Origin of the sequence: Ramlibacter tataouinensis, from assembly GCF_027941915.1 — a bacterium.
GTDB classification, from domain to species: domain Bacteria; phylum Pseudomonadota; class Gammaproteobacteria; order Burkholderiales; family Burkholderiaceae_C; genus Ramlibacter; species Ramlibacter tataouinensis_C.
On sequence record NZ_CP116009.1, the window covers coordinates 2,907,206 to 2,963,188 of the forward strand.

A 55,983-nucleotide genomic window follows, 5' to 3' on the forward strand; every position below is an offset into this window, starting at 1 on the left:
TCCCGATCGGATTCGCGCTGAACGGTGATCATATTGACGTGGAGGTCGCGCCGCACGAGCTGCTGATCGACGTGTTGCGCGACAGGCTCGGACTGACAGGCACCAAGAAGTCGTGCGACGTGGAAATCTGCGGCGCCTGCACGGTCCTGGTTGAAGGCTTGCCCGCGAGCAGTTGCACCACGCTGGCGGCCGACGTGGACGGCAAGGCTGTCACGACGATCGAAGGCGTCTCGTGCGGCGGCAAACCCGGCCCGGTACAGCAGGCCTTTATCGACTGCGGCGCGATCCAGTGCGGCTTCTGCACGCCGGGCATGGTGATGGTGACGACTGCACTGATCCGGCTCCATCCCAAGCCGAAGGATGAACAGATCAAGCACTTCCTGCGCGGAAACATCTGCCGTTGCACGGGCTACGTCAAGATCATCGAAGGAGTAAAGAGCCTTGCCTGAACTCTCGATTAGCACCGACGCGCGTGAGCCGGTCGTCGACATCCTGGCCAAGGTGCACGCCGCGTACGAAGCCGGCGTGCGCACGCTTTGGGTGGCCAACCACCTATTCCAACGCGACCCGGTGACTTTGGCGCATGCGGCGCTTGCGCGCTGCCCACAATTGCGTGTCGTGCTGATGGCGGTCAACCCATTCACGCAACATCCGGTGCAAGCCGCGATGAGCACGGCGACACTGGACGAGCTGTATCCGGGCCGCGTGTCGCTTTGCTTGGGCGCTGGCGCACCCGCAGACTTACAGTCTGTCGGTATTGACGGTTCGAAGCCGCTGGGCCTCATGCGCGAGGCGATGCAGCTCACCCGCGCACTGTTTTCCGGGGAAACCGTGCGCTTCGAAGGGCAGAGCTTTCAGGTCCGCGGGCGGGTGCTCGCCAACGGTCATCATCGCATTCCGCTGATCCTCGCAGCGTCCGGGCCCCAGATGCTGGAGTTGGCTGGCGCTTCGGCGGATGGCGTGCTGATCACCGCCGGCAGCTCTGTCGAATTCGTCCAATGGTCGGTTGAGCAGGTGCGACGCGGGGCCGGTGAGCGGAAGGTGCGGGTCCACGGCCTCGCCTATGGCGCGATCGACGACGACGCCGGCATGGCCTGCGCTCGCGTGCGCCGGACGCTGGGCATCGTGCTTCGCGGGCCGCACCACGCTCGCAACCTTGCGCTCACTGGCTCGGAGCTTGACCAGGCCCGGCTGAGCAAGGCGGTGGCCGAGAACGACACGTCCACTATGGACTCGCTCATCACTGACGAAATCGTGCGGCGGCACACGTTAGCCGGCACAGCCGCAGACATCCGCGTGCGCCTCCAAGCCTATCAGGAGGCAGGCCTGGATGAGGCAGTGCTCGCCGGCGCCGTCGATGCGCAGCAAGTCTCGCGCATCCTCCAGGGCGTAGCGACGGAGCGTTTATGGAAAGCCTCGATGTAAGAGTCTTGCGCCAGGTCCGCCAGTGGCGGGCCACCGGCGTCCCGGTGCTGCTCGCCACTGTCGTCACCACGTGGGGATCGTCGCCGCGGCCGGTGGGGTCGATCATGGCAATTAGTGCGCGAGGTAGTGTGGTCGGCTCCGTCTCGGGCGGCTGCATCGAGGACGACCTGATCCACAAGTTCGTGGGCCGAACCGCCGGGGGCCCGCCTCAGCTGGTGCGCTATGGCGTCACCGCGGACGAGGCGCACCGCTTCGGGCTGCCATGCGGCGGCACCATGGAACTACTGCTGGAGTACGACCCTGACGCGGGCCCGCTCGGCGCTTTGATCGAATCGCTGGACAAAGGGCGACTAGTGCGCCGAGAAGTGGACGTGCGCACGGGGGCCGCCACCTTGCGCGAGACGGTGCAGCCCGAGGAACTCGCGCGCGGCGACACGTGGATCGCAAACACCTTTGGCCCGGCCTATCGCATGCTGCTGATCGGAGCGGGGCAGGTTACCGAGTACCTGGCGACCATCGCAACTTTCAGCGGTTTCGAGGTGACTGTGTGCGATCCGCGGTCCGAGTACCACCGTTCATGGGGCGTCGCAGGAACGAAACTTGCGACGGAGATGCCAGACGATGTGGTGGCGTCCTTCCGGGCGGACCGCCGCACGTGCATCGTGGCATTGACGCATGATCCGAAACTAGACGACCTGGCGCTCCTGGAAGCCGTGCGGGGCCCCTCGTTCTACGTGGGCGCGATCGGCAGCCGCAGGAATCATGCGGCGCGGATCGCCCGGCTGAAGGAGCATTTCGAATTGACCCGCGCGGAAGCGGCGCGCCTGCGCGGACCTGTGGGACTCTACGTCGGCAGCAAGACGCCGGCGGAAATCGCGGTAAGCATCATGGCCGAGATCCTGGCGGTAAAGAACGGGGTGGACGTTCCGCCGGACATGCGGGTCGGTGACGCGAAGGAACGGCTCGCGATCTAGGAGGACGAATGGACAAGCCTCTGTCGACCGTGGACCTGAGAATCCTGGAAGTGCTGCAGCACGAAGGGGACATCAGTAACCTGCGGTTGGCCGAAGCGATCTGTCTGTCGCCCAGTCCTTGCTTGCAGCGCGTGCGCAAGCTGCGATCGCAGGGCTACATCCAGGGCGTGAGCGCGGTGGTCGACCTGCGCCGTCTCACGCAATACGTGATCGTCCACTGCAGCATCGGACTGGTGGAACAGACCACGCGCCATCTAGCCGCGTTCGAGGCCGCCGTGCTCAAGATCCCCGAGGTGCTGGAGTGCAGCGCTATCAGCGGAGACTACAACTACCTGCTGAAGATCGTCACGCGCGACATGGAGCACTATGCCGAGCTGCTGAGGTCCATGATGGAGATGAACATCGGCATCAAGACCCACGCCTCCGTGGTGGAAGTGAAGAACGTCAAGCGGTCGCTGGCGTTTCCGCTGCGCTCGCTGCTAAACGGTCGGTTCGGCGGGGCTTGAGCCCGGCACCCGAGGGTTCTCCCCTAAACGGAATTCCTGACCGCGAAATTTCGTGCTGCTTCGGCGGCCTCGATCGATACCGGATATGCGCGGCACGCGTGAGATCGCAATCGCGTGAGCGTACCAACCCCTAGAGTGTCTCCTGTTCCGCGTGCCCTCGACACCTGCGCGGCGACCACAGGAGAACTTCCCTTGAAGATTATTCACGAGCCGGCGGAATCGGCTCTCACTCAGTCCAACGCAGCGGTCGGAAGCGCCGTCAGGCGGCCCGAGCACGAGACGCTCGCCAAGCTGCGCGCGGTCATGCAGGCCGGCAGCTACGACGCGCTCGTCGCCCTCTCCCAGGACAACGTCACGTACACCGCCGGCTTCCTCGTGCCGAGCCATGCCACCAACCGCTTCCGCCGCACGATCGCGGTTCTCGCGGGCGACCGCTTTGCCACGCAGATCGTGGTGAACGTGGAGGAACTACAGGCGAAGGCCCGGTCGCGCTTCGACGACGTGCGGGCGTACAACCAGTTCACGCAGCAGCCGGCCGAAGTGCTGGCTGACGCGCTGATCGAGGCGGGCGTGGCAGAAGGCCGAATCGCCATCGAGCTGGACTTCATTCCGGCGGCTGACTTCCTGATCCTGCAGAAGCGCCTGCCGAACGCGAAGTTCGAGCCCTGCGCCGACCTGTTCTTCAACGCCCGAATGATCAAGACCGGGGAGGAAATTGGCATCCTGCGCCGAGGCGGCGTGGTGACCGAGCGTGTGATCTACGACGTGCTCAAGCAGATCAAGGTGGGCATGACCGAGGTGGACGTGGCCCGCAAGATCGTCGACCAGATGATTGCGGCCGGCTCGGCGCAGTTCAAGTACCGCGTGGGCTCGGGCGTGAACAGCTCGGTGACGAACTGCGGAACCACGAACAAGCGCATCGAGGCGGGTGACGTCATCCGCATCGAGGTCCTCGGCGATTTCGAGAACTATCGCTCCAACGTCACGCGCACCGCTGTGGCCGGCAAGCCGACGGCGCGCCAGAAGGACATCTGGGGGAAGCTGATCCGCGCGCGGGAGCTGTGCAAGACGATGCTGCGCCCCGGCGTGCCAGTGGCCGACGTCTACAGGGCCTACGTCGCTACATGCCGCGAGAGCGGAATCGAGCCCACCCTCAAGTTCCTGGGCCACGGCATTGGCCAGACCATCCACGAGGAGCCGTACATTACGGATACGCGCACGATCGTGTTCGAGCCGAACATCACGTTCACGATGGAGCCGCTCTACATGATCCCCGGCGAGATGGGCTTCCACGCTGAGGACATGTACGTGATTACAGAGGGCGGCTTCGAATCGATCACGGGAACCATCTGCAGCAACGACGAGCTGATCGAGGTGGGTTGATGGGCCAGCCGCTTTCCATCGAACGTCTCGAGACCTTCGTGGTGGCCCTGCCGCCGCGCCGCCCGCACCTTTGGGTGGGCCTCGATTCCCCTGCAGGCAACGGCTACGTCGTGACGAAGGTGCTGCTCTCGGACGGCAGCGTCGGCTGGGGCGAGGCGCAGGCCATCCGCACCTGGGGCGGCGACAACGCCCGCCGCTACGGCGAGACCCCGGCCACGACCGTTACCTTGATCCACAACTGCCTCAAGCCGGCGCTGACGGGCGTCGACGTGCGCCAAGTGGAAGTAGTGCACCAGAAGATGAACCGCGCGCTACGTGGCTACCCCTACGCCAAGGCGGCGCTCGAGGTGGCGATGCTTGATGCGCTGGGCCACAGCTTCAAGGTGCCGGTGTACCAGCTGCTCGGCGGAAAGGTGCGCGATCGCATCCCGCTCGCGCACAGCATCGGCCTGATGGACGCCGAAGCGGCGGCGCGCGAAGCGGCCGATGTCGTGGCCGAAGGCATCAGGACGCTCAAGGTAAAGATCGGCGTGGACATTGAACGCGACGTGAAGGTGGTGCGTGCTGTGCGGCAGGCCATCGGCCCCGACGCGCGGATCCGCGTGGATGCGAACCAAGGCTACCGCAACTGGCGCGACGGCGCCGAAGCCCTCAGGCGCATGGAGGAGTTCGACATTCTCTACGCCGAGCAGCTCGTGGACGGCTTGGCCGGCATGGCGGAGATCGCCGCGCGCAGCAACGTCCCGATCATGGCCGACGAGAGCGCCTGGACGGACCGGGACGTGGTCGAAATCGCCCAGCGCCGCGCGGCCGAGTACCTGTCGGTCTACTACACCAAGCCTGGCGGCCTGGTCCCCGCCAAGCGCCTGCTAGCGGTAGCCGGGGCATTCCAGATGCAGTGCGACATCAATGGGTCGGGCGAGATGGGCGTGGGCAACGCAGCCAACGTGCACCTGGCGGCGTCGTCGCCGGAGATCACGCTTGCCGGCACGATCCCAGTGACTTCCACCGCCGAAGTGCAGCGCACCAAAGTCGCCGGCCGGAAGTACCTAGACGACATCGTGCGCCAGCCCTTCGCCTACGACGACGGCCACCTCGTCGTGCCGGATGGTCCGGGCCTGGGTATTGAAGTAGATGAAGCCAAGCTCCAGAAATACAGCGTGGCCGTTTGAGGAGTCTCCCGTGAAGGAAATCAACAAGGTGGCGCTGCTCGGCGCCGGCAACGGCGGCTGCGCGGCCGCCGTTGACCTGACGCTGCGTGGTTTGGATGTGCGGCTTTATGGCCGCAGCCCAGAAACCGTGGAGCCGCTGCAAAAGCGCGGCGGCATCGAGTACGAGGGCATCTTCGGCGAAGGGTTCGTGAAGGTCTCTACCATCACGCGCTCGATGGAGGAGGCGATGCGCGGCGCCGATGTCGTCGTGGTGATGGCACCGGCGCACGCGCATGAGAACATCGCCACGCAGCTTGCGCCGCACCTAACTGACAACCAAGTCGTGCTCGCCGCGCCGGGTCACACGCTCACGCTCATCCCGAACACGCTGCGCCGCCTCGGACACCGCAGCCCCGTCACCTGCGGCACGTCGACCCTGCCCTACATTTGCCGCAAGATCGCGCCGGACCGCGTGAAGGTTTCGCGTGCCTCGGCCAAGCTGATCTTCTCGTCGTTCCCGGCTCTTCACACCGAGGAGTTGGCGGCCCGCCTGCGCAAGGTTTTTCCGCCGCTCTTCCCGGTGCCGACAGTGCTGGACGCGCTTTTCCGCTACACGAACGCTATCCACCACCCGCCAGCGCTGCTGTGCAACGTGGGCCGCGTCGAGGCGTCCGGCGGCGACTACTGTCATTATTTCGAGGGCATCACGCAGTCGGTCGGTGGGCTTATCGACACGCTGGACCGCGAGCGGCTTTCCGCCGCGGCCGCGTTCGGCTGCCAGGTGCCGAAGCTCGCCGACTACTTCTTCGAGATGGGCTACACCGGCCCCGGCGGCAAGGAAGGCGGCACGGCGTATGCCACGTTCCAGAACAGCGAGCCGAACCGCTGGATCAAGGCGCCCGCCAGCATCGACCACCGCTTCTTTAACGAGGACATCCCGTTCGGGCTGGTGCCGTTCTCGGAGCTGGGAGGCCTAGCCGGCGCGCGAACCGACGCAATCGACGCCGTGATCACGCTGGCGTCGGCGTTGCGCGGGCAGCCCTACCGCGAGAAGGGCCTGAACCTCGCGCGCATGGGCTTCGCCGGCATGGATGCCGCACAGGTGCGCCGCACGGTGCGCGAGGGGTTCGTCACGTGATCCCATTCGGCGTGAGCTTCGACGGCTTCGTGCCGATCCGCGAGGCAGTGTCCATCGCGCAGCGCGCCGAGGAACTCGGCGCCCGTTCCTACTGGATCGCCGAGCACCTGGGCTACCGCGAGGCGTTCAGCACGGCGACCGCCATCGCGATGCATACCCGCACGGGGCGCATCGTCCCGACGGCGATCAGCCCTTACCTGCGGCATCCCATGCCCATGGCGATGGCGCTCGCGAGCCTCGACGAGCTCGCGCCAGGCCGCGCGGGCGTCGCCGTTGGGGTGGGCAATCCCCTGTTCCTCAAGGAGAACGGGCTGGCGGCCGAGAAGCCGTTGGCCGCCGTGCGCGACTACCTCGAGGCGCTGGGCGGGCTGCTCGCGGGCCAGCCGCAGCACAAGCAGGGGCAGACCTTCTCGCTGGACGGCGCCAAGCTGGCGTTCACCGGTCCGCAATCGGTGCCGCTGTACGTGGCCGCGATGGGGCCGGCGATGCTGAAGCTCTCGGGCGCGGTTGCCAATGGCGTGCTGCTCTCCGCAGGGCTGTCGACGCAGTACTCCAAGCACCAGCTCGACGCGGTCGCCGGTGCGGCGAAGGAAGCGGGGCGCGACCCGGCAAAGGTGCGCAAGGCGAGCTACGTCTATTTCATGGCTGATTCCGGCGGGACCGCCGCGCGCCAGACCGTGCGCGAGAAGCTTGCCTTCTTGTTCCGCAACGACAAGATCAAGGAGAACCTCGCGTACTCCGGCATCCAGGTCGACCAGGAAGCCGTGATGGCCGCCATCGCGCGAAGGGACACCGCCGCCGCCGCGAAGCTGGTGCCCGACGAGGCCATCCACCAGCTCACGATCTTCGGCGACGTGGCCACGTGCAGGCGGCGCATCCGCGAGTACCTCGACGCCGGCCTGGAGGAGATTGTCCTCTCGCTCATCGGCAATAAGGAACAGCGCCTCCAGAGCCTTGAGACGCTTCCGCAGATCCATTGACTTCCCCGACAGGAGTGCTTCCATGATCCAGCGCATCAGAACCCTCGCCCTCGGCGCCTTGCTCGCCGGCGTCGCGTTGTCCGCCAGCGCCGCCGAAACCGTGATTTTCGGCACCGTCACCCGCATCACACTCGGCTACGCGCCGCTGGTGGCGGCGATGGAGCTCGGCTACTTCAAGCAGGAAGACATCGACCTGCAGATCCGAGAATTCGTCGGCACCGCCGTGCTCATGCCGCAGATCGCGACCAAGCAGGTCACCATCGGCTATCCGGCCGCCGACACGCTGATGCTAACGCGCCAGCCAGGCAAGGATCCGCTGCCGGCTAGGTTCTTCTACAACGCAATCCGCAGCTCGATCTGGGAGTTCTACGTCCCGGAGAACAGCCCGATCAAGTCGGTGAAGGATCTCAAGGGTAAGAAGATCGGGATAGCCGCGCTGGCCAACGGCAACGTCCCGATCACTCGCGCGCTGTTCAAGGAGATCGGCCTGGTCGAGGGCAAGGACTTCGAGTTTCACACCATCGGCGTGGGTGCGCCCGCCTACAACGCCCTGATCAACGGGCAGGTAGACGTCTACAACACTTTCGACGTGAACGCCGCCCAGATGCTGGCCAGCGGCATCAAGGTGCGCAAGCTGGAGATCCCGGCCAAGTACCAGCAGCTGATGTCCAACGGCTACGTCACGCATGAGGACAACCTGCGCAACAACCCCAAGATGCTCGCCGGCTTCGGCCGTGCGGCCACCAAAGGCGTGATCGCCTGCGACGAGAACCCGCGCTGGTGCGTCTCCACCTTCTGGAAGCACTATCCGCAGACCAAGCCGCAGCAGGGCACCGAGGAGGAGAAGATGGCGGCCGCATTGCAGATGCTGGCGGCCCGCCAGCGCGGCAACCTCGACTTCTCCGACGTGGGCAACCAGCGCAAGTTCGGCCTCTACTCGCCCGAGGTGTGGAAGCGGTACGTACAGGTGCTGCACGACGGCGGCCAGCTCAGCACGACCAACATCGACACGTCTACCCTGTACACCAACTCGTTCGTCGAAGAGTTCAACAAGTTCGACGAGGCGAAGGTTCGCGCCGATTCCCGCCAGCAGCGGGCCATGCCGTGAGCACCGTGAGCGTTGTCTACAAGGAGTTTCGGCGCGAAGACGCCGCCGCGGCACCGGGCCCCGTGCCGCAGTCCGCGCCGGGGATGCTCGAAGTGCGCGGCCTGGGCGTCACCTACGCGTCCACGCGGGGGCCGTTCAAGGCCGTGGAGGACTTCTCGCTGCAGGTCCGCAGGGGCGAGTTCGTTTCCGTCCTAGGTCCCTCCGGCTGCGGGAAGTCAACCGTGCTGTCCATTGTGGCGGGGCTGCTCAAAGCCACATCGGGCGAGGTGAGGATCGCCGGCACGCCGGTGATCGGGCCGCGCCGCGATGTGGGCGTGGTGTTCCAGCAGGCCAACCTGCTGCCCTGGAGATCGGTGATCGACAACATCCTGCTGCCTATCGTCGCGATGCGGCTGCCCGTCGCCGACTATCGGCAGAGGGCGGAGCAACTTCTGGAATTCGTCAACCTGGCCAAGTTCCGCGACCACTACCCGCATGAACTGTCGGGCGGCATGCAGCAGCGGGTGGGCATCGCCCGCGCGCTGATCCATGACCCGGAGCTGCTGTTGATGGATGAGCCTTTCGCCGCACTCGACGCCATGACGCGCGAGCGCATGGGGATGGAACTGCAGCACGTCTGGAGCGGCACTGACAAGACGGTGCTGTTCATCACCCACAGCATCCCCGAGGCGGTGATGCTCTCTGACCGCGTGGTCGTGATGTCGCCCGTGCCGGGTCGAATCGTGGAAGAAGTCCGCGTCGACCTCGGCCGTCCGCGCACGGTGGACACGATGGCGCAGCCCCGGTTCTCCGAGGCCTGCAATTACCTGAGGAAGCTTTTCGACCATCTCGAGGTGCCGGAATGACCGCGCGCAACACGGAGGTTCGCCCATGAACGGACGTACCCAAGCGGTGGTTTTCCCGCTGATCACGCTCACGGTCCTGATCGGACTGTGGTTCTTCCTCACCGTTGCGCTGCAAGTTCCGAACTACATCCTGCCGCGCCCCAGCGCGGTGCTGGAGGTGCTTATCAAGGGCTACGTTCAAGGCGCCTTCTGGAAGGACGTGGGCGCTACGCTCTCAGCGACGCTGATGGGTTACGCAATGGGGTGCGGCGCCGGGATCGTGCTCGGCGCGCTGCTCGCCGAGTCGAAAACGTTCGAGCGCTTCGTTTACCCGTTCGTGGTGGCACTGCAATCGATGCCTAAGGTGGCGCTCGCGCCCGTGCTGATCGTGTGGTTCGGCTTCGGCATGTCTTCCAAGGTCGTCATGGTGGCACTGGTGTGCTTCTTCCCCGTCTTCATCAACACCATCGTGGGCATCCGTCAGACCCCGGCGGCCCTGGTGAACATGATGAAGTCGTTCTCGGGTTCGCGGTTCCACGTGTTCCTGCACGTCAAGGTGAAGTCGGCGCTCGGACACATCTTCGCTGGGCTGCAGATCGCGGTGGTCCTGAGCCTCATTGGCGCTGTCGTGGGCGAGTTCGTGGCGTCCTCGCGCGGGCTCGGCTACCTAATCCAGGTGGCGCAGAGCAACGTCGACCTCGCGACGATGTTCGCATCCCTCTTCGGACTCGCCGCCATCGGGATCGTCGGCACGCAGCTCATTCGTCTGGTCCACGCACGCGTCGTGTTCTGGGATCGCGCGGACCGGCACAGCACCGTCTCTGAATGATGAACTACGTCTCAGCAGAAACACTGGCCGATGCCGTTCGGCTGCAGAAGGAAACGGGTTACGCCTTCCTAGCGGGGGGCACCGACGTCTATCCGGCGTTGGAGCACGGCTGGCGGCCGAAGGGGCTGCTCGACATCTCACGCCTGCCCGAACTGTCGGGCGGCATCCGCGCGCAAGGCGGCTGGTGGGTCATTCCCGCCATGACCACTTGGGCCCAGGTCGCGCAGGCTCAGCTGCCGCCGCAATTCGACGGGCTCCGCGCCGCGGCCGCGGAGGTCGGCGGCCGGCAGATTCAAAATCAGGGTACGGTGGCCGGCAACATCTGCAATGCCTCGCCCGCGGCAGACGGCGTGACGGCGCTTATCGGACTCGACGCCCGCGTGGTCGTGGCCGGGGCGGCCGGCGAGCACGAGGTGCCGCTGCAGGAGTTCGTGCTCGGGAACCGCAGGACCGCCGCACGGTCGGGCGAACTGGTCACGAGCGTCAAGGTGCCCGCCGCCAGCGGTCCGCACGGATCGAGCTTCAGCAAGCACGGCAGCCGCAGGTACTTGGTTATCTCGCTGGTGATGACCGCGGCGTTCATCGAGGCAGACGCCCTTGGGCGGGTCGCGCGCTGCTGCATCGCCGTCGGCGCATGCGCTCCGCGATCGCTGCGACTGGTGGCCGCCGAGGCGCGACTCACAGGCATGAGCCTCGGGCAGGCGGCCGCGTTCTCGCTTGCCGGGGCCGAGCTGGACGTGCTGACGCCCATCGATGACGTGCGCGCGACGGCCGCGTTCCGGCGCCGTATGGCGCGCGAGCTGGTCGAGCGCGACATCCGCTCAATCGCCCTGCAACTGCAATCTGACCGCCACTGACTTATGAAGAATGACTGGATGCCGGCGTTGCTTGTCAACGGCGAAATACGCGAATCGGGCGCGTGCGGCGGCGGTGGCCGTCGGCTCGTGGACGTTCTGCGCAACGACCTCGACCTGACCGGGACCAAGGTGGGCTGCAATGCGGGAGACTGCGGTGCCTGCACCGTGCTGCTGGAGGACAAGCAGGTGTGCAGTTGCCTCGTGCCCGTCGCACAGGCGGCCGGCAAGCCGGTGCTCACAGTGGAGGGCATCGCCCGCGACAAGCGCCTGGCCGGCCTCCAGGATGCGTTCGTGGAAGCGGGCGCCGCGCAATGCGGCATCTGCACGCCCGGCATGCTGATGGCCGCGGCCGACATCGTGCTCGACCCCACAGTGCGCACGCGCGACGCGATCCTGGACCGGCTGGGTGGCGTGCTGTGCCGCTGCACGGGCTACATCAAGATCGTCGAGGCGATCGAAGGCTACCTCGGGCTGCGGCCCCGCGTTGCGGCGGAACACGCCGGGGCAGGCCGGGCGGTTGGCGCGCGCATCCGCAAGGTTGATGGCACGCCCCGTGCGGACGGTTCGGCGAAGTTCGGCGCCGATGTTCGGATGGAAGGCGCGCTGCACTTCAGGGCGATCCGCTCGCCGCATCCGCACGCCAGGTTCCGCCTCGGCGACCTTGGCGCCTTCGTCGACCGCCATCCGGGCATCGTGCGCGTCTTCACGGCGGCCGACGTGCCAGGCAACAACGTGTACGGCATCTTCGCGCGGCTGCGCGATCAGCCCGTGTTCTCCGATGGCTACGTGCGCTACATGGGCGAGGCCATCGCGGGCGTGGTCGGCGCGCGCGAAGCCATCGAAGCGCTGGACGAGAAGGATTTCCCCGTGGCCTGGGAAGTGCTGCCGCCGCTGTCGGGCGTGGCCGCGGCGCTGGCACCCGACGCGCCGGACCTGCACGAGAACCGCCCGGGCAACCAGCTGATGGAGGTCAACCAGATCCGCGGCGACGTCGAGAAGTCCCGCGGGCCGAACACGGCGACAATCAGCTTCGTCACCTCGTTCGTGGAGCACGCCTACATCGAACCCGAGGCCGGCGTGGCGCGGCGCGTGGGCGACCGCCTGGAGATCGCGGTGTCCACGCAGGCGCCGTACATGAACCGCGACGAGATCGCCTGGGTGCTCGGCATCGGGCCAGACCGCGTGCGCGTGCTCCCGACCGCGGTGGGCGGCGGCTTCGGCGGGAAGATCGACATGTCGCTGCAGCCGATGATCGCGGTGGCGGCTTGGCACCTGGACCGGCCGGTGGCCTGCGTCTACTCGCGCAGCGAGAGCATGCGCTGCACCACAAAGCGTCATCCGTCCGCAATCACGGCCACCCTTTCGTGTGACGCGCAAGGTCGGCTCGCGACGTATGAGATGCGCGGCGACTTCAACACGGGACCGTATTCCTCCTGCGGCCCCATCATCGCCAGCCGCGTGCCGATCCATGCAATGGGTCCATACAAGTTCGAGGCCGTGCGCTGCATCACCCGTGCGATCCATACGACCGACGCCATCGGCGGAGCCTTTCGAGGCTTCGGCGTGCCTCAGGCAGCAGTCGTGCATGAGGCGCTGATGGACCGGCTGGCCGACAACATGGGCATTGATCGGTTCGAGTTCCGCCTTCGCAACGCGCTGCGCCCTGGGGACGCCACCGCCACCGGCCAGAAGCTGGAGCACAGCGTGGGCCTGCGCGAGTGCCTTCAGAAGCTCAAGCCGGTGTGGGATGCGCACAAGGTCGAGGTGCATGCGTTCAACGCGGCGAACGAGCACGTGCGGCGCGGCATCGGCGTGGGCTGCATGTGGTACGGCATCGGCAACACTTCGCAGCCGAACCCCTCGACCATGCGCATCGGCATCGACCGCGAAGGGCGCATCACGCTCTTCAGCGGCGCCGTGGACATCGGGCAGGGTGTCAACACCATCATGACCCAGATTTGCGCGGACAGCCTTGGCGTGGAGCCTGCGGCGATCCGGCTTGTGGTGGGCGACACCGACAGGACGTTCGACGCGGGAAAGAGCTCGGCATCTCGCCAGGCCTTCATCTCTGGTAATGCGGTCAAGCTCGCCGCCGGGCAACTCCTCAAAGCCATACGCCAGCACGCGAACGTGGAAGACACCGCAGAGGTCTCGTTCGGCCTGGGAGGCGTCCGTCTGAAGACGTCGACGGGCCAAAAGGCGCTGGACTTGGGCGGACTCGTGCCGGATTCCGAGGGCATGTTGTTGTGGGGCGTCGGCCACTACAACCCCCCGACGACCGACCTCGATGCCGATTACCAGGGCGTGCCCTATGCCACTTACGCCTTTGGCGCACAGATGGCGCTGGTCGAGGTCGACAAGCGGTTGTGCAAGGTGACCGTCAAGAAGATCTGGGCCGCGCACGACGTTGGCCGTGCGATCAATCCGACGCAGGTGGAAGGCCAGATCCACGGCGGCATTGCGCAGGGCGTGGGCCTCGCCCTCATGGAGGAATACCTCCCCGGCAAGACCGACAACCTGCACGACTACCTGATCCCGACGGTCGGCGACATGCCCGAGGTGGAGGTCTTCATCGTGGAGTCGGCCGAGCCGCTCGGCCCGTTCGGCGCCAAGGGCGTCGGCGAGCCCGCGCTCATTCCTACCGCGCCGTCCATCCTGAACGCGGTGGACTTCGCGTGTGGCGTCCGGCCGACGCATGTGCCGCTGACACCGTCGCGGCTGGCAGAGCTGCTCGACAAGGCGCGTGCGTGAGCAAGTCACTGGCTCTGCTGTTCCTCGCCGTCACGGCCGCGTGCAGCGTGGTACTGCAGCGGCTCGCGCCGGAGTGGCAGCTTTTGGAGTCGCTCGCCGTCGGCGGAGCGATCGGCGTGGTGGCGGTGCTGCTCGCCAGCGTGCAAGCCAGGCTGCAGGGCAGAAAGCGATGAATCTGGTGGCCGGGGGGTTCCTCCTCGCCTTGGCGGCGCTGGTGCTTGCCGCCACTTGGGACTTGGCGAATCTGGGCAACGGCGAGATCGGGCCCGGCTTCTTCCCAGCGCTATGCGGCGCTCTGCTGGGCGTCGTCGGCATGGCCCTGCTCGCACTCGGCCTGCGCGAAGTTTCGGCGCAGCGCGTAATACCCAGCCGTGCGCACATGGGCACCGATGCATGGCGAGCCGCGGTGATCACTGCTTCCGTGCTGCTGTTCGCGCTCGTGCTCAATAGCGGAGGCATGGCGCTCGCTGTTTTCGCGACAGTGTGGCTGTCCACGCGGGCGGGCGAGGTATCGACCCGCACGGCACTGATGCTGAGCGCCGCCCTCGCGCTGGTGCTCACCGCGATCTTCATCGCCGGCATGGGCCTGCACATGCCGGCGCTGCCGGCTTTCCTGCGCTAGGCTGCCCGTGGACCTGATCGACAACCTTGCATTGGGCTTTAGCGTCGCGGCCACGGCGCAGAACCTCGCCCTCTGCTTCGTGGGGTGCCTGCTCGGCTCTGCAATTGGCGTGCTGCCCGGCATTGGTCCGCTCGCCACGATGTCGATGCTGCTGCCGATGACCTTCCACCTTACGCCCGCCGGGGCGCTGATCATGCTCGCGGGCGTGTACTACGGCGCGCAGTACGGTGGCTCGACCACGGCGATCTTGCTCAATTTGCCCGGCGAGTCGGCGTCCGTGCCCACCTGTCTCGACGGACACGCGATGGCGCGCCAAGGCAAGGGCGGGGTGGCACTCGCAACCGCGGCGCTCAGTTCGCTGCTGGCCGGCTGCATCGCGACGGTGCTCCTCGCGGCGAGCGCGCCCGCGCTGGCGGCCGTCGCGCTCCGCTTCCAGTCCGCGGACTACGTGTCTATCTTGGTTCTGGGGCTGGTGGCGGCCATCGCGCTGTCGCACGGCTCGGTCCTCAAGTCCATCGCTGCGGTGCTGATCGGGCTGACGCTCGGCCTCGTCGGAACCGACGTGAGCACGGGCGAGTACCGCCTCACGTTCGGGGTTCCGGCGCTCGTCGACGGCATCGGATTCGTGCCAGTCGCCATGGGCCTCTTCGGGGTGGCCGAGATCATCGGCAATCTGAATCGCACCGATGGGTCGGGTGTTAAGGCGACGCCGGTGACTCGCATCTGGCCGGTGGCGGCGGAGCTCCGGGCGATGCTGGCGCCGGCCTTGCGTGGTACTGCGCTGGGGGCCTTCTTCGGAATCCTTCCGGGCGGTGGGCCCACCATCGGCGCGTTCTCGGCATACGGGTTGGAGAAGAAGATCGCCCGCGAGCCGCAGCGCTTCGGCCGCGGCGCCATCGAGGGGGTGGCCGCGCCCGAAGCCGCTAACAACGCCGCTGCCCAGGCTTCGTTCATCCCGATGCTCAGCCTGGGGGTCCCGCCCAGCGCCCTGATGGCCCTGATGATTGGCGCGATGATGATTCACGGCACCGCCCCGGGGCCGAGTTTCATCGCCAAGCAACCCGCGCTGTTCTGGGGGCTGGTGGTGAGCATGTGGATCGGTAATGCAATGCTGGTCGTGCTCAACTTGCCTCTCATCAAGCTATGGGTGCGGCTGCTGGGCGTGCCCTATCTTCTGCTCTATCCCGCGATAGTCGCGCTGTGCTGCATCGGCACGTACACCGTGTCCAACAGCGTGGCCGACGTGGTGATCATGGCCGTCTTCGGTCTGGCCGGCTGGGGCTTCAACAAGATCGGCATCGAAGCGGCGCCGCTGCTCATGGGCCTGGTGCTCGGGCCGATGCTCGAGGAGAACCTGCGCCGCGCCATCAGCGTCTCGGGGGGCTTCAGCATTTTCTTCACGCGTCCGATCAGCGCAACCCTGCTCGCCTGCGCTGCGGGCGTGCTGCTCGCTTCGGCGCTTCCGGCCCTGCGAAGGAACCGGCAGCGTTATTTCAGCTAGGACTCGACCGCTTAGGAGGCATCATGTTGGTCCGATTCTCTCGTCGTGCGTTCGCAGCCGCGTGCTGCGGTGCCGTGCTGGCGCTGCCGGCGGCTGCCGCTGGCTTCCCCGACAAGCCCATAACGTTCGTCATGCCCTGGCCGGCGGGCGGCGGCAGCGACATCGCCATGCGGCTCGTGGCAGACGCCGCCGGCAAGAAGATCGGACAGCCCATTGTTGTGGTGAATCGTCCCGGCGCCGGCGGCGCCATCGGCATCAAGGAGATCGCTGATGCCGCGCCCGACGGCTACACCGTCGGCATGATCGGCTCGGGCGCGGTGGCTGCGCAGTACATGAACCCCAATGCGAATGCGCTGGCCGACCTGCAGCCCATCGCCTTCTTCGGCGAGGATCCGGCAGCCATCACCGCCAGCGCCGCCTTGCCTTACAAGACGGTTTCCGAATTCGTTGCGGCCGCGAAGGCGTCGCCGGAGAGCATCCGCAACGGAAACGATCAGCCGGGCGGGGCGGCGTTCACGTTCATCTCGCTGTACGAGAAGCAACTCGGCATCAAGGTGAAGAAAGTGAACTTTTCGGGCTATGCGCCTGCGATCACCGCCTTGCTGTCCGGGGAGGTGCAAACGATATCGATCGCCGTGCCCGATTTGGCCGAGCACCACAAGGCGGGCAAGGTACGTGTGCTGGGCGTTTCAGGTCCTACGCGCCACTTCATGCTGCCGGATGTGCCGACGTTCAAGGAGCAGGGGTTCAATGTCATGGTCGGCTCCTGGCGAACAATTGCGGGGCCGAAGGGCATCCCGCCCGAACGGCTTGCCAAGCTTGAGGAGGCGTTCCGCAGCGCGATGGCCGAACCAGATTTCATCGCGCGCGCAAAGGACCGCGGCTTTTTTGTCTCGCCCGGTGGTGTCAAGGAGGCGGCGCAAGTCTGGAACGACGCAGACAAGACACTGTACCCACTGCTGCTCGACGCGGGCTTGATCAAGGTGCGCCGCAAGTGAGCCGAATCGAGCGACTTCCTGCCCGGGCGCCGGGACGCAGCGGCGGCAGCGCCTACAAGGACCTGGTCTTCGCCGTGGCGACTGCCGACGATCGTTCAGTCGGTCTCAAGGGACAGGCAGCGCAGGCCCTCGCCAAAATCGGCGAACTGCTCATGGCGCAGGGCTCTGACCGGGCGCGCATCCTGACGGCTTCCGTGTACCTTGCTGATATCTCCCAAAAAGCGGATTTCGAAGCGGCTTGGAGTGAATGGGTCACGGCAGATCCCGCCGAGTGGCCCATGCGCTCTTGCGTGCAGGCCGGACTCCCGCCGGGCATTCTCGTGGAAGTAGTGGCGGCAGGCGTGCGCTCGGCGCCAGTAGAGTAGGCCAGGGTCAGCAGAGCCGGCCCAGCCCCCTGCCCGGCAGCCAGCGGCAACTGGATGGCGAACTCCGCACGTTGATTGTCCGGGTCACAGACGGCCCGCACCTCGCTCGCGATGGTTTGGTGGCCACGAGCATCGGCCGGCGCAAGGGCGACGAGCGCCATCTCGTGAAGCAGATGGCGGTGCGTCCCGGCCCGCGCGAGCTGATCTTTGCAGGATTTGCGCGAGCGTGGCACGCGCGAACTGGTTGCGAGTGCCCGCAGGACAACCTAGCCATGGCCCGGCCTGGCGCGCGCCGTCGGCCTCTGTCGGTGCGACCGCATTGGAGTCGCTCGCCGTCAGCGGAGGGTTCGGCGTGGTGGCGGTGCTGCTCGCCAGCCTGCAGGGCAGGAAGCAATGAATCTGGTGGCCGGCGGGGTCCTCCTCGTCTTGGCGACGCTGGTGCTTGCGCCACTTGGGACTTGGCGAAGCAGCGGCGAGATCGGGACGGGCTTCTTCCCAGCGAGATGCGGCGTTCTGGTGCTCCACCGCGATCTTCATCGCCGGCTCCGAGGCTTCCACATACCGGTGCTGGCGGCTTTCCTGAACTAGGCTATCGTGATGGAAACTTATTGGGCTTGCCTGAACTTACTGCAGCCGTGCACCTCGCGGAGTGGGGCAACTGGGACGCTCAAAGGAGAGTTCCTCGCAGGAAGAAGATCGCGCTGCTGAGGTAGATCACAATTCCCAAAACGTCGACTACTGTCGACACAAACGGAGCTGAGGAGCTCGCTGGATCCAGCCCAGCTGCCTCCATTAAGAACGGGAGCAGGGAACCGACAAGGGAGCCGAACATCACGATTCCCACCAGCGCCGCGCCAACGGTCAGCGCTACCAGCGGCCAGAACTCGCCATAGTCGTAGAAGCCTGCGATCTGCCACAGGGTGATCCTGCTCATGCCGATGATGCCGAGCAGTGCCCCGAGAATAATGCCCGTCGGCAACTCGCGCAGAGCAATGCGCCACCAGTCGGCCGGCCTCACCTCCTGGACAGCAAGAGCCCGAATGATCAGTGACGCGGCCTGTGAACCGGAATTCCCGCCGGAGCTCATGATTAACGGAATGAACAACGTCAGAACGACAGCCCTTGCGAGGTCATCCTGGTAGTACTGCATGGCGCTCGCGGTGAGCATCTCGCCAATGAAAAGGACAATGAGCCAGCCGCCCCCTTTTCTTGATCATCTCGGCCAACGGTATGTCCAGATAAGGCTTGGGCATGGCCTCCAGGCCGCCGAGTTTCAGTAAGTCTTCGGTGCTCTCTTCGATCATGGCGTCGATGAGTCGTCGACGGTTACAAGACCGAGTACCTGGCCCGCTTCGTTCACGACCGGGACCGCGAGCAGGTTGTACTTGGCAATCAGACGCGCCACATCCTCCCGGTCCATCATGGGGTCGACCACGACGGGTCGTCGGCGGGGGGCAACGGAGAGGACGGAGGCCTGCGGCTCACCGGCAATCAGCCCGCGCAGGCTTGCAACCCGCAGGAGCCTCTGGGTGTTGGGTTCCAGAATGTGGATCGCATCGACTGCCTCGCGGGTACGGCCCACTTCGCGGATGTGCTGTAGCGTTTGTTCGACCGTGAAGGTCGAGGGGACGCTAACGAACGCGCTGGTCATGATGCTCCCAGCGGTGTCCGGCGGATAGGCGAGGCTTTGCTCGAGCAAGACCTTGGCCGCGGGATCCAGCTGGCCCAGCCAATGCAGGCGTGCCGGCCTTTCCAGGACACGCAGGATCGCGGCGGCGCGGTCGGACGACATGGCCTGCAGCAGAGCCACGGCTCTTGGAGCGGGCTGCAGCTTGACAAGCTCGGCCGCGGCGCGGAGGTGCGGCTCATCGAGGATTTCGGCCGCCTGCTCGAGGGGCAGCCGAGCCAAAATACGGGATGCGACCGGCAGCGGCGTCCGATTTAAGGTCTCGACGATGTCGGCGACGCGTTGCAGTTCCAGGTCGTCCGCAAGGGCCGCTGGATCGGGTCCGGCCTCGCGGGTAGCGCGGATCTTTGCCATGTCCAGCTCCCATTCCGACAGGGGCTCCGTCGCGAAGCGAACATCGGACCTGGGAGCGTAGTCAGGCGACCCCCCGGTTCAAGGGCGAAGCCCGCCCGCACGCTCGATGAAGTCGATCACCACGTCAAGAGAGGTCCCGGTCTTTAGGTTGGTGAACACGAAGGGCCGGTCCTTGCGCATCCGCTTCGTGTCGCTTTCCATCACCGCCAGACTGGCGCCAACCTGGTCCGCCAGGTCCACCTTGTTGATGACGAGCAGGTCCGAGCGGGTGATGCCGGGCCCGCCTTTGCGCGGGATCTTCTCGCCGGCGGCCACGTCGATCACGTAGATGGTGATGTCGGCCAGTTCCGGACTGAAGGTCGCCGCGAGGTTATCGCCACCCGATTCGATCAGGACCAGATCCAGCCCCGGGAAACGTCCGCGCATCTGCGCCACCGCGGCCAGATTGGCGGATGCGTCTTCGCGGATGGCCGTGTGCGGGCAGCCGCCAGTTTCCACGCCGAGGATGCGCTCGGTCGGCAGGGCGCCCGCGCGCGTCAGGATCTCGGCGTCCTCCTTGGTGTAGATGTCGTTGGTGATGGCCGCGATGTCGTAGCGGTCGCGCATGGCCTTGCAAAGGCCCTCCATCAGCGACGTTTTCCCTGAGCCGACGGGGCCGCCGATGCCGACGCGAAGAGGACCGAATGTGGAGTTCATGATCGGAAGAGCCTCGTGTACTGGGTTTCGTGGTTCATGGACGCGATGTCCGCGAGGAAGGTGGCCGAGCCGAGGTCGTCGAGCGACGAGGACTGTGCCTCCTGCGCGATCTCGGCGATCAAGGGCTCCAGCGCAGCCATGATCCGGACGCCGTCCGTCTGCCCCAGGGGAACCAGGCGAACGCCCGCGGAAACCAGGTTGGCCGCGAAGGCATGGAGGCTCGCCACGAGTGCCGAGTCCAACGGCACCTCGTGGGCGGCCGTGGCGACGCCAGCCGCCACGGCGTACGACTGCTCCCCGCCGCAACGCGCCTGGAAGGTGTCGATCGCCGCAGCCGGCCACCCGGCCGCGACCGCGGCGAGAAACGCGCGGCCCTGGTTGAGGCTCTCCAGGCGGCGTTCGTAAGTCGGCTGCAGGGCGGCGGCGAGGACGCTGATCTCGTCCGCAAGTTCCCAATCCTGCTCGTGAACGGCTCGCCAGAGCTCCGCCAGCAGGATCGCGTCCGAACGGCCAGCACCGTGGCGCAAGGTGCCGGCCACCCATTCGGCCAGCGACCCGGCATCTCTCACCTCCTGGGCCTCGACCACCCACTCCAGGCCGTGGCTGTAGCCGAAGCTGCCTATGGGAAAGCTCGGCGAGAACCAGGCCTGCAGCTTGGCCAGCCGGGTGGGTGTAAGCGCAGATCCGGAACCCGGGCGCTCAGCTTCGGTGCGTGTGCAGGCCATCGTGTTCCCCGTGAATCACCGCGTGCGCATGGGCCGCTCCGTGCTCGAAAGCCCCGCCTTCGGGATCGAACGGCGCCTGGATCTCCGCCACCTTGCCGCCGAGCCCCTCCACCATCCCGATGATCACGTGGTCGTGGCGGATCCGCAGCCTTTTCCCGAGCAACTGCGTGGGCAGGTGGCGGTTACCGAGGTGCCATGCGATGCGCAGGAGCGCATCGGCGTCGGCCGCGGTGATCTCCGCGAGCCGTTCCGGCGCCGCCTGGACGCGCACGATCCGGCCATCGTCGAGGAGCAGGCCGTCGCCTTCGCGAAGCACCGTCGCCTGGGGCAGGTCCAGCAGGAAGGCGGTTCCGGCACGGCCCGCCATCGCATGCCGGCGCCGATGCCGGCTATCGAAGTCCAGCACCACGCTGTCCGCTCCCAAGGCCGCGTCCCAGGTTCCAGCAGCACGCACTTCGCTCGCGATCAGCATGGGTGCCCTCCGTTAGGCTGTTCAGAACAGGAAGTACCGTTGCGCCATCGGCAGCACGGGCGCGGCTTCGGCCGTGAGCAACTCCCCATCCGCCCGCACCTCGTAGGTCTCGGGGTCCACCTCGATCCGCGGGGTGGCGGCGTTGTGGATCATGGAATGCTTACCGATGCCCGCTCGCGTGTTGGTGACCGGCAGGGTGGCCTTGTTGAGCCCCAGCTTCTGCCCGATTCCGGCCTGGTGCGCTGCCGCGCTCAGGAACATCACGCCCGTGTGGGCCTTGGCCCGCCCATAGGCGCCGAACATGTGCCGGTAGTGCACCGGCTGGGGCGTGGAGATGGACGCGTTCGGATCCCCCATTAGCGCGATGCAGACCGTGCCCATCTTCATCACCAAGTCCGGCTTGACCGCGAAAAACGCCGGAGACCACAGCACAAGGTCGGCGAACTTGCCGACTTCCACGGAGCCGAGGTGCGCCGACAGGCCCTGCGCGATCGCCGGATTGATGGCGACTTTCGCCCAGTACCGCTTCACGCGGAAATTGTCGTTGTCGCCCGCCTCCTCCGACAGCCGGCCGCGCTGCACGCGCATCCAGTGCGCTGTCTGGAACGTGCGCATGATGACCTCGGCCACGCGACCCATGGCCTGGCTGTCGGAGGACATGATCGACAGCGCGCCGATGTCATGCAAGATGTCCTCGGCGGCGATCGTCTCCTTGCGGATTCGGCTTTCCGCGAACGCGAGGTCCTCCGGAATCTTTGAATCCAAGTGGCGCGCGGTCATCACCATGTCCAAGTGCTCATCCACCGTATTCACGGTGTAGGGCATCGTTGGGTTGGTCGAGGCAGGCAGGATGTAGGGCAGCCCGGCGATGCGGATGATGTCCGGTGCGTGCCCGCCGCCGGCCCCCTCCGTATGGAACGCGTGGAGGGTGCGGCCTTTCATGGCGGCAATGGTGGATTCGACGAAACCGGACTCGTTGAGCGAATCGCTGTGCAGCATCACCTGCACGTCGTAGCGGTCGGCTACGCTGAGGCAGCAGTCCAGCGCCGCGGGCGTTGCACCCCAATCCTCGTGCACCTTCAGGCAGGAGGCCCCGGCTCGGATCTGCTCGGCCAGGGCCTCATCCCGCGAGCAACTGCCCTTGCCGGCCACCGCGAAATTCATGGGGAAAGCGTCCAGTGCTTGCAGCAGGCGGCCGATGTGCCAGGGCCCGGGCGTGCAGTTGGTCGCGACCGAGCCGGTCGCAGGACCCGTGCCGCCGCCGACCATGGTGGTCGTCCCGGCGGCCAGAGCCTCCTCGATCTGCTGCGGGCTGATGAAGTGCACGTGGGTGTCCACGGCCCCGGCAGTGACGATCTTGCCTTCGCCCGCGACGGCTTCGGTGGCGGCGCCTATGACAATGTCCACGTCGGGCTGCATATCCGGATTGCCGGCCCTGCCGATCCCGCAGATCAGCCCGTCTTTGATGCCGATGTCTGCCTTGACGATGCCCCAGTGGTCGATGATCAGCGCATTGGTGATGACGGTGTCCACCGCCCCCTCCGCGCGCGTGGCCTGCGACTGGCCCATTCCATCACGGATCACCTTGCCGCCGCCGAACTTCACCTCCTCGCCGTAGACCGTGAGGTCGCGCTCCACCTCCACAATCAATTCCGTGTCCGCCAAGCGCACTCGGTCCCCGGTGGTGGGGCCAAACATGTCGGCATATGCCTGGTGCGAAATTCGAAATGCCATGCTTGCACTCCCTGCGGACGCTCAGGAGAGGACGCCCATGACTTCCCCGCGGAACCCGAAGACCCGGCGGGCGCCGCGCAAGGGGACGAGCGTCACTTCGCGAGACTGCCCCGGCTCGAACCGGATCGCGCTGCCGGCAGGGATGTCGAGGCGCATGCCGCGCGCTTGCTGCCTGTCGAAATCCAGGGCGAAGTTGGCCTCGGCAAAGTGGTAGTGCGAGCCGACCTGCACCGGCCGGTCGCCCCGGTTGGCCACCATGAGGACCAGCGTCGGGCAGCCGGCGTTGAGCTCGATGTCGCCGTCTTTAGGCAGGACCTCGCCGGGGATCATGGCGCTGCTCCCAGCAGCACCAAGCCCACATCGGCGATGGCCGCGCCGATGCCGCGGGTGAGGCCGCCGCGCCGGCGCGACGCCAGCCACTGCCCCAGCGCGAGGCCTGTCGCATGCAGCAGGGCCGTGGCGGCCACCAGGCCGAGGCCGAAGGCGGGCGCTGCGCCCTGCAGGCTGGTGCCGTGCGCATGTCCATGAAAGACGGCAAGCGCTCCGACCAGAAGGGCCGAGAGCGCTGGTGGCAGCCGCCCCGCGATGGCGATTAGGGCGCCCAGCACGAAGACCGAGCCCGCAACGAGCGGCTCGACGAGGGGCAAGCCGGCTCCCGCCACGGCCAGGGTCCATCCGCCGACCATGCAGAGGACGAAGCACGTTGGCAGCAGCCACAAGGCCTTGCCGCCCAGCACGCGGGCCCACAGCCCGACGGCCAGCATCGCGACCACATGGTCGATGCCCAGCAGCGGGTGCGTAAAACCCTCGGCGAAGGCATGGTGCCCGGCGCCCTCTCCGGTATGCGCTAGCACAGGCAGCGAGAGCACGGCCAGCGACAGTGCGGGTAGCAGCGAACGGCGCATGGGAGCCTCCTTCGAATCAGCGGATAGGATGGTGCACCGTGACGAGCTTCACACCGTCCGGAAAGGTGGCTTCGACCTGCACGTTCGGGATCATCTCGGCCACGCCCTCCATGACCTGGCTGCGTGAGCAGACCAGCGCGCAACCTTGCATCAGTTCGGCTACCGACCGCCCGTCGCGCGCGCCTTCGAGCACGTAGTCGCAAATGAGCGCGACGGCTTCCGGGTGGTTCAGCTTGACCCCCCGCTCGAGGCGGCGCCGCGCGACGTGGGCAGCCAGAGCGATCAGAAGCTTGTCCTTCTCGCGCGGTGTGAGCTGCATAGCGCATTCCCTTTCAGCAGAGCCAACTGCGCGGCAGTGGCCGCGCACCGCGCAGTGGAACCAGGGCCTGGTTCAAGGCCGAGCGAAGTGCCATCCCGGTGCAGGCCACCATGCGCGCGACGAGGACCCCGTTGACCAAGGAGGCTCCCGCGGTTGCGCAGTCAAGTTTTGTGAAGGAAGAGCGCAGGGCGTCTCTCTTGGCCTCCAAGTCCGGCCCAACATGTGCCAAGCTGGCCATCGCAACATGCGAGCGCAATGCAGTGGGCGAGGCCATCGTGGCCTGAAACGCGTCACAAATGCGAATGACGTCGGTGAAAACCAGCCGTCCCGCGCGTCGTATCGCCCAGGCGTCCGAGAAAAAGCCGCTCTTCACGGTTTCCCCCATCGCGGCGCGGCCAAACAGGATCGCTTCCGCCAGCGTGAGTTCCGCCCCGCGATCCAGCTGCACCTCCGTGCGGCGCTTGAGGCGGCTGCCGTCGAACAGGATGGTTTCCTGCGGCACCCAATCGAGCCGCGCGCTGCGCCCGACCCGCAGGTGCTGCTCGATGACGGCTTCGCCCCCGGCAGAGCGATAGATGCGCTCGCAGCCCGGCGTCGTCGCGCAGGCGCGCGCGCCCTCACCGATCTCGATCTCGACCGAGAGCACGTCCCCGCCGGTCAATCCTCCGGAGGTGTTGATGATCACGGCTTCCAGCACCCGATCCGATTCGGGGCGTGGCAGGCGAACCTTGAGGCAGCCTTCCTGCAGCAGGTCGCTCAAGCGCGTCCTGCGATCATCGCAGCAGCTTAGCCTGACGCGCGCTCGCCCACGGGAGCGCTGCAGGGCCGGAGCAAGCTTCGCGGCAGCGGCGGCGCCGTACGAGGATGCCAGCTCATCCCGTGACTCTTCATGTTCTTCGACACGGGAAACGCAACGTAAAGACACTGTGAGCCCGCGCATGCGGAACCGCTGTTTCGACGTGCGTCTATGCTTGAAAGGCAAGTTACTTGACAGCTGTGACTTCCAGAGGGAGCCATGCTGGATCACCGGCCTCCAAGCAGCGCGACGACCTCGGCAACGCCGGGCAGATTGGCAAGGCACGCCGATCTGGTTGCAGTCCCTGCACACCTGGCCTGCGCCGACGACCCCGATGCGAATCCACGATCTACCGAGTGACCTTGGGTACGCGGGGGAACTGGTCGGCGTGGTTTGGGAGCGTCCCCCCTTCGAGTACGGCCAGTTTGGGGGAAGCTCAGGCCCGTTCCCTCGGCACCGTAAAGTGAAAGGCACTTCCTTCACCGACGACACTCTCCACCCACAACTGTCCGCCGTGCGCTCGGACAATGCCCTCCGAGATGAAGAGGCCGAGCCCAGTCCCTCGCCTGGTGTGCCCCCTGCCCGACCAATAAGGATCGAACAAGTGGGCAAGCGCCTCAGCCGGAATGCCCGGGCCGGTGTCGATGACCGAGAAGCGCACCATAGCGCCCTCGGGTGCCGCCAGCACCCGAATCTTGTCTCCGGGACTGCAGAACTTGATCGCATTCCCGATCAGATTGGCGAAGACCTGCTGGATCCTCCCCTGGTCACAGCTGACGCTCTCACCATGCAAGTCGAAATGAGCGTCCAGCTTGGCGCCTTTTTCCGTAGCGAACGGCGCGTGCGCCTCGACCGCTTCATTCACCAGCGACTTCGCGTCGCAAGCAGATCGCTCCACTACGAGGTGCCCTGTCCGGGTGATGGCCATGTCCAGCAGATCCCCGATCAGCTGTTTCATCCGGTTGCCGGCGCGCTTGATGGTGTCAAGGGGCTTGCGGATTCTGGCATCGCCGCCGGCATGGATACCGCGCTCCAACAACTCTGCTGCGAGGCTAATCGAATTCAGGGGGGTGCGCAGGTCGTGGGAGACGATGGCGAGCAGGTCGTCCCGCATGCGGACCGCCTGCTCGAGCTCTCGCAAGAGCCGCTCGCGCTCCAGTTCGGCGTGCTTGCGCTCGGTGTTGTCCGCGACGATACCGATGAAGCGTCGCGGGCGCCCCGCAGGATCGAACAGCACCTGCCCGCGTTCAGATACCCATCGCTCGGGACTGCCGTCAGCCGGCACAACCCGGTACTCAGCTTGGTAGGCCCCTCCGCTGGCCGGCTCCGCCGCAGCCGCGAACAGGCCCAACGCTCGCCCGCGGTCGTCGGGATGGATCAGCGAAGCCCGCGTCGCTTGAGTCAAGGGCACATCTGCCGGCAAGCCGAACATTTCGCGCACCTTGCCCGACCAGTGGATCATGCCGGCCGGCAGGTCCCAGTCGTATTTGCCGAGATCAGCCACGTCCATGGCGAGCCGCAGGCGCTCCAGGTCCTCCCGAATCGTCTCCCTTTCGCCCAGCCGTCCGATGGTGTCCGTCGCCGGTCCGCTGTCTTGATCGCGCGTCATGGCCACCCTCACGCAGTACTCTGCACATTCTGCGACGGAGGGGGCGGTTCGCGGAAGACAGCGCGAAAACTCACGCTCGTTATGGGGGCAGCAACTTCGCTCATGAGATTTTTGCGAGCAGAAGGTAGCTGCCGTCGCAGGAGGAGGAAAGCTATTCATCCGCGGGCAGCTACTTCGGTCAGCTTGGTGCCTTCCTCGTCCACATGCTTGCGCACACGGACTGCTCGGCCAGAATCCACGCCCTGAACTCCGACCTCCACCTGCTCCTCCGTCGCGGGGATGAGCAACCTTCCGAGCGCGGCAGGCGGCGACTTGCCCGGGCGCGGTGATGGTCTGCACCATGGCCGCCCTGGCATTGGCGCTGAGGGTGAGGCTGGCGCGCCACCCCGCTGCGCCGCTTGCCGCCGCTCAACGCAGCCAGCGGCCAACGGCCAACGGAGCGGTCTTAGTCGCCGGCTGCGTACTTCGCCGGCCCAAGCCAAGTACTCGTGCACCGGGCCGAATGCAGATTGCGGCGCGGCCGGGAGCCTACGGTGGTACCGCCTGGCGACGCCGAGGCCGGCACCACGCAATAGTGATTGCATGCAGCAGCGCCTCACAAAGTGTGAGGCGCGTGCTACGCGAAGGTGCTCACCCGGCGCGCTGTGCGAGCCGCCGCGAGTAGCTCGACTCGATCAGCCCTTTATCGTGGGCGCGTCGGATGCCAGCCATGAACTGTGCGACGCGCCGCTTCGACACGAGCGCCATGATCCGCGGGAAGGTCCCGCGCAGCCAGGGTTCGAGCACGGCGTTGTCGTGAACGAACGAGCAGAGTCGGTCGAGTTCGGTGGCCCATTCGCCTAGGGCATCGAGCGGCGACTGGTCGTCCAAGTGGCGGCCGAGCGTGAAGCCGGCTTCCTCATAACCACTGCCCCCCCTTGAGCGGCGGCAGTGAGCTGGCATCGCATGAAGGACGGCAGTCCGCGATGAACGGATGTTGAAGGCATGGTGGTTCTTACCCAAATCCCGCCGCCCAGTAAAGCGGGAGGAACTTTGGAGGCCTCGGGGATCGATGGACCGAGCGTCACCCCGAAAACCTATGCGCACTAGGCGCCCATGCGTTGCCGCAAGTCCCACCGGCGGTAGCCGGTGAATCGGTCCATGCAGGGAACAGTGTACGGCTCTGCCTTCGGAGGTGACCCGTTCGGCGCGCTCGCTGTGCGCAGTGGGGTGGGCGCGCCGTGCAGGCGCTCCTATGCACTCCTGGTGCAGCAGCAGGTCCAAGCGGTTGCACCGTGTAGTTGCTCCTCCAGAGTGGCGTTGACGCCTTGAGCAAGACCGGCGGTGTGCCGGTTTTCTAGTGGTGCCTTTCGGTGTACCGTGGAGGGGCGCGGAGTCCGGCGCGGGACTCATAATCCCTTGGTCGCTGGTTCAAGTCCAGCACGCCCTACCAGTAGAACCCGCCTGGATCAAGGACTTGCCGCAGTCCTCCGCATCCGCGGGAGCCGGAATGCCTGTCGAGTAAGCAGAAGGCTCTTTCCCCCTCTATTCGGGCAATCGGGCTGGCGCGCGCTTCCTACAGTCGAGGGCGCGCGCCGATGGTCGGCCGCGCCCGCGCCGTCATGACCTGTATCGTCCGTCTTCCCCTGCTCGGTCCCCGGCAGAAGGTGCTTGGCTACAAGCTCGCCTGGCAAGCCACGTCCGGTGATTCGGCGAGCCGACCCGATCTGCCGATGCTGGCCGCGACGGTGGCGCGGCGCTTCGAGGGCACCGACACGGCCGGCAACGGCAGCCTGATTTTCCTGCAGGCGCCGCCGGGCCGGCTGGCCCCGGACAGCCTGCAGGGGCTCACGCCCGCCGGCACGGTCCTCAGCCTGACGGCCGCCGAACTCGACGAACCTGCAGTCTTTGCAGCCGTCCAGCATCTGCGCGAGCAGGGCTTCGGCCTGTGCGTGCGCGAGCTGGATTTGCAGCCGGACCCGCGGCCTGCCTGGCTGCCGCTGCTGACGCACCGCGAATTCGACTGGGGTGGGGCCGCCCGCGCCCGGCAACTGCCGTCTTCGGGCGAAGTCGCCGCGGCGCAGCCTTGCCTGGTCGCGTCCGGGCTGGCGCACCCGGAGGAATTCCAGGCGTGCGACGCCCTGGGTGTGCACGCCTTCGTCGACCCGCTCCTGACGGCGCCCGTCGGGGCCGCGGACGCCGCCCGGCTCAGTCCGGAAAGCCTGCTGATCCTCCAGCTGATGCAGATGGTGCAGGCCAACGCCGACCTGCGCCACATCGAGTCGGCGCTCAAGCGCGACGCCGCGCTGGCCTACCAGCTGCTGCGCTACCTGAACTCGGCCAGCTTCGGCCTGGGAGTCGAGGTGCAGTCGCTCCGGCATGCCCTCACGATGGTCGGGTACGGGCCGTTGCACCGCTGGCTGGCGGTGCTGCTGGCCGGCAGCAGCGCCCACCCCGGATCGCAGGCGCTGCTGGTGGCGGCGATCGTCCGCGGCCGCTTCACCGAGCTGCTCGGGCAGGGCATGCTGCCGCAGAGCGACGCCGAGAACCTGTTCATCACCGGCATGTTCTCCTTGCTCGACCGCCTGCTGGGGGTTCCCATGGCCAGCATCCTGGAGCGGATCCAGCTGCCCGAGACGGTGGTGCAGGCGCTGCTCACGCGCGAAGGCATGTACGGGCCGTTCCTGCGCCTGGTCGAGGCCTGCGAGCGGTCCGACGGCGATGCCGCGGCGCTGGCCGACTCGGCCTTTCTCACGGGCGAGCAGGTCGATCGCGCGCACGTGGCGGCCCTCGCCTGGTCGCTCGAGCTGCGCGTCTGAGCGACGCGGCGAACAGGCGCCGTTCCACCCCGCTTATCGGGCGATTGCAGCGCGCACCGGCCGATACAGTGGCCTCATCAGCGGCGGCCGGCACATCCGCGTCCCCGCGGAGCCCTGACGCCGTGCATCCCGACTTTGACCTGAGCGACCGAGACTTCGACCGCGTGCGCGCCCTGATCCACGCGCGTGCCGGCATCGCGCTGGGCGCGCAGAAGCGGCAGATGGTCTACAGCCGGCTGTCGCGGCGCCTGCGCGAACTCGGCCTGGTGGCATTCGGCCCCTACCTCGACCATCTGGAAGGCGCACCGCAGGACGGCGAGTGGCAGTCGTTCATCAACGCGCTCACGACCAACCTCACCTCCTTCTTCCGCGAGGCGCACCACTTTCCGCTGCTGGCGCAGCACGTCGCCGGCCGCCCGCACCCGCTGCAGATCTGGTGCGCCGGCGCCTCCACCGGCGAGGAGCCGTACTCGGTCGCGATGACGCTGATGGAGACCCTCGGCAGCCGCGCCGCGGCCTGCACGGTGCTGGCCACCGACGTCGACACCGAGGTGCTGGCAAAAGGCCAGGAGGGCGTGTTCACGATGGAGCAGGTCGCCAGGCTGCCGCGCGAGCAGCTGCAGCGCTTCTTCCTCAAGGGCGTGGGCGGCAACGAGGGCAAGGCGCTGGTGCGCCCCGAGCTGGCCGCCATGGTGAAGTTCGCCCCGCACAATCTCCTGAGCCCCGACTGGCCCGAGGGCCCGTTCGACGCCATCTTCTGCCGCAACGTGATGATCTATTTCGACAAGCCGACGCAGGCAGCCATCCTGCAGCGCTTCGCGCGGCACATGAAGCGCGGCGCGCTGCTGTTCGCCGGCCACTCGGAGAACTTCTCCTTCCTCGACAAGATCCTGCGCCCGCGCGGCCAGACGGTCTACGGACTTGCCTGAAGCGGGGAGCAAGCATGGAGCGGCATTCGCGGGCCACCCACCACTACTTCGACCGGCAGTTCGGCGTGCCGGCCGTCAAGCTGCTGGCAAGCGAGTACTACGTCGGCGCCGGCGACCTGGTGCTGACGACGGTGCTCGGCTCCTGCGTGTCGGCCTGCCTGTTCGACCTGGGCGCAGGCGTCGGCGGCATGAACCACTTCATGCTGCCCGGCGAGGCGGAGGATGCGCAGCCCGGGAACGTGGACACGCGCTACGGCGGCCATGCCATGGAGGTCCTCGTCGCGGAGCTGCTCAGGGCCGGTGCCCGCCGCGAGCGGCTGACCGCCAAGGTGTTCGGCGGCGGCGCGGTGCTGCCCGGCATGACGCAGCTGAACATCGGCGAGCGCAACACCGAGTTCGCGCTGCAGTACCTGCGGCGGCACGAGGTGCCGGTGATGGCGCAGGACGTCGGCGGCACGCTGCCGCGGCGCATCGGCTGCTTCCCCGGCAGCGGCCGCGTTGCCGTGCACACGCTGCGGCGCCAGGAGGACCTGGCGGAGGTGCAGCAGAACGAGCAGCGCCTGATCGGCCTGGCCCCGCCGGCGGCGCCCGGCTCCGACGCCGGGCGGGGGTGATCGCGTGGCCAGGGACAAGATCAAGGTGCTGTGCGTCGACGATTCGGCGCTGATCCGCAGCCTGATGACGGAGATCATCAACAGCCAGCCCGACATGTGCGTGGTGGCGACGGCGTCCGACCCGCTGATCGCGCGCGACCTGATCAAGCGCACCGGGCCCGACGTGCTGACGCTGGACGTCGAGATGCCGCGCATGGACGGGCTGGACTTCCTCGAGAAGCTGATGCGCCTGCGGCCGATGCCGGTGCTGATGGTGTCCTCGCTCACCGAGCGCGGCTCGGAGATCGCGCTGCATGCGCTGGAGCTGGGCGCGGTGGACTTCGTGACCAAGCCCAAGCTGAGCATCCGCGAGGGCCTGCTCGCCTACACCGACCTGATCGCCGACAAGATCCGCGCCGCCGCTGCCGCCACCCTGAGGCCGGCCCGCGCGGCGCGCGCGGCGCCGCAGGCCGCGCCGGCGCAGCCGTTGCGCAGCCCGCTGCTGAGCACCGAGAAGCTGATCATCATCGGCGCCTCGACCGGCGGCACCGAGGCGATCCGCCAGGTGCTCGAGCCGATGCCGCCGGACGCGCCCGGCATCCTCATCGCGCAGCACATGCCTTCGGGCTTCACCCACTCGTTCGCGCAGCGCCTGGACGGCTGCTGCCGCATCACCGTCAAGGAGGCGGCGCACGGCGAGCGCGTGCTGCCCGGCCACGCCTACATCGCGCCGGGCGGATACCACCTGTCGCTGGCGCGCAGCGGCGCCAACTACATGGTGCACATCGACCAGGAGCCGCCCGTGAACCGGCACCGGCCCTCGGTCGACGTGCTGTTCGATTCCGTCGCGCGCGAGGCCGGCCGCAACGCCATCGGCGTGCTGCTCACCGGGATGGGGCGCGACGGCGCCGAAGGCCTGCTGCGCATGCGCCGGGCCGGCGCCTACACGCTGGCGCAGGACGAGGCGAGCTGCGTGGTGTTCGGCATGCCGCGCGAGGCCATCGCCCTGGGTGCCGCCGACGAGGTGGCATCGGTGCAGGACATGAGCCATCGCGTGATGGCGCACCTCCGCTCGCTGGGCGAGCGGGCCCACCGCGTGTAGCGGCAACACACATATCTAGCTGGAGAGAGCGTGGTAGACAAGAACGTCAGGATCCTGGTCGTGGACGATTTCCCGACCATGCGCCGCATCGTGCGCAACCTGCTCAAGGAGCTGCAGTTCGTCAACGTCGACGAGGCCGAGGACGGCGCCGCCGGGCTGGAGAAGCTGCGCAGCGGCAACTACGGCTTCGTGGTCTCGGACTGGAACATGCCCAACATGGACGGCCTCACGATGCTGCAGCACATCCGCGCCGATCCGGTGCTGGGCAAGCTGCCGGTGCTGATGGTCACGGCCGAGGCGAAGAAGGAGAACATCGTGGCGGCGGCCCAGGCCGGCGCCAACGGCTACGTCGTCAAGCCCTTCACCGCCGCGACGCTGGAAGAGAAGATCGGCAAGATCTTCGAGAAGCTCGAGAAGAACGGCGCGTGACATGGCCGCCGAAATCGACAAACCCGGCGACGGCGAGTCGCAGGAACTGATCAACCGGATCGGCCAGCTCACGCGCGAGTTGCGCGAGAGCCTGCGCGAGCTGGGCCTGGACAAGGGCATCGCCAAGGCCGCCGAGGCCATCCCGGACGCGCGCGACCGCCTCAACTACGTGGCGACCATGACCGAGCGGGCGGCGGAGCGCGCGCTCAACGCGATCGACGCCGCGCAGCCGATCCAGGACGAACTCGCGCGCCAGGCGAGCAGCCTGCACCGGCGCTGGGAGGAGTGGTTCGCCAGCCCCATCGGCCTGGACAGCGCGCGCGAGCTGGTGCTCGACACGCGCAGCTACCTGGCCGGCGTGCCGCAGCAGGCGTCCGCGATCAATGCGCAGCTGCTGGAGATCATGATGGCGCAGGACTTCCAGGACCTGACGGGCCAGGTGATCAAGAAGATGATGGACGTGGTGCAGGAAGTCGAGACGCAACTGCTGCAGCTGCTGATCGACTACGTGCCCGCGGAGAAACGGCCCGAGGCCGGCAGCGGCCTGCTGAACGGCCCGCAGGTGAAGTCCGGCGGCGCCGAGGCCGTGGTGGACCAGGCGCAGGTCGACGACCTGCTCTCCAGCCTGGGCTTCTAGGCCGCCCCCGCGGCGCTGGCGCCGCAACGGGATGTCCCGCGCCGGCCGGCTCCGATTGGGTGAGATGCCGCATGCATCCCATCCTGTTCCGGCGATCGCCGCAGCGGGCGCGCACGAATAATTTCCCCATTGGGGCGCCCCGGCTGCCGAGGGCGACCCGCAGCACATGGCCGAACAAAGCGACCTGGAAAAAACCGAACCTGCGTCACCGCGGCGCCTGGAGAAGGCGCGCGAGGAAGGCGACGTCGCCCGTTCGCGCGAGCTGGTCACGTTCGTCCTGCTGGCAACCGGTGCCGCAGGCCTGTGGTTCACGGCCGCCGGACTTCGCGAGCGCCTCGCCGCGTCGCTCGCGCGGGCGCTGCGCGTCGACCGCGCCGGCGCCTTCGATCCCACGCGCATGACCGACCAGGCCGTGTCAGCGGCCACGGGGGTGTTGCCGGCCCTGGCGCCCGCGCTCGGCCTCACCCTGGTCGCCGCCCTGGTCGCGCCCGTGCTGCTGGGCGGCTGGATGGTGTCGACCAAGCGCCTGCTGCCGGACTTCGGCCGGCTCGATCCGCTCAAGGGCCTGGGCCGGCTGGTCTCGCTCGACGCACTGGCCGAACTGGTGAAGGCGGTGCTCAAGCTGCTGCTGGTCGGCGGCGTCGCCGCCTGGGTGATCGCCGCCCAGAGCGAGGCGCTGCTGTCGCTGATGGGCGAGGCGACGCAATCGGGTCTCGAGCACGCCGTGCGGCTGGTGGCCTTCAGCTGCGCCGCCATCGTCGCTTCGCTGCTGCTGATCGCGAGCGTCGACGTGCCCTGGCAGCTCTGGCGCTACCACCAGCGCCACCGCATGTCGCGCGAGGACCTGCGCCAGGAGCAGAAGGAAAGCGACGGCGACCCGCACGTCAAGGCGCAGATCCGCCGCCAGCAGCAGGCGATGGCGCGCCGCCGCATGATGTCCGAGGTGCCCAGGGCCGACATCGTGGTGACCAACCCGACGCACTTCGCCGTGGCGCTGCGCTACCGCGACGGCGAGATGGGCGCGCCGCGCGTGGTCGCCAAGGGCACCGAGCTGGTGGCGCTGCGCATCCGCGAGCTGGCGCGCGAGCACGGCGTGCCGCTGCTGGAGGCGCCGCCGCTCACGCGCGCGCTGTACCGCCACTGCGACCTGGGCGCGGAGATCCCCGCCGCCCTGTACACGGCCGTTGCCGAGGTGCTGGCCTGGGCCTTCCAGCTCCACCGCTGGCGCAGCAGCGGCGGCGCCGAGCCGCGCACGCCGCGCGACCTGCCGGTGCCCGCCGCGCTGGACCCGGCCGCGAGTCCCGCATGAGGGGCATGGATCCCCACCGGCCGGCCGCGGCCTGGTCGCAGATGGCCCGGCAATGGCTGCGCGGCGGCCAGGCGCAGGGCCTGGTCGGCCCCGTCCTGATCGTCATGATCCTGGCGATGATGGTGCTGCCGCTGCCGCCCATCCTGCTGGACCTGCTGTTCACCTTCAACATCGCGCTGTCCATCATGGTGCTGCTGGTGAGCATGTACACCATGAAGGCGCTGGACTTCGCGGCCTTTCCCTCGGTGCTGCTGTTCACCACGCTGCTGCGGCTGTCGCTGAACGTCGCCTCCACCCGCGTGGTGCTGATGGAGGGCCACACCGGCCCGGACGCGGCCGGCAAGGTGATCGAGGCCTTCGGCCATTTCCTGGTCGGCGGCAACTTCGCGGTCGGCACGCTGGTGTTCCTCATCCTGGTGGTGATCAACTTCATGGTGATCACCAAGGGCGCCGGCCGCATCGCCGAGGTCGGCGCGCGCTTCGCGCTGGATGCCATGCCGGGCAAGCAGATGGCGATCGATGCCGACCTCAATGCCGGCCTGATCACCGAGGAGGTCGCCCGCACCCGCCGCGCCGAGGTGGCCCAGGAGGCGGACTTCTACGGCTCGATGGACGGCGCCAGCAAGTTCGTGCGCGGCGACGCGGTCGCCGGCCTGCTGATCATGGGCATCAACATCGTCGGCGGCCTGGTCGTCGGCATGCTCCAGCATGACCTCGACTTCGCAACCGCCGGCCGCACGTACACCCTGCTGGCGATCGGTGATGGCCTGGTGGCGCAGATCCCCGCGCTGGTGATCTCCACCGCCGCCGGCGTGGTCGTCTCGCGCGTCGCCACCGACCAGGACGTCGGCAGCCAGCTCACCAGCCAGCTGTTCTCCAACCCGCAGGTGCTGTTCCTGGCGGCGGGCATCGTCGGCCTGCTGGGCCTGATCCCCGGCATGCCCAACCTGTCCTTCCTGCTCATCGCCGGCGGCCTGGCCTGGTTCGGCCGGCGGCTGGCGCTGCGCAGCGCTGCCCCGGCGCCGGCGCCGGGCGGCAGCGCGCCCGCCCTGGCGCAGGCGGCGGCCGCGGCCGAACCGCAGGAGGCCAGCTGGGACGACGTGGCGCTGGTCGATCCGCTGGGGCTGGAGGTCGGCTACCGGCTGATTCCGATGGTCGACCACAGCCAGAGCGGCGAGCTGCTGGGCCGCATCAAGGGCATCCGCAAGAAGTTCGCGCAGGAGGTCGGCTTCCTGGTGCCGGTGGTCCACGTCCGCGACAACCTCGAATTCAAGCCCAACGCCTACGCCGTCACGCTCAAGGGCGTGCAGATCGCGCGCGGCGAGGCCTGGCCGGGGCAGTGGCTGGCCATCGATCCCGGCCAGGTGAGCGCGCCGCTGCCCGGCACGCCCACGCGCGACCCGGCCTTCGGCCTGCCGGCGGTCTGGATCGCCGCCGAACTGCGCGAGCAGGCGCAGGTCTACGGCTACACCGTGGTCGACGCCAGCACGGTGGTCGCGACCCACCTGAACCACCTGCTGCACCAGCATGCGGCGGAGCTGCTGGGCCGCCAGGAGGTGCGCCAGCTGCTGGACCGCGTCGGCAAGGAGGTGCCCGGGCTGGTCGACGACCTGGTGCCCAAGGTGCTGCCGCTGGCCACCGTGCAGAAGGTGCTGCAGAACCTGCTGGAGGAGGGGGTGGCGATCCGCGACATGCGCACCATCCTCGAGACGCTGGCCGAGCATGCGGCGACGGTCACCGATGCCACCGAGCTCACTTCGCTGGCGCGCCTGGCGCTGGGCCGCGCGATCGTGCAGCAGGTCTTCCCGGGCGACGAGGAGCTGCAGGTCATCGGCCTGGACGGCACGCTGGACCGCGTGCTGCTGCAGGCCCTGGGCAGCGGCGGCGGGCTGGAGCCCGGCCTGGCCGACAAGCTGCTGCGCCAGGCCGAGGCCGCCATCGCCCGGCAGGCGCAGCTCGCGCTGGCGCCGGTGCTGGTCGTGCAGCACCCGCTGCGGGTGCTGCTGGCGCGCTTCCTGCGCCGCAGCCTGCCGCAGCTGAAGGTGCTCTCGCACGCGGAAATACCTGACGGCCGCACCCTCAAGGTGACGGCGACTCTCGGAGGAACAGCTTGATGATCCCTGGCGCCGCCCCGGCCCCTCTCCGCTTCCTGGCCCGCTCCGGCCGCGAGGCCCTGCGCCTCGCGCGCGAGGCGCTCGGCCCGGAGGCGGTCATCGTCTCCAACCGCATCACCGCCGACGGCGTGGAGATCCTGGCCGCGCCGCCGCTGGTGCCGGCGCCAGCGGCGGCGGCCGCGATCGCCGCCGCGCCGCTGCCGCTGTCCCTGCCATCGCAGCCCCTGGCCGCGGCGCCGTCGACGCCCGACGCCGTGCTGCGGGAACTGCTGTCCATGCGCAGCATGATCGAGGAGCAGCTCGCCGGGCGCGCCTGGAGCGAGGAGCAGCGGCGCGATCCGCTGCGCGGCCACCTGCTGCGCCTGATGCTGGGCGCCGGCTTCAGCGCGCGGCTGGCCCGCGCCACCGTCGATGCGCTGCCCGCCGGACTCACGCACGCCGACGGCCTGGCCTGGCTGCGCAACGAACTGGCGGGGCGGCTGCCCGCGATCGCGGGCGACGACGCGTTGCTGGACGCGGGCGGCGTGTTCGCGCTGGTGGGTCCCACCGGCGTAGGCAAGACCACCACCACCGCCAAGCTCGCCGCGCGCTGCGTGCTGCGCTTCGGCGCCGGGAAGCTGGCGCTGGTCACCACCGACAGCTACCGGATCGGCGCCTACGAGCAGCTGCGCATCTACGGCCGCATCCTGGGCGTGCCGGTGCACGCCGTGAAGGACGCGGGCGACCTGCGGCTGGTGCTGGAGGACCTGCGCGACAAGCACATGGTGCTGATCGACACGGTCGGCATGAGCCAGCGCGACCGCGCGGTCTCCGACCAGGTGGCGATGCTGTGCGACGCCCAGCGGCCGGTGCGCCGGCTGCTGCTGCTCAACGCCACCAGCCACGGCGACACCCTGGACGAGGTGGTGCACGCCTACCGCCGCGGCGGCCGCGAGGGCGCCGACGACCTGGCCGGCTGCATCCTGACCAAGGTCGACGAGGCCACCCATCCCGGCGCCGTGATCGATACGGTGATCCGCCACGGCCTGCCGCTGCACTACGTCTCCAGCGGCCAGAAGGTGCCCGAGCACCTGTCGCTGCCCGATCCGCAGCGCCTGGTCGAGGCGGCGTTCCAGGCCCGCAGCCGCACGGCGCTGTTCGTGCCGGGCGAGATCGTGGCGCAGGAGCAGCTGGCGAGCCTGCGCACCGAGGCCGACGTCGCCCTCGCGCAGTCGGTGGCCAGCCGCCTGCGCGCGCAATGCCACCAGCTGGTGCGCGCGCTGGCGAGCGATGCGCGCGAACTGGCCGGCCACGCGAGCGCGCTGGCGGACGGCGGCATCGGCTTCGAGCATGCGCGGGCGCTGTGGCGCGGCGTGGAAGGCGGCGCCACAGCGCCGCCGGACCCGCAGCCCGCCGCGCCGGATCCGGCCGCCGCCGGCGCGCAGTGCGACAGCCACCTGCTCGCCACCTGCGGCAGCGTGGAGCGGCTCGACGAGGATGGACGGCGCCAGCGGCAGGAGGTCGCGCTGCTGCTGTCCGACCGCACCGGGCTGCCGCTGGCAGCGACGCTGCGCGCGGCGCTGGCCGCGCCCGATCCCGGCCGCCCGGTGGTGCTGCTGCTGGGTGCGCCGCCCGCCGCCGCGGCGGGCGAAGGCACCCCCGCGCTGGCCTGGCTGGCGCGCGCGCCGGCCCGCCTGCGCGTGCGCACCGAAGCGGACCGCAGCGCGACGCTCGCCGGCGTCGCGGCCGGGCTGGCGTTCGGCCCCGCGCAGGCGGTCGCGCACCGCGGCCGTCCGGCGCTGCAATCGCTGGCCGAGGCGCGGGTCGCGCTGGCCGCCGGCCAGCCGCTGCAGCGCCTGGTTGTCGTCCGCACGCTCGACACCCGCGGCCAGCTGCTCGCCCAGCGCTACCTGCTGGCGAGCGGCGCGCTGGCGGTCGACGCGGCGCGGCTGGTCCAGTGGCAGGCCTGGCGGGCGGCGGTGCAGCCGTGCTTTCGCCTGATGAAGGAGGCGCACCAGCAGCTGGCCGCCTCCGGGCCGCCCGAAGCCGATCGCGCGCAGCCGATGCTCGTCGCACAGGCCAGCACCACCGTGTGGCGCCTGGCGCAGGCGCGCGAGGGCTGGGCGCAGCCTGCGCGCGCGCTGCTGGCGCAGCTGGCCGGCCGGCGCCTGCGCCCCGGGCGCGCCATTCCGCCGGCGGTCCTGTTCGAAGGGCTGGGCAAGTTCTGCGTGCTGCTGGACGCGCTGGCGCAGGACGAAGCGCCGGCGCCCGCCGGGCGGCTCGCTGCCGGGTGCGCGTGAGGGCAGCGCCATGACGCTCAAGACCGGCAGCGACCAGGCCGACGGCCTGCGCCGGCTGATGGGCCGCGACCGCGGCCGGCTGGTCGCCGTCGTCGGCAGCCACCCGCGCGTGGGCGCCACCAGCACCGCGCTCCATCTCGCGGCGGCCCTGTGGCAGCAGGGCCAGAACGTGCTGGTGCTGGACGAGCACGGCGGTGCCCGCTCGGCCAGCGCCGCCTGCAGCGAACCGGCGCGGGCGAGCTGGCCGGAGGTGGCGGCGCAGAGCGTGTCGCTGGCCGCCGCCGCGGGCCGCGCCTGGGGCGCGGTGCCGGTGCTCGCGGCCCAGCCCGACCGCATGCCGGCGGCCCTCGACCCGCGGCGCGCCATCGCCGGGCGCATCGCGCTGGTCGACGCCGCGCTGGATGAGCACGGCCGGCTGTCGCCGCTCGCGCGCCGGGCCGACGACGTCCTGGTGGTCCTGCAGCCGCAGCCGCATTCGCTGCAGGCCGCCTATGCGCGCATCAAGGCCCTGCACCACGCGCACGCGCTGCTGCAGCTGCGCATCCTGCTCACCCAGGCCGGCGACGCCGCCGAGTCCGATCGCATCTGCGGCAACCTGGTGCGCACCGGCGGCCGCTACCTGGCCATGGCGCTGGAGCCGGCCGGCTGCATCCGCGCCGACGCGCAGCTGCCGCAGGCCCAGCGGCTCGGCCTCGGCGTGGTGCAGGCCTTCCCGGCCGCGCCGTCGGCGGCCGACCTGCGCCGCATCGCCGCCGAGCTGCTGCACTGGCCCGTGCGCGCCGCCCCGGCGGCGGCCGCGGCAGCCTGAACGGGTCCCCCCGCGGGCCGCATTCACCGACCGACATGTACACATCGCAGGGCAAGATCGACAAGGCGGCGCAGTCCGACCTGCTGACGCACTATGCGCCGCTGGTGCGGCGGCTGGCGCTGCGGCTGGCGGCCCGGCTGCCGGCCAGCGTGGAGGTGGACGACCTGATCCAGGCCGGCATCCTCGGCCTGCTCGACGCCGGCTCGCGCTACCAGGACGGCCACGGCGCGAAGTTCGAGACCTTCGCCACCCAGCGCATCCGCGGCGCCATGCTGGACGAACTGCGCGCGCACGACTGGGTGCCGCGCGGGCTGCGCCAATCGGGCCGGAAGGTCGAGGAGGCGATTCGCGCCGCCAGCCAGAAGCAGGGCCGCGCCCCGACCGAGCCGGAGGTGGCCGAGGCCCTGGGCCTGCCGCTGGAGGCGTACCAGGCCCTGCTGCAGGAGCTGCAGGGCTGCCAGCTGGTCTACTACGAGGACTTCGAGGCGGCCGAGGGCGGCAACAGCTTCCTGGACGACCACGCCGCCGACGGCGAGGCGCGCTTCGGTCCGCTGGAGCAGCTGGTGGAGAGCCGCTTGCGGCGCCAGCTGGTGGCGGCCATCGAGGCGCTGCCGGAGCGCGACCGCCTGCTGCTGAGCCTGTGCTACGAGCAGGAACTCAACCTGCGCGAGATCGGCGCCATCATGGAGATCAGCCAGTCGCGCGTGTGCCAGCTGCACGGTCAGGCGATCAGCCGGCTGCGCGCCAGCCTGCGCGACGCGCTGTAGGCGAATGGGCGGCTCGCCGCCCTCAGCCGGCGGCGTAGCGCGCGCTGCTGCCCGCCGGCGCCCGGTACTGGCCGTCCGGCCCGTAGAGCGGCCGATTGCCGGTCTGCAGGAAGGCGATGCTCTGGCGCGTGAAGTCCAGGTGCGCGTGGATCATCACGCCGTTGCGGTGGTTCTGGTCGCGCGCGCGCGCCGCCAGCGCCAGCAGGCGTTCCCAGGCCTGCTGCAGCGCCGGGCCGCCGGCTGCGGCCGCGGCGCCGGCCCGATCGCCTGCGTGGCCCAGCGCCTGCAGCAGCTGCTCGCGCACGGCGTCGGCCGCGGCCAGCCGCTCGGCAGCCTCGTCCTTGCGGCGCGTGATGCCGGGCAGCGCCTCGAAACGGCTGCCGGTGAGTGCGGCAGCCTCCTCGTCCAGCAGGGCCAGGAAGGCCTCCACCAGCGCGGTCTCCGCGCTCACCTGGCGCAGCAGTGCGCGCATGCGGGGATCGCCGGCGGGCGGCCGGGCGGCATTCATGGCCGCTTGCCGAGCAGCTCGCGCACGCTGGCCAGCACCCCGTCGGCGATCCGGCCGGCGTCCATCGGGTAGCGGCCGGCGGCGATCGCCTCGCGGATCTGCGCCACCCGCACGGCATCGAACTCGCCGCCGGAGCCGACCTGCAGCCGCGTCGCGACCGCGCCGCCCGGCGCCGGCGCCCCGGCCGCGCCCTTTCCCCGGGGGGCGCCCGCGGGACCGGCCGCGTTCTTCAGCGCTATGACGTTCTGGTCTATCTTCAAGAGGGTCCTCGCAGGGTTTCCAGGTTCTATCGGCAGCGGCGGCGGAAACTTGAGGGCGCCGCCGGAAAAGGGTCCGGCCCGTCAGTGGGCGCGCTCGACGGCGCCGTCCTCGCGCACCACGCCGCTGAGCACCTTGCCGTTGCGGGCCCGCACCTGCACGGTGGCGCCGACGGCGGCGTCGCTGAGCGCCTTGCCCTCGATGCCGGCCACGAAGCCGGGACCGTGCACTACCACCCGCACGTCCTGGTTCTGCCGGATCACCAGCGCCCCCCGCAGCAGCTCGCGGCGCAGCGGCGCACCGGCGGCGATGCGGTTGACCGCCACCTTGCCGGCCAGTTCCGCCGGATCGGACACCACCCCGGCGGGCAGCGCGGCCAGGTCGCCCTCGCGCGTCGCGGCGGCGTCCTCGCCCAGCAGCTCACCGGGAGCGATGGACCGGGCGGCGACCTGGTAAGGCGCCATGACCGCGACGTAGGCCGAGGCGTAGCGGGTCCATGGCACGGGGGCGGCGCAGCGCACGCCGACCGACACGCGGCCCCAGGCACGCGCGCCCGCGGGCAGGAAGGGCTGCGGTTCGGCGCACGCGGGCCAGTCGGCGGTGGCGCGCGCGGCCAGCTGGATCTGCACCCGCCCCGGCAGGCCTTCGGCCGCCTGCCGCAGGAAGCGCTCGATCGCGCCCTGGGGGCCGGCAGCGCCGGCGTGGGCCGCGCCCAGCGCCAGCAGCAGGGCCGCGCCTGCGCGCAGCTTCGATCGCAGAAGGTTCGTCGCCAACAAGACTCCCGTCGGGATGTTCGTGCGCACGCTCGCGCGTGGGCAAAACGGGCGCGCGAGCGCGTGCCCTGCGGCGCAATTCTAGGCAGCGACCCCCGCGCGCAAACGCGGAAATGCGCGCCAAAGCCCCGTCTGTTCCGATCATTGCGCGAGCGACCCGTTCCTAGAATCAATTTCCATCCCGGGCCTGCGTCCGCCTCTCGCGGGCGCGGCACCGAACGATGGAGAACCCATGATCGACAAGCTGGATGCGGCGCTGCGATTCCACCAGGAAGCGCTGAACCTGCGGGCGCGGCGGCAGGAGGTGCTGTCGGCCAACATCGCCAACGTCGACACGCCCCACTACAAGGCGCGCGACTTCGATTTCGCGGCCAGCCTGTCGCAGGCGGTGGAGCGCGGCCGCCAGGCCGGCTCGGTCGCGCTGGCCCTCACCGCCGGCCGGCACCTGGCCGGGCAGGCGGTGCCGGCCGCCGCCGGGGAGCTCGCTTACCGCGTGCCCGCGCAAGCCAGCATCGACGGCAACACGGTGGAGATGGACCTCGAGCGCGTCGCGTTCGCCGACAACGCCGTGCACTACGAATCCAGCCTGACCGTGCTGGGCGGGCAGATCCGCACGCTGCTGGCGGCGGTGCAGCAGTAAGGACGGCCATGCCCATCGCCAGCACCCCCGTGAGCATCTTCGACATCGCCGGCTCGGCGATGACCGCGCAGTCGCAGCGCATGAACGTCACCGCCAGCAACCTCGCCAACGCCGACAGCACGGTCGGCCCCGACGGGCTGCCCTATCGCGCGCGCCAGGTGGTCTTCGAGACCGCCGCCGCAGCCGGCCACGACGTCGGCGGCGTGCGCGTGGCCCGCGTCGTCGAGGACCCCTCGCCGCTGCGCCGGGTCCACGACCCGAAGAACCCGGCGGCCGATGCCGACGGCTACGTCGACCTGCCCAACGTGAACGTGGTGGAGGAGATGGTCAACATGATTTCCGCCTCGCGCTCCTACCAGGCGAACGTCGAAGTCCTCAACACCGCCAAGACCCTGATGCTCAAGACCCTCTCGGTCGGGCAGTAAGGAGTCGCAAGCCATGGCCGTCACCGACATCCGTTCCGTCACCGGCGCCGCCGGCCAGGCCGCGTCCGCTGCTTCCGCCGCCGACAGCGAGCAGCGCTTCCTGAAGCTGCTCGTCACGCAGCTGAACAACCAGGACCCGCTGAACCCGCTGGACAACGCGCAGCTCACCTCGCAGCTGGCGCAGATGAGCACCGTCAGCGGCATCGAGAAACTCAATGCCGCGCTGCAGGCGCTGCTCGCGCAGAGCGGCACCGGCCAGGTGCTGCAGGCCGCCTCGCTGATCGGCCGCGACGTGCTCGTGCCGGGCAACGCGCTCGTGCTGCAAGCGGGCCAGCCGGTGGCCTTCGCGATCGAGCCGACCGGCGCGGCGGACAGCGTCGTCCTCGACATCGTCGACGACAAGGGCCGCGTGGTGCGCCAGATCGACGCCGGTGCGCTGCCCCGGGGGCTGCACCAGCTGGCCTGGGACGGGCTCGACGGCGAAGGCCAGGCCCTGCCCGAGGGCCGCTACCGCTTCGTCGTGAACGCCAGCCAGGGCAGCACGCCCGTGGCCACCCTGCCGCTCGTGTTCGAGCGCGTGCAAAGCGTCGTGCAGGGGGCCGGCGGACCGACGCTGGACTTCGGCAGCGGCTATCCGGCCACGCTCGGCGAAGTCAGGCTGATCCAGTGAGACCGGGCACGCCCAGTCTCCGCTCTCCATCACATTGAAGGCACCACCATGGGTTTCGCACAAGGGGTCAGCGGCATCAACGCCGCCGCCAACAACCTGGACGTCATCGGCAACAACATCGCCAACTCCAGCACCGTCGGCTTCAAGGCGGGCGGGGTGCAGTTCGCCGACGTCTATGCCGGCTCGAAGGTCGGCCTGGGCACCTCGGTGGCCAGCGTCACGCAGAACTTCAACCAGGGCTCGGTGCAGACCAGCTCGCGCGCGCTGGACATCGCCATCGTGGACGGCAGCGGCTTCTTCCGGCTGACCAGCCCCGGTGGCGAAGTCGCCTACAGCCGCAACGGCCAGTTCGACCGCGACAAGGACGGCTACATCGTCAATGCCGCCGGCATGCGCCTGACGGGCTACCCGGTGGGCGCCAACGGCGCCGTGGCCGGGGGCATGCCGGGCCCGCTGATGATCCCGACCACGGAGATGCCGCCCAAGCCCACCGGCAACATCAGCGCGGCCTTCAACATCGATGCCCGCGCCACGGCCCCGACCCTGCCGTTCGACCCGGCGGACTCGGCCACCTACAACTACCCCAACGCGGTGACGGTGTACGACTCGCTGGGCAACCCGCACGAGTTCGCCACCTTCTTCGTCAAGACCGGCGCCAACAGCTGGGACGTGTACGCCACGGTGGACGGCGCGATCACGCCGGCCGTGGTGCCGCCCGCGCTGCCGGCACCCATGGGCTCGCTCGGCTTCGACACCGCCGGCCAGATGGTGCTGGTGCCGCCCGCCACCGGCACGTTCGCCACGACGGTGGCGATGACCAACGGCGCCGCGCCGCTGAACCTCACGCTGGACCTGAACGGGACCACGCAGTACGGCAACGTCAACGACGTGCGCAACCTGTCCCAGGACGGCTACGCCTCGGGCTCGCTGATCGGCTTCGAGGTCGCCGACGACGGCCGCATCGTCGGCAAGTACGGCAACGAGCAGAGCGCGCTGCTGGGCCAGGTGGTGCTCTCCACCTTCATCAATCCGGGCGGCCTGGTCTCGCAGGGCGGCAACCTGTGGGCCGAATCGGCCGCCTCCGGCGCCCCGCTGACCGGCACCCCGGGCAAGGGCAGCAAGCTGGGCGCGCTGGTGTCCGGCGCGCTCGAGAGCTCCAACGTGGACCTGACGGCGGAACTGGTCAACCTGATCGTTGCCCAGCGCACCTACCAGGCCAACACCCAGACCGTGAAGACGCAGGACCAGGTGGTCCAGGCGCTGATCAACATGCGCTGATGGCGCGGCGCAGCCGGCCTGAACGAGAGGGGATCCCGTGGACAGGATGATTTACGTGGGCATGGGCGGAGCCCGCCACGCGCTCGAGCAGCAGGCCGCCGTCGCGCACAACATGGCGAACGTGGCGACGCCGGGCTTCCGGGCCCAGATCAACAGCTTGCGCGCCGTGCCCGTCGACGGCGAGGCGCTGCCGACCCGGGCCCACGTGGTGGCGGCGACGGTCGGCGCCGATTTCGATGCCGGCCCGGTCACCCACACCGGCCGGGCGCTGGACGTGGCCATCCGCGGGGACGGCTGGCTGGCCGTGCAGGCCGGCGCCGGCGAGGCCTACACCCGCGCCGGCAGCCTGCAGCTGGGCGCGAACGGCGAGGTGCTCACTCAGGACAGCCGCCCGGTGCTGGGCGACGCCGGCGCACTGGTGGTTCCGCCGGGCTCCGAAGTGGCCATCGGCAGCGACGGCCTGGTGACGGCACGCGCGCCCGGCGCGGCGCCGTCGGAAACCGCCGCCGTCGGGCGCCTGAGGCTGGTCAATCCGCGCACGGCCGACCTGGTGCGCGGCGACGACGGCCTGTTCCGCATGAAGCCCGGCCTGCCGGCCCCGCTGCCGGACCCCGCGGTGGCCGTCCTCGGCGGCGCCGTGGAAGGCAGCAACGTCAATCCCGCCGAGGTGCTGGTGCAGATGATCGCCAGCGCCCGCCACTTCGAGATGCAGATGAAGACGGTGCGGACCGCCGACGACAACGCGCAGGCCGCCAACCGCCTGCTGTCCGCCGGCGCCTGACCCTTCCTCCTTCCCAACCGCGGCCGCAAGGACGCCCAGGACGCACCCCCATGATCCGCTCCCTTTCCATCGCCCGCACCGGCCTCGACGCCCAGCAGATGCAGCTCGACGTGGTCGCCAACAACCTGGCCAACGTCGGCACCACCGCCTTCAAGCGCAGCCGCGCCGTGTTCGAGGACCTGATGTACCAGAACCTGCGGCAGTCGGGCGGCCAGAGCTCCGACCAGACGCGGCTGCCCTCGGGCCTGCAGGTCGGCACCGGCGTGCGCGTGGTGGCGAGCGAGCGCATCCACACCCAGGGCAACCTGAGCAAGACCGACAACCCCAAGGACGTGGCCATCCACGGCGACGGCTTCTTCCAGGTGCTGATGCCGGACGGCAGCACCGCCTACACGCGCGACGGGTCGTTCCAGACCGACGCCAACGGCCAACTGGTCACCGCCAGCGGCTACCCGATCCAGCCCGGGATCACGCTGCCGGAGAACGTCACCAGCCTGACCATCGGCAAGGACGGCACGGTGTCGGTGACGCAGGCGGGCAGCAGCGCCACCGTGCAGGTCGGGCAGCTGCAGCTGGCCACCTTCGTGAACCCGTCCGGGCTGGAAAGCCGCGGCGAGAACCTGTACGTGCAGACCGATGCCTCCGGCGAGCCCAACCAGACCGCGCCCGGCCAGAACGGCGGCGGCGTGCTCAGCCAGGGCTACGTGGAGTCCTCCAACGTCAACGTGGTGGAGGAGCTGGTCAACATGATCCAGACCCAGCGCGCCTACGAGATCAACAGCAAGGCCGTGCAGACCTCCGACCAGATGCTCGCTCGTCTGGCGCAGCTGTGAAGCCGCCGGCGATCGCGCGCCGGGCGCCGGCGGCCGGCCGCTGCGCCGCGGGCGTCTGCGCCCTGCTGCTGCTGTCGCTCGCCGGCTGCGCGTACGCACCGAACCGCGAGGCGCTCCAGCATCCGGCGCCGGTCCCGGTTCCGGTCACGGTCCCGATGCCGGGCCCGATGCCCGAAGCGGTCGCGGCGGCCGAGCCGGCAGCGCCGCGCGGCGCGATCTTCCGACCGGTGGCCGCGAGCAGCGGCTGGGCGCTGTTCGAGGACCGTCGGCCGCGCAACGTCGGCGACGTGCTGACCATCGTGCTGCGCGAAAGCAGCAGCGCCAGCAAGTCCTCGGCCGCCAACGCCAGCCGCAACGCCGGCACCAACGTGGAGCTGGGCGTGCTGCCGCGGGCGCTCGGCGGCCTGCTGCGCAACCAGGACGCCGACATCTCGGGCAGCAACGCCCTCACCGCCAAGGGCGGCGCCAACGCCAGCAACAGCTTCAACGGCGTCATCTCGGTCAAGGTCGTGGGCCTGCTGGCCAACGGCAACCTGGTGGTCAGCGGCGACAAGCAGATGCTGATCAACCAGGGTACGGAGACGATCCGGTTTTCCGGCCTGGTGGATCCGCGCACGGTGGGCCCCAACAGCACCGTGCTGTCGACCCAGGTGGCCGATGCCCGCATCGAGTACAGCGCGCGCGGCTACATCGACGAGGCGCAGACCATGGGCTGGCTGCAGCGCTTCTTCCTCAACGTGCTGCCGCTGTGAGCAGCATGGGCCGCACCCTCGTTCTCGCTGCGGCGCTGCTGGCGGCATTGGGCGCGCCGGCCGTGCCGGCCGAGCCGCTCAAGAGCCTGGCCAGCGTGCAGGGCGTGCGCGACAACCCGCTGATCGGCTACGGGCTGGTGGTCGGCCTGGACGGCAGCGGCGACCAGACCCAGCAGACGCCGTTCGCCACCCAGAGCGTCGCCAACATGCTGACCCAGCTGGGCATCAGCCTGCCCCCCAGCGCCGGGCAGATGCAGCTGAAGAACGTGGCGGCCGTGATGGTGACGGCCAGCCTGCCGCCCTTTGCCGCGCCCGGCCAGACCATCGACGTGACCGTCTCGTCGGTCGGCAGCGCCAAGAGCCTGCGCGGCGGCACGCTGCTGATGACGCCGCTCAAGGGCGCCGACGGCGCGGTCTACGCGGTGGCGCAGGGCAACCTGGTGATCGGCGGCGCCGGCGCCTCGGCCAGCGGCAGCAGCGTGCAGGTCAACCAGCTCAGCGCCGGGCGCATCCCCGGCGGCGCGACGGTGGAGCGCAGCGTGCCCACCGCGCTCGCCGAGGGCGACCTGCTCACGCTGGAGCTGCGCCAGGCCGATTTCGGCACGGCGCAGCGCGCCGTCGAGGCGATCGACCGCAGCTTCGGCGCCGGCACCGCGCTGGCCCAGGATGCCCGCGTGATCCGGGTGCGCGCGCCCGCCGGTGCGGGTGCGCAGGTGGCCTTCCTGGCCCGGCTGGAGGCGGTGGACGTGACGCCGGCGCCGGCGGTCGCCAAGGTGATCGTGAATGCGCGCACCGGCTCGGTGGTGATGAACCAGGCGGTGCGCGTGCAGGACTGCGCGGTGGCGCACGGCAACCTCTCGGTGGTCGTCAGCAGCCAGCCGGCGGTGAGCCAGCCCGGGCCGCTGTCCGGCGGCCGCACGGTCGAGTCCCGCACCGCCCAGATCGCGGTGAGCCAGGAAGGCGGCGCGCTGCAGGGCGTGCGCGGCGGCGCGTCGCTGGCCGGCGTGATCAAGGGGCTCAACGCGCTGGGGGCCAACCCGCAGGACCTCGTCTCGATCCTGCAGGCCATGAAGGCCGCAGGCGCGTTGCGCGCCGAGCTGGAGGTGATCTGACCATGCGCGCCGACGCGGCTTCCGCCCTCGACCAGCGCTTCGCCCTGGACGTGCAGGGCGTCGATGCGCTGCGCCGCACGGTGCGCAGCTCGCCCGAGGAGGGCCTGCGCCAGGTGTCGCGCCAGTTCGAGGCCGTGTTCATGCAGATGGTGCTGCGGAGCATGCGCGAAGCCACGCCGGCCGACGGCGGCGTGTTCGGCAGCCAGCAGGAGAGGCTGTACACGTCCATGCTGGACCAGCAGCTCGCGCAGGGCCTCTCGGGCCGCGGCGTCGGGCTGGCCGAGGCGATGCTCGCGCAGCTGGCCCGCAGCACCGCCGCGCCGGCGGCGGGCCCCGCTGCGGCGCCCGCTGCGGCGGCACCCGAGCCGCACGCCGTTTCCCGGCCCGACGCTGCGCAGCCGCTCGCCGTGCCGCGGGACCTGCGCCAGGCGCCGGAAGCGCCGCCGGCACCGGCGACCGGCGCCGGCGGGGCGGTCCCGGCGCACGTCGAGCAGTTCGTCGCCCGCATGCTCCCCGCCGCGCAGGCCGCCAGCCGCGCGAGCGGCGTGCCGGCCCGGCTGATCCTGGCCCAGGCGGCGCTGGAATCGGGCTGGGGCCGGCGCGAAATCCGCGCCGGGGACGGCAGCCCCTCCTTCAACGTGTTCGGCATCAAGGCCGACCGCCGCTGGGCCGGCCGCGTCGTCGAGGCCGCGACCACCGAGTACGTCGACGGCGCCGCCCAGCCCACCCACGCGGCCTTCCGCGCCTACGGCTCCTACGAGGAGGCTTTCGCCGATTACGCGAAGTTCCTCCAGGCCAATCCGCGCTACGCCGCCGTGCGCGCCGGCGGCGATCCCGCGCAGGCCGCGCAGGCCCTGCAGCGGGCCGGCTATGCAACCGACCCGGACTACGCCGCCAAGCTGGTCCGGATCATGGACCGCTTCGCCTGAGACCCAGGCGCGCCGTCCGTCCCCCAGACCCCTTCGACAAAGGAAACCCCTGATGCAGGCTCCCTCCACCGCTACCGCCGCACCGGCGCTGGCCACTCCCGCCGCACCGCACGAATTCCTGGCCTTCACCCTGGGCCAGGAGGAATACGGCATCGACATCCAGAAGGTGCAGGAGCTGCGCGGCTACGACGCCGTCACGCGCATCGCGAACGCGCCCGAGTACCTCAAGGGCGTGGTGAACCTGCGGGGAATCATCGTGCCCATCGTCGACATGCGGATCAAGTTCAACCTGGGCACGCCCAGCTACGACCAGTTCACGGTGGTGATCATCCTCAACGTGGCCGAACGCGTGATGGGCATCGTGGTCGACAGCGTGTCCGACGTGATCACGCTGTCCCCCGAGCAGGTCAAGCCAGCGCCCGAGATGGGCTCGGTGCTCGACACCGACTACCTCATCGGGCTGGGCACGCTGGACCAGCGCATGCTGATCCTGGTGGACATCGACAAGCTCATGACGAGCGAGGAGATGGGCCTGATCTCGCAGGCCGTGCAGTAGGCGCGCCGCGCCCCCGGACGACTCCGAAGGACCCTCCCATGCAACTCCAGAACGTCAAGATCGGCACGCGCCTGGGCGCGGCTTTCATCCTCCTGCTGGCGCTCACCGCCGGCATCGCCGCAACCGGCGCGTGGCGCCTGCAGCAGCTGTCGCAGCGGGCTGAGACCCTGGCCGGCGAGGACCATGAGCGTCTGACCCAGGTCCTGGTCTGGCGGCAGTCGGTCGACCTGAACTGGACCCGCACCCGCATCCTGGCGATGAACGCCGACGCCCGCGTCGTGCAATCGGTCAAGGCCGACATGGACCGGACCTCGGAGGTCATCACCAGCGCGCAAAAGCGGGTGGACACGCTGGTGCGGCGCCCGGAGGTGCGCAAGATGCTGGGCGACATCAATGCGGCCCGCGAATCCTATCGTTCCGCACGCGCCGCGTTGTTCAAGCGCAAGGAGGCGGGCGAGGACGTGAGCGGTGCCATCGACGGCGAGCTCACGCCCCTGGCGGATGCCTACCAGAAGACGCTGCTCGCGCTGGAGGACCGCCAGAAGCAGATCTACGCGCAGTCGCTGGAGATCGCGCGCGAGAACGCAAGCCTCGGCCGCACGGTGCTGATCGCGGGGACGGTGCTGGCGCTCCTGTTCGGAACGGGCGCTGCACTGTTGCTGTCCCGTTCGGTCACGGGCCCCCTGCGGCGCGCGGTGGACACGGCCCGGGTGATTGCCGCGGGCGACCTCACGCAGCGCGTCGAGGTCATCGGCCGCGACGAGACGGCCGAGCTCGCCGGGGCGCTGAAGGAGATGCAGGAGGGCCTGTCGAGGATCGTGGGCGAGGTGCGCCAGGGCACGGACGCGATCGGCATTGCCTCCAGCCAGATTGCCTCGGGCAACCAGGACCTGTCCTCGCGCACCGAGGAGCAGGCCAGCTCGCTGCAGCAGACGGCGGCCTCGATGGAGGAGCTCACCAGCACGGTCAAGCAGAACGCCGACAACGCGCGCCAGGCCAACCAGCTGGCGATGAACGCCTCCGAGGTGGCGGTCAAGGGCGGCGACGTGGTGGCGCAGGTGGTGGACACCATGGGCTCGATCGATGCGTCCTCGCGCAAGATCGTGGACATCATCGGGGTGATCGACGGGATCGCGTTCCAGACCAACATCCTGGCGCTCAACGCGGCGGTGGAAGCGGCGCGGGCCGGCGAGCAGGGCCGCGGCTTCGCGGTGGTGGCCGCCGAGGTGCGCAACCTGGCGCAGCGCTCGGCCGCTGCCGCCAAGGAGATCAAGGGCCTGATCGACGACTCGGTGGGCAAGGTCGACGAAGGCAGCAGGCTGGTGGGCCAGGCGGGCCAGACCATGAGCGAGATCGTCGACAGCGTCAAGCGGGTGACCGACATCATGGCGGAGATCACGGCGGCCAGCCAGGAGCAGACCACCGGCATCGAGCAGATCAACCAGGCGGTCACGCAGATGGACCAGGTGACGCAGCAGAACGCGGCGCTGGTGGAGGAGGCCTCCGCCGCGGCTCAGTCGCTGCAGCAGCAGGCCCAGGGCCTGACCGCGGCGGCCAGCGCGTTCAAGCTGGAGCGGCATGCCGCGGCGCCGGGCTTGCCGCGCGTCGAATGGGCGCCTGCCTGACGAGCGAGCGCTAGCAAGGTGGGCAGCTTGCTGCCCGCCGCGCGGCGGGCAGCAGTGGTCGCGGTGGCCAGGCCAGCCCGCCCACCCTGGCGGCTTGGCGCCGCCTTCCCCTTCTTCTTCCAGCAGTTCTTCATCATGCAAGCCTTCCACAACCTCAGGATCGCGACCAAGCTGATCCTCTCCTTTTCCGCGGCCCTGGTCCTCACGGCCGTGATCGGCGCCTTCGCAACGGTGCAGCTCGCCAGGGTCAACGCGAGCGCCGTCGAGATGGCGCAGAACTGGCTGCCGTCCACCCGGGCCGTGCTGGACATCAAGTCGGACTTCGCCCGCTACCGCACCCTGGAGATGCAGCACGTCCTGTCCGGCACGATCACGGAAAAGAGCCAGTACGAGAAGCTGCTGGCCGACACCTGGGGGCACCTGGGCGGCGCCCGCGCCGAGTACGAGAAGCTGATCAACACGCCGCAAGAGAAGGCAGCTTACGAGGGGTTCGACAAGGCGGTCGCGAAGTACGCCGAGGAGCACGGCAAGATCGTTGCCCTGTCGCGCAGCATGCGCAGCGACGACGCCACCGAGGTGCTGCGCGAGGAATCCCTGCGCCTGAACCAGGAGGCGAACGCCCATCTGGACAAGCTGGTCGAGATCAACGAGCAAGGCGCCGCCGAGGCGGCTGCTCGCGCCGACGCCCTGTACCAGAACGCCAAGCTCTGGGTCGCGGGCCTGCTGGCCGCGGCCATTGCCATCGGCCTGGCGCTGGCCGTGTGGGTGGCGCGCACGGTGTCCCGTCCGCTCGCCAGCGCCGTGGAAGTGGCGCAGGCCGTTGCCGCGGGCGACCTCACGACGCGCATCGAAGCGAACACCACCGACGAGACCGGCCGCCTGCTGCAGGCCCTCAAGGCCATGAACGAGAACCTGTCGAGGATCGTGGGCGAGGTGCGCCAGGGCACGGACGCGATCGGCATTGCCTCCAGCCAGATTGCCTCGGGCAACCAGGACCTGTCCTCGCGCACCGAGGAGCAGGCCAGCTCGCTGCAGCAGACGGCGGCCTCGATGGAGGAGCTCACCAGCACGGTCAAGCAGAACGCCGACAACGCGCGCCAGGCCAACCAGCTGGCGATGAACGCCTCCGAGGTGGCGGTCAAGGGCGGCGACGTGGTGGCGCAGGTGGTGGACACCATGGGCTCGATCGATGCGTCCTCGCGCAAGATCGTGGACATCATCGGGGTGATCGACGGGATCGCCTTCCAGACCAACATCCTGGCGCTCAACGCGGCGGTGGAAGCGGCGCGGGCCGGCGAGCAGGGCCGCGGCTTCGCGGTGGTGGCCGCCGAGGTGCGCAACCTGGCGCAGCGCTCGGCCGCCGCCGCCAAGGAGATCAAGGGCCTGATCGACGACTCGGTGGGCAAGGTCGACGAAGGCAGCAGGCTGGTGGGCCAGGCGGGCCAGACCATGAGCGAGATCGTCGACAGCGTCAAGCGGGTGACCGACATCATGGCGGAGATCACGGCGGCCAGCCAGGAGCAGACCACCGGCATCGAGCAGATCAACCAGGCGGTCACGCAGATGGACCAGGTGACGCAGCAGAACGCGGCGCTGGTGGAGGAGGCCTCCGCCGCCGCGCAATCGCTGCAGCAGCAGGCCCAGGGGCTGACCGTGGCGGTCGGCGTCTTCAAGCTCGATGGTGCCGCGCACGGCGCGCCGGCGTTCACCAGCGTGACGCCGCTGCCGGCGAGGGCCAAGGCGCCGGCCAAGCCCACCGCGACGCGCGCGGGCGCCAAGCTGCCGGCGCCGCCGTCGGCGCCCAGGCTGGCCGCCGCGGGGGCCGACTGGACCGAGTTCTAAACGGAGCGCGCCCAGCGCGCTCCCCGACAGCGACCAACACAAGGAATTCGAATGAACTTAGCCAACCTGAAAATCGGAACGCGCCTGGGCCTGGGCTTCGGCGTGCTGGGCCTGCTGCTGCTGGTCGTGATCGGGCTGAGCATCACCATGCTTGGCCGTGTCAGCGACGGCACCTCCGACATCGTCAGCGACAACGTGCCGAAGATGCAGCAGTCGAACCGCATCAACAGGTCCCTCAACGAGGTGGCGATCGCGCTGCGGAACATGATGCTGACCAACAGTGACGCGGACCGCCAGAGGCAGCTGGCCGTCATCGCGGAGTCCAGGAAGCTCATGGGCGAAGACCTCAAGCAGCTGGAACGGACCCTGTTCACGCCCAGGGGCAAGGAGATCCTGCGCCAGTTGATGGAAATGGACGCCATCTACGGCACGTCCCTGGACGGACTGCTGAAGCTGATCGCCGCGGACGACCTGGAGGGTGCCAAGACGTACCTGAGCCAGGAGCTGCGCCCCAAGCTGGATGCCTACAAGGCCTTGATCGCCGCTCAGGTCAAGTTCCAGGAAGACCGGATGGACGCGGCCGGAGCGGCCGCGAGCCAGACCTATCTGGACACCCGCAACCAGATGCTGGGGCTGGGCGGCCTGGCCCTGTTGTTCGGTGCCGCCATCGCCTTCTGGATCACGCGCTCGATCACCCGTCCGCTGGGGCAGGCCGTGACCATCGCCGACACGGTGGCCGGCGGCGACCTGAGCAGCCGGATCGAGGTTTCGACCACCGACGAGACCGGCCAGCTGCTGCTGGCCCTGAGGAAGATGAACGAAAGCCTGGTGGACGTGGTCAGCCGGGTGCGGGGCAGCACCGACGCGATCGGCACGGCCTCCAGCCAGATTGCCTCGGGCAACCAGGACCTGTCCTCGCGCACCGAGGAGCAGGCCAGCTCGCTGCAGCAGACGGCGGCCTCGATGGAGGAGCTCACCAGCACGGTCAAGCAGAACGCCGACAACGCGCGCCAGGCCAACCAGCTGGCGCAGAGCGCCTCCGAGGTGGCGGTCAAGGGCGGCGACGTGGTGGCGCAGGTGGTGGACACCATGGGCTCGATCGATGCGTCCTCGCGCAAGATCGTGGACATCATCGGGGTGATCGACGGGATCGCGTTCCAGACCAACATCCTGGCGCTCAACGCGGCGGTGGAAGCGGCGCGGGCCGGCGAGCAGGGCCGCGGCTTCGCGGTGGTGGCCGCCGAGGTGCGCAACCTGGCGCAGCGCTCGGCCGCCGCCGCCAAGGAGATCAAGGGCCTGATCGACGACTCGGTGGGCAAGGTCGACGAAGGCAGCAGGCTGGTGGGCCAGGCGGGCCAGACCATGAGCGAGATCGTCGACAGCATCCGGCGGGTGACCGACATCATGGCGGAGATCACGGCGGCCAGCCAGGAGCAGGCCACCGGCATCGAGCAGATCAACCAGGCGGTCACGCAGATGGACCAGGTGACGCAGCAGAACGCGGCGCTGGTGGAGGAGGCCTCCGCCGCGGCTCAGTCGCTGCAGCAGCAGGCCCAGGACCTGACCGTGGCGGTCGGCGTCTTCAAGCTCGATGGTGCCGCGCACGGCGCGCCGGCGTTCACGAGCGTGACGCCGCTGCCGGCGAGGGCCAAGGCGCCGGCCAAGCCCACCGCGACGCGCGCGGGCGCCAAGCTGCCGGCGCCACCGTCGGCGCCCAGGCTGGCTGCCGCCGGCGCCGACTGGCAGGAGTTCTGAGCCCGCCCATGCGACTGAACCTGCCCGTCACTCCGAACGAATATGTGCTTGCCGCCGACGCGGCGCTGGTTTCGTGCACCGACCTCAAGGGTCGCATCAGTTATGCCAACCCGGCCTTCATCGAAGCCAGCGGCTTCGAGGCCGGGGAGCTGTATGGCAAGGCGCACAACATCGTGCGGCACCCGGACATGCCACCCGAGGCCTTCGCGGACATGTGGGACAGCCTCGGCCGGGGGCTGCCCTGGACCGGCCTGGTGAAGAACCGTCGCAAGAACGGCGACTTCTACTGGGTGCGCGCCAACGTGACGCCGATCCGCCGCCGCGGCCGCATCGAGGGCTACATGTCCGTGCGCAGCCGACCCGACCCCGCCGAAGTGCAGGCCGCCGAAGACGTCTACCGGGTGCTGGGCCAGGGGAAGGCGAAAGGCATTGCGATCCGCCAGGGCGAGGCGGTGCGGCTGGGCTGGACCAACCCCCTGGACGCGCTGCGCCGCATCCCGGTGCAGCGCCGGGTGGCGGCCGTCACCGGCGGCTTCGCGCTGCTTTCGCTCGCGGCCGCCGGCGCCGGCCTGGTGAGCGGCGGGCTGCCGCGCGCGGCCTGCGCCGGACTTGCGGCCTCGGGCCTGGCCTGGGCCGGCTTCGGCCACTTCCTCAACCGGACGGTGTTCCGGCCGCTGGAGCGGGCCACCCAGGTGGCGCGCGCGATCGCCGGCGGCGACCTGCTGCGCTTCCAGATCCACCCGCACGACGAGACCAAGGACCTGCTGAAGGC

59 protein-coding genes (2 of these 59 only partly in view) are annotated in these 55,983 nt (G+C 69.2%); 43 read left to right on the top strand and 16 right to left on the bottom strand.

Translation table 11 applies throughout. The annotated features are described in order from the left end of the window. The 18 genes from PE066_RS13855 to PE066_RS13940 form a co-directional block, all read left to right on the top strand. Positions 1-449: the 3' portion of a (2Fe-2S)-binding protein gene (locus tag PE066_RS13855; RefSeq protein ID WP_271233117.1), read on the top strand. 22 nt of this gene lie to the left of the window's left edge; only the last 449 of its 471 coding nucleotides appear in the window; the start codon falls outside the window, past its left edge; the stop codon is at positions 447-449. Further along, a complete protein-coding gene (locus PE066_RS13860) occupies positions 442-1,425 on the top strand; it encodes an LLM class flavin-dependent oxidoreductase (RefSeq protein WP_271233118.1) in 984 nt (327 codons plus the stop codon). Before PE066_RS13855 ends, PE066_RS13860 begins: the two co-directional genes overlap by 8 nt. Next, a complete protein-coding gene (locus tag PE066_RS13865) occupies positions 1,407-2,399 on the top strand; it encodes an XdhC family protein (protein ID WP_271233119.1) in 993 nt (330 codons plus the stop codon). The genes PE066_RS13860 and PE066_RS13865 overlap by 19 nt, the downstream gene beginning before the upstream one ends. Positions 2,400-2,407: 8 nt before the next feature. Further along, the gene (locus tag PE066_RS13870; protein ID WP_271233120.1) at positions 2,408-2,905 is read left to right on the top strand and encodes an Lrp/AsnC family transcriptional regulator; all 498 of its coding nucleotides are present in this window, start codon (positions 2,408-2,410) and stop codon (positions 2,903-2,905) included. A 192-nt stretch (positions 2,906-3,097) separates the two neighbouring features. Next, positions 3,098-4,288, top strand: a complete 1,191-nt coding sequence (locus PE066_RS13875; protein ID WP_271233121.1) for a M24 family metallopeptidase — start codon at positions 3,098-3,100, stop codon at positions 4,286-4,288. Then, positions 4,288-5,460 (top strand): mandelate racemase/muconate lactonizing enzyme family protein, encoded by a 1,173-nt coding sequence (locus PE066_RS13880; protein ID WP_271233122.1) that lies wholly within the window; start codon positions 4,288-4,290, stop codon positions 5,458-5,460. Before PE066_RS13875 ends, PE066_RS13880 begins: the two co-directional genes overlap by 1 nt. A 10-nt stretch (positions 5,461-5,470) precedes the next feature. After that, positions 5,471-6,577: an NAD/NADP-dependent octopine/nopaline dehydrogenase family protein gene (locus PE066_RS13885; protein WP_271233123.1), complete on the top strand. Its 1,107-nt coding sequence runs from the start codon at positions 5,471-5,473 to the stop codon at positions 6,575-6,577. An 11-nt stretch (positions 6,578-6,588) separates the two neighbouring features. Continuing rightward, a complete protein-coding gene (locus tag PE066_RS13890; protein ID WP_271233124.1) occupies positions 6,589-7,557 on the top strand; it encodes an LLM class flavin-dependent oxidoreductase in 969 nt (322 codons plus the stop codon). Positions 7,558-7,579: 22 nt separating this feature from the next. Next, positions 7,580-8,665 (top strand): ABC transporter substrate-binding protein, encoded by a 1,086-nt coding sequence (locus PE066_RS13895; RefSeq protein WP_271233125.1) that lies wholly within the window; start codon positions 7,580-7,582, stop codon positions 8,663-8,665. A gap of 83 nt (positions 8,666-8,748) precedes the next feature. Beyond that, positions 8,749-9,510, top strand: coding sequence for an ABC transporter ATP-binding protein (locus PE066_RS13900; RefSeq protein ID WP_440480604.1), 762 nt, complete (start codon positions 8,749-8,751; stop codon positions 9,508-9,510). Between the two features lie 25 nt (positions 9,511-9,535). Then, positions 9,536-10,318, top strand: a complete 783-nt coding sequence (locus tag PE066_RS13905; RefSeq protein ID WP_271233127.1) for an ABC transporter permease — start codon at positions 9,536-9,538, stop codon at positions 10,316-10,318. After that, complete coding sequence (locus tag PE066_RS13910) at positions 10,315-11,175, top strand: FAD binding domain-containing protein (protein WP_271233128.1); 861 nt, start codon at positions 10,315-10,317, stop codon at positions 11,173-11,175. Before PE066_RS13905 ends, PE066_RS13910 begins: the two co-directional genes overlap by 4 nt. A 3-nt stretch (positions 11,176-11,178) precedes the next feature. After that, positions 11,179-13,926 carry a molybdopterin-dependent oxidoreductase gene (locus PE066_RS13915; protein WP_271233129.1) on the top strand — a complete coding sequence of 916 codons (2,748 nt, stop codon included), beginning with the start codon at positions 11,179-11,181 and terminating at the stop codon, positions 13,924-13,926. Next, entirely contained in the window at positions 13,923-14,099 is a 177-nt protein-coding gene (locus PE066_RS13920) for a hypothetical protein (RefSeq protein ID WP_271233130.1), read from the top strand. The genes PE066_RS13915 and PE066_RS13920 overlap by 4 nt, the downstream gene beginning before the upstream one ends. After that, positions 14,096-14,548 carry a tripartite tricarboxylate transporter TctB family protein gene (locus tag PE066_RS13925; RefSeq protein ID WP_271233131.1) on the top strand — a complete coding sequence of 151 codons (453 nt, stop codon included), beginning with the start codon at positions 14,096-14,098 and terminating at the stop codon, positions 14,546-14,548. Before PE066_RS13920 ends, PE066_RS13925 begins: the two co-directional genes overlap by 4 nt. A 7-nt stretch (positions 14,549-14,555) precedes the next feature. Next, positions 14,556-16,049, top strand: coding sequence for a tripartite tricarboxylate transporter permease (locus PE066_RS13930; RefSeq protein ID WP_271233132.1), 1,494 nt, complete (start codon positions 14,556-14,558; stop codon positions 16,047-16,049). Positions 16,050-16,072: 23 nt separating this feature from the next. Next, entirely contained in the window at positions 16,073-17,047 is a 975-nt protein-coding gene (locus PE066_RS13935) for a Bug family tripartite tricarboxylate transporter substrate binding protein (protein WP_271233133.1), read from the top strand. Further along, positions 17,044-17,412 carry a Rid family hydrolase gene (locus tag PE066_RS13940; protein ID WP_271233134.1) on the top strand — a complete coding sequence of 123 codons (369 nt, stop codon included), beginning with the start codon at positions 17,044-17,046 and terminating at the stop codon, positions 17,410-17,412. Before PE066_RS13935 ends, PE066_RS13940 begins: the two co-directional genes overlap by 4 nt. 667 nt (positions 17,413-18,079) lie before the next feature. On the opposite strand, the gene PE066_RS13945 is transcribed toward PE066_RS13940, so the two are convergent. The 13 genes from PE066_RS13945 to PE066_RS14005 form a co-directional block, all read right to left on the bottom strand. Beyond that, entirely contained in the window at positions 18,080-18,562 is a 483-nt protein-coding gene (locus tag PE066_RS13945; RefSeq protein ID WP_271233135.1) for a magnesium transporter, read from the bottom strand. Next, positions 18,543-18,716, bottom strand: a complete 174-nt coding sequence (locus tag PE066_RS13950; RefSeq protein WP_271233136.1) for a hypothetical protein — start codon at positions 18,714-18,716, stop codon at positions 18,543-18,545. Before PE066_RS13950 ends, PE066_RS13945 begins: the two co-directional genes overlap by 20 nt. After that, complete coding sequence (locus PE066_RS13955; protein ID WP_271233137.1) at positions 18,713-19,453, bottom strand: magnesium transporter MgtE N-terminal domain-containing protein; 741 nt, start codon at positions 19,451-19,453, stop codon at positions 18,713-18,715. Before PE066_RS13955 ends, PE066_RS13950 begins: the two co-directional genes overlap by 4 nt. A gap of 78 nt (positions 19,454-19,531) precedes the next feature. Next, positions 19,532-20,149: an urease accessory protein UreG gene (ureG, locus tag PE066_RS13960; protein WP_271233138.1), complete on the bottom strand. Its 618-nt coding sequence runs from the start codon at positions 20,147-20,149 to the stop codon at positions 19,532-19,534. Next, a complete protein-coding gene (locus PE066_RS13965) occupies positions 20,146-20,874 on the bottom strand; it encodes an urease accessory protein UreF (RefSeq protein ID WP_271233139.1) in 729 nt (242 codons plus the stop codon). The genes ureG and PE066_RS13965 overlap by 4 nt, the downstream gene beginning before the upstream one ends. Further along, positions 20,849-21,346, bottom strand: a complete 498-nt coding sequence (locus PE066_RS13970) for an urease accessory protein UreE (RefSeq protein ID WP_271233140.1) — start codon at positions 21,344-21,346, stop codon at positions 20,849-20,851. Before PE066_RS13970 ends, PE066_RS13965 begins: the two co-directional genes overlap by 26 nt. 21 nt (positions 21,347-21,367) lie before the next feature. Further along, positions 21,368-23,080 (bottom strand): urease subunit alpha, encoded by a 1,713-nt coding sequence (gene ureC, locus PE066_RS13975; RefSeq protein WP_271233141.1) that lies wholly within the window; start codon positions 23,078-23,080, stop codon positions 21,368-21,370. A gap of 21 nt (positions 23,081-23,101) precedes the next feature. After that, the gene (locus PE066_RS13980) at positions 23,102-23,410 is read right to left on the bottom strand and encodes an urease subunit beta (protein WP_271233142.1); all 309 of its coding nucleotides are present in this window, start codon (positions 23,408-23,410) and stop codon (positions 23,102-23,104) included. Then, positions 23,407-23,985 (bottom strand): HupE/UreJ family protein, encoded by a 579-nt coding sequence (locus PE066_RS13985; RefSeq protein ID WP_271233143.1) that lies wholly within the window; start codon positions 23,983-23,985, stop codon positions 23,407-23,409. Before PE066_RS13985 ends, PE066_RS13980 begins: the two co-directional genes overlap by 4 nt. Positions 23,986-24,001: 16 nt before the next feature. Beyond that, entirely contained in the window at positions 24,002-24,304 is a 303-nt protein-coding gene (locus PE066_RS13990; protein WP_271233144.1) for an urease subunit gamma, read from the bottom strand. A 13-nt stretch (positions 24,305-24,317) separates the two neighbouring features. Beyond that, positions 24,318-25,064, bottom strand: coding sequence for an urease accessory protein UreD (locus tag PE066_RS13995; RefSeq protein WP_271233145.1), 747 nt, complete (start codon positions 25,062-25,064; stop codon positions 24,318-24,320). Positions 25,065-25,536: 472 nt separating this feature from the next. Beyond that, entirely contained in the window at positions 25,537-26,709 is a 1,173-nt protein-coding gene (locus PE066_RS14000; protein ID WP_271233146.1) for a PAS domain-containing sensor histidine kinase, read from the bottom strand. A 630-nt stretch (positions 26,710-27,339) separates the two neighbouring features. Further along, a complete protein-coding gene (locus PE066_RS14005; RefSeq protein ID WP_271233147.1) occupies positions 27,340-27,579 on the bottom strand; it encodes a hypothetical protein in 240 nt (79 codons plus the stop codon). A gap of 731 nt (positions 27,580-28,310) precedes the next feature. Between PE066_RS14005 and PE066_RS14010 the strand changes: the two genes are divergently transcribed. From PE066_RS14010 to PE066_RS14060, 11 genes are all read left to right on the top strand, one after another. After that, on the top strand, positions 28,311-29,507 hold the full coding sequence (locus PE066_RS14010) for an EAL and HDOD domain-containing protein (RefSeq protein ID WP_271233148.1): 1,197 nt from the start codon (positions 28,311-28,313) through the stop codon (positions 29,505-29,507). A gap of 122 nt (positions 29,508-29,629) precedes the next feature. Next, complete coding sequence (locus PE066_RS14015; protein ID WP_271233149.1) at positions 29,630-30,436, top strand: CheR family methyltransferase; 807 nt, start codon at positions 29,630-29,632, stop codon at positions 30,434-30,436. A gap of 14 nt (positions 30,437-30,450) precedes the next feature. After that, on the top strand, positions 30,451-31,050 hold the full coding sequence (locus tag PE066_RS14020; RefSeq protein ID WP_271233150.1) for a chemoreceptor glutamine deamidase CheD: 600 nt from the start codon (positions 30,451-30,453) through the stop codon (positions 31,048-31,050). A gap of 64 nt (positions 31,051-31,114) precedes the next feature. Further along, a complete protein-coding gene (locus tag PE066_RS14025; protein WP_271236580.1) occupies positions 31,115-32,131 on the top strand; it encodes a protein-glutamate methylesterase/protein-glutamine glutaminase in 1,017 nt (338 codons plus the stop codon). A gap of 78 nt (positions 32,132-32,209) precedes the next feature. Further along, the gene (cheY, locus tag PE066_RS14030) at positions 32,210-32,560 is read left to right on the top strand and encodes a chemotaxis response regulator CheY (RefSeq protein WP_440480605.1); all 351 of its coding nucleotides are present in this window, start codon (positions 32,210-32,212) and stop codon (positions 32,558-32,560) included. Between the two features lies 1 nt (position 32,561). Beyond that, a complete protein-coding gene (gene cheZ / locus PE066_RS14035; RefSeq protein WP_271233152.1) occupies positions 32,562-33,197 on the top strand; it encodes a protein phosphatase CheZ in 636 nt (211 codons plus the stop codon). 166 nt (positions 33,198-33,363) lie between these two features. Then, positions 33,364-34,506 (top strand): flagellar biosynthesis protein FlhB, encoded by a 1,143-nt coding sequence (gene flhB, locus PE066_RS14040; RefSeq protein ID WP_271233153.1) that lies wholly within the window; start codon positions 33,364-33,366, stop codon positions 34,504-34,506. Between the two features lie 41 nt (positions 34,507-34,547). Further along, positions 34,548-36,620 carry a flagellar biosynthesis protein FlhA gene (gene flhA / locus PE066_RS14045; protein WP_271236581.1) on the top strand — a complete coding sequence of 691 codons (2,073 nt, stop codon included), beginning with the start codon at positions 34,548-34,550 and terminating at the stop codon, positions 36,618-36,620. Then, on the top strand, positions 36,620-38,899 hold the full coding sequence (gene flhF, locus PE066_RS14050; RefSeq protein ID WP_271233154.1) for a flagellar biosynthesis protein FlhF: 2,280 nt from the start codon (positions 36,620-36,622) through the stop codon (positions 38,897-38,899). The genes flhA and flhF overlap by 1 nt, the downstream gene beginning before the upstream one ends. A 10-nt stretch (positions 38,900-38,909) precedes the next feature. Further along, the gene (locus tag PE066_RS14055; protein WP_271233155.1) at positions 38,910-39,707 is read left to right on the top strand and encodes a MinD/ParA family ATP-binding protein; all 798 of its coding nucleotides are present in this window, start codon (positions 38,910-38,912) and stop codon (positions 39,705-39,707) included. 35 nt (positions 39,708-39,742) lie between these two features. Then, a complete protein-coding gene (locus tag PE066_RS14060; protein WP_271233156.1) occupies positions 39,743-40,474 on the top strand; it encodes an RNA polymerase sigma factor FliA in 732 nt (243 codons plus the stop codon). Between the two features lie 22 nt (positions 40,475-40,496). Here the strand turns inward: PE066_RS14060 and PE066_RS14065 are convergent, their stop codons facing one another. The 3 genes from PE066_RS14065 to flgA form a co-directional block, all read right to left on the bottom strand. Beyond that, positions 40,497-40,946: a flagella synthesis protein FlgN gene (locus PE066_RS14065; RefSeq protein ID WP_271233157.1), complete on the bottom strand. Its 450-nt coding sequence runs from the start codon at positions 40,944-40,946 to the stop codon at positions 40,497-40,499. A 32-nt stretch (positions 40,947-40,978) separates the two neighbouring features. Next, a complete protein-coding gene (gene flgM / locus PE066_RS14070; protein ID WP_271233158.1) occupies positions 40,979-41,242 on the bottom strand; it encodes a flagellar biosynthesis anti-sigma factor FlgM in 264 nt (87 codons plus the stop codon). Between the two features lie 81 nt (positions 41,243-41,323). After that, positions 41,324-42,013: a flagellar basal body P-ring formation chaperone FlgA gene (flgA, locus tag PE066_RS14075; RefSeq protein WP_271233159.1), complete on the bottom strand. Its 690-nt coding sequence runs from the start codon at positions 42,011-42,013 to the stop codon at positions 41,324-41,326. Positions 42,014-42,245: 232 nt separating this feature from the next. Here flgA and flgB point away from each other — a divergent pair, with 232 nt between their 5' ends. The 14 genes from flgB to PE066_RS14145 form a co-directional block, all read left to right on the top strand. Then, positions 42,246-42,653 carry a flagellar basal body rod protein FlgB gene (flgB, locus tag PE066_RS14080; RefSeq protein ID WP_271233160.1) on the top strand — a complete coding sequence of 136 codons (408 nt, stop codon included), beginning with the start codon at positions 42,246-42,248 and terminating at the stop codon, positions 42,651-42,653. Positions 42,654-42,661: 8 nt separating this feature from the next. Beyond that, positions 42,662-43,078 (top strand): flagellar basal body rod protein FlgC, encoded by a 417-nt coding sequence (flgC, locus tag PE066_RS14085; protein ID WP_271233161.1) that lies wholly within the window; start codon positions 42,662-42,664, stop codon positions 43,076-43,078. A gap of 13 nt (positions 43,079-43,091) precedes the next feature. Then, on the top strand, positions 43,092-43,748 hold the full coding sequence (locus tag PE066_RS14090; protein ID WP_271233162.1) for a flagellar hook assembly protein FlgD: 657 nt from the start codon (positions 43,092-43,094) through the stop codon (positions 43,746-43,748). Positions 43,749-43,796: 48 nt separating this feature from the next. After that, the gene (gene flgE / locus PE066_RS14095; RefSeq protein ID WP_271233163.1) at positions 43,797-45,026 is read left to right on the top strand and encodes a flagellar hook protein FlgE; all 1,230 of its coding nucleotides are present in this window, start codon (positions 43,797-43,799) and stop codon (positions 45,024-45,026) included. 37 nt (positions 45,027-45,063) lie between these two features. Further along, positions 45,064-45,807, top strand: coding sequence for a flagellar basal body rod protein FlgF (locus PE066_RS14100; RefSeq protein WP_271233164.1), 744 nt, complete (start codon positions 45,064-45,066; stop codon positions 45,805-45,807). A gap of 50 nt (positions 45,808-45,857) precedes the next feature. After that, positions 45,858-46,640 (top strand): flagellar basal-body rod protein FlgG, encoded by a 783-nt coding sequence (gene flgG, locus PE066_RS14105; protein WP_271233165.1) that lies wholly within the window; start codon positions 45,858-45,860, stop codon positions 46,638-46,640. Beyond that, positions 46,637-47,392: a flagellar basal body L-ring protein FlgH gene (locus tag PE066_RS14110; RefSeq protein ID WP_271233166.1), complete on the top strand. Its 756-nt coding sequence runs from the start codon at positions 46,637-46,639 to the stop codon at positions 47,390-47,392. Before flgG ends, PE066_RS14110 begins: the two co-directional genes overlap by 4 nt. A 5-nt stretch (positions 47,393-47,397) precedes the next feature. Then, positions 47,398-48,504 carry a flagellar basal body P-ring protein FlgI gene (locus PE066_RS14115; RefSeq protein WP_271233167.1) on the top strand — a complete coding sequence of 369 codons (1,107 nt, stop codon included), beginning with the start codon at positions 47,398-47,400 and terminating at the stop codon, positions 48,502-48,504. A gap of 2 nt (positions 48,505-48,506) precedes the next feature. After that, positions 48,507-49,433 (top strand): flagellar assembly peptidoglycan hydrolase FlgJ, encoded by a 927-nt coding sequence (gene flgJ / locus PE066_RS14120; protein WP_271233168.1) that lies wholly within the window; start codon positions 48,507-48,509, stop codon positions 49,431-49,433. A gap of 52 nt (positions 49,434-49,485) precedes the next feature. Further along, complete coding sequence (locus tag PE066_RS14125) at positions 49,486-49,989, top strand: chemotaxis protein CheW (protein WP_271233169.1); 504 nt, start codon at positions 49,486-49,488, stop codon at positions 49,987-49,989. A gap of 38 nt (positions 49,990-50,027) precedes the next feature. After that, positions 50,028-51,614 (top strand): methyl-accepting chemotaxis protein, encoded by a 1,587-nt coding sequence (locus PE066_RS14130; protein WP_271233170.1) that lies wholly within the window; start codon positions 50,028-50,030, stop codon positions 51,612-51,614. Positions 51,615-51,749: 135 nt separating this feature from the next. Further along, positions 51,750-53,456, top strand: coding sequence for a methyl-accepting chemotaxis protein (locus PE066_RS14135; RefSeq protein WP_271233171.1), 1,707 nt, complete (start codon positions 51,750-51,752; stop codon positions 53,454-53,456). Positions 53,457-53,507: 51 nt separating this feature from the next. Then, positions 53,508-55,211, top strand: a complete 1,704-nt coding sequence (locus tag PE066_RS14140) for a methyl-accepting chemotaxis protein (RefSeq protein ID WP_271233172.1) — start codon at positions 53,508-53,510, stop codon at positions 55,209-55,211. An 8-nt stretch (positions 55,212-55,219) separates the two neighbouring features. Beyond that, positions 55,220-55,983 carry the beginning of a methyl-accepting chemotaxis protein gene (locus tag PE066_RS14145; RefSeq protein ID WP_271233173.1) on the top strand. Its footprint extends 898 nt past the window's final position, so the window shows 764 of its 1,662 coding nt (coding positions 1-764); the start codon lies at positions 55,220-55,222; its stop codon lies off the right edge, out of view.

Coding starts and splice junctions, on each gene's coding strand:
- PE066_RS13865 (WP_271233119.1), top strand. CDS start 1,407: ATGGAAAGCCTCGATGTAAGAGTCTTGCGCCAGGTCCGCCAGTGGCGG.
- PE066_RS13870 (WP_271233120.1), top strand. CDS start 2,408: ATGGACAAGCCTCTGTCGACCGTGGACCTGAGAATCCTGGAAGTGCTG.
- PE066_RS13880 (WP_271233122.1), top strand. CDS start 4,288: ATGGGCCAGCCGCTTTCCATCGAACGTCTCGAGACCTTCGTGGTGGCC.
- PE066_RS13895 (WP_271233125.1), top strand. CDS start 7,580: ATGATCCAGCGCATCAGAACCCTCGCCCTCGGCGCCTTGCTCGCCGGC.
- PE066_RS13900 (WP_440480604.1), top strand. CDS start 8,749: ATGCTCGAAGTGCGCGGCCTGGGCGTCACCTACGCGTCCACGCGGGGG.
- PE066_RS13905 (WP_271233127.1), top strand. CDS start 9,536: ATGAACGGACGTACCCAAGCGGTGGTTTTCCCGCTGATCACGCTCACG.
- PE066_RS13910 (WP_271233128.1), top strand. CDS start 10,315: ATGATGAACTACGTCTCAGCAGAAACACTGGCCGATGCCGTTCGGCTG.
- PE066_RS13915 (WP_271233129.1), top strand. CDS start 11,179: ATGAAGAATGACTGGATGCCGGCGTTGCTTGTCAACGGCGAAATACGC.
- PE066_RS13925 (WP_271233131.1), top strand. CDS start 14,096: ATGAATCTGGTGGCCGGGGGGTTCCTCCTCGCCTTGGCGGCGCTGGTG.
- PE066_RS13935 (WP_271233133.1), top strand. CDS start 16,073: ATGTTGGTCCGATTCTCTCGTCGTGCGTTCGCAGCCGCGTGCTGCGGT.
- PE066_RS13945 (WP_271233135.1), bottom strand. CDS start 18,562: ATGCAGTACTACCAGGATGACCTCGCAAGGGCTGTCGTTCTGACGTTG.
- PE066_RS13950 (WP_271233136.1), bottom strand. CDS start 18,716: ATGATCGAAGAGAGCACCGAAGACTTACTGAAACTCGGCGGCCTGGAG.
- PE066_RS13955 (WP_271233137.1), bottom strand. CDS start 19,453: ATGGCAAAGATCCGCGCTACCCGCGAGGCCGGACCCGATCCAGCGGCC.
- ureG (WP_271233138.1), bottom strand. CDS start 20,149: ATGAACTCCACATTCGGTCCTCTTCGCGTCGGCATCGGCGGCCCCGTC.
- PE066_RS13965 (WP_271233139.1), bottom strand. CDS start 20,874: ATGGCCTGCACACGCACCGAAGCTGAGCGCCCGGGTTCCGGATCTGCG.
- PE066_RS13970 (WP_271233140.1), bottom strand. CDS start 21,346: ATGCTGATCGCGAGCGAAGTGCGTGCTGCTGGAACCTGGGACGCGGCC.
- ureC (WP_271233141.1), bottom strand. CDS start 23,080: ATGGCATTTCGAATTTCGCACCAGGCATATGCCGACATGTTTGGCCCC.
- PE066_RS13980 (WP_271233142.1), bottom strand. CDS start 23,410: ATGATCCCCGGCGAGGTCCTGCCTAAAGACGGCGACATCGAGCTCAAC.
- PE066_RS13985 (WP_271233143.1), bottom strand. CDS start 23,985: ATGCGCCGTTCGCTGCTACCCGCACTGTCGCTGGCCGTGCTCTCGCTG.
- PE066_RS13990 (WP_271233144.1), bottom strand. CDS start 24,304: ATGCAGCTCACACCGCGCGAGAAGGACAAGCTTCTGATCGCTCTGGCT.
- PE066_RS14000 (WP_271233146.1), bottom strand. CDS start 26,709: ATGACGCGCGATCAAGACAGCGGACCGGCGACGGACACCATCGGACGG.
- PE066_RS14010 (WP_271233148.1), top strand. CDS start 28,311: ATGACCTGTATCGTCCGTCTTCCCCTGCTCGGTCCCCGGCAGAAGGTG.
- PE066_RS14020 (WP_271233150.1), top strand. CDS start 30,451: ATGGAGCGGCATTCGCGGGCCACCCACCACTACTTCGACCGGCAGTTC.
- PE066_RS14025 (WP_271236580.1), top strand. CDS start 31,115: ATGACGGAGATCATCAACAGCCAGCCCGACATGTGCGTGGTGGCGACG.
- cheY (WP_440480605.1), top strand. CDS start 32,210: ATGCGCCGCATCGTGCGCAACCTGCTCAAGGAGCTGCAGTTCGTCAAC.
- cheZ (WP_271233152.1), top strand. CDS start 32,562: ATGGCCGCCGAAATCGACAAACCCGGCGACGGCGAGTCGCAGGAACTG.
- flhB (WP_271233153.1), top strand. CDS start 33,364: ATGGCCGAACAAAGCGACCTGGAAAAAACCGAACCTGCGTCACCGCGG.
- flhA (WP_271236581.1), top strand. CDS start 34,548: ATGGCCCGGCAATGGCTGCGCGGCGGCCAGGCGCAGGGCCTGGTCGGC.
- flhF (WP_271233154.1), top strand. CDS start 36,620: ATGATCCCTGGCGCCGCCCCGGCCCCTCTCCGCTTCCTGGCCCGCTCC.
- PE066_RS14055 (WP_271233155.1), top strand. CDS start 38,910: ATGACGCTCAAGACCGGCAGCGACCAGGCCGACGGCCTGCGCCGGCTG.
- PE066_RS14060 (WP_271233156.1), top strand. CDS start 39,743: ATGTACACATCGCAGGGCAAGATCGACAAGGCGGCGCAGTCCGACCTG.
- PE066_RS14065 (WP_271233157.1), bottom strand. CDS start 40,946: ATGCGCGCACTGCTGCGCCAGGTGAGCGCGGAGACCGCGCTGGTGGAG.
- flgB (WP_271233160.1), top strand. CDS start 42,246: ATGATCGACAAGCTGGATGCGGCGCTGCGATTCCACCAGGAAGCGCTG.
- flgC (WP_271233161.1), top strand. CDS start 42,662: ATGCCCATCGCCAGCACCCCCGTGAGCATCTTCGACATCGCCGGCTCG.
- PE066_RS14090 (WP_271233162.1), top strand. CDS start 43,092: ATGGCCGTCACCGACATCCGTTCCGTCACCGGCGCCGCCGGCCAGGCC.
- flgE (WP_271233163.1), top strand. CDS start 43,797: ATGGGTTTCGCACAAGGGGTCAGCGGCATCAACGCCGCCGCCAACAAC.
- flgG (WP_271233165.1), top strand. CDS start 45,858: ATGATCCGCTCCCTTTCCATCGCCCGCACCGGCCTCGACGCCCAGCAG.
- PE066_RS14115 (WP_271233167.1), top strand. CDS start 47,398: ATGGGCCGCACCCTCGTTCTCGCTGCGGCGCTGCTGGCGGCATTGGGC.
- flgJ (WP_271233168.1), top strand. CDS start 48,507: ATGCGCGCCGACGCGGCTTCCGCCCTCGACCAGCGCTTCGCCCTGGAC.
- PE066_RS14125 (WP_271233169.1), top strand. CDS start 49,486: ATGCAGGCTCCCTCCACCGCTACCGCCGCACCGGCGCTGGCCACTCCC.
- PE066_RS14130 (WP_271233170.1), top strand. CDS start 50,028: ATGCAACTCCAGAACGTCAAGATCGGCACGCGCCTGGGCGCGGCTTTC.
- PE066_RS14135 (WP_271233171.1), top strand. CDS start 51,750: ATGCAAGCCTTCCACAACCTCAGGATCGCGACCAAGCTGATCCTCTCC.
- PE066_RS14140 (WP_271233172.1), top strand. CDS start 53,508: ATGAACTTAGCCAACCTGAAAATCGGAACGCGCCTGGGCCTGGGCTTC.